The following is a 55904-nucleotide window of genomic DNA, read 5'->3' as shown; positions in this document are numbered from 1 at the left end:
TCGCGGACGGCACGGTCCTGGCGGTCGGCAACGGCGGCGTCATCACCCATCCGGACACCGGGCGGGCCAAGCTGAACCTGGACGAGATGGACTCCTCGATCACCTACGTCGAGGTGGCGAGCGGGAAGCTGCTCGATCAGGTCCGCCTGCCGGAGGAGCACGCGAACCTCGGCATCCGCCACATCGCCGCCCTGGCCGACGGCGGAATCGCCTTCGGCGCGCAGGACGAGCGGCCCGTCGGCATGCTCCAGCCGCTGACCGGCACGCACCGTCCGGGCGGCGGCGCGGTGCGCCTGTTCGAGACGCCGGACGACGAGCTGTCCCGGTTCGAGGGCTACATCGGCAGCGTCGCCGCCGACAAGGGCAAGGTCGCGGCCAGTTCGCCCAAGGGCGGCATCATCGGGCTGTGGGACGACGCCACCGGCGCGTGGCTGGGGTCGGCGGCGCTGCCCGATGGCTGCGGCATCGCCCCGGACGGCGACGGTTTCCTGGCGAGCAGCGGGCTGGGCACCCTCCGGACGGTCGGCGCGGCGCCGGACCTGCCGGGTGACGGTCTGCGGCTGGCCGACTTCCGCTGGGACAATCATATGACTCGTTTTGCCATATGACTCGTTTTGCCACCTGACGCGCCGTCCGTAAGCCCCCCTATGAAAAAGCGCCGGGCGGCGGCCTGTACGGTGGCCCGCCGCCCGCGGTGCTGATAGGCTTGGGATCACTGCCGCCAAGACACTGCCGCCGGACGCCATGATCGTCGATGAATATCTGGGGTTTCGCGCCGGGGACGAGGTTCTGGACCTTGCGGAGCTGACCGCCGGAACCGCGCGCATCAAGGAACTTCACCTCGTGCCCAGCGACTGGGCGAACGGGCCGACCGTCATCGCCGTGATGGTCAACGGCGCCGAGCGTTACGTCATCCAGCTCAAGAAAGTGCACGCCCACGGCGCGGAAGAGCCGGAGGGGCGGGGGCGCCGCGTGGTCCCCCTGCGCCGCAGCCCCCATTGATCCTCTCTCCCGGTCCGGAGGCCCCTATCGTGATGCGTGACTTCTGCCGGCCCGGACGGTCGGCGCTGGTGGCGACGGAGGCCGCGGTGGCCACCTCGCACCCGCTGGCGAGCGCGGCGGCGCTGGAGATCCTGGCGGCGGGCGGCAACGCCGTGGACGCGGCCATCGCTGCCGTCGCGGTGCAATGCGTGGTCGAGCCGCACATGACCGGCATCGGCGGCGACGGATTTGCCCTCTACGCCCCGGCGAACGGGCCGGTGGTCGCCCTGAACGGCAGCGGGCGCGCCCCCGCCGCCGCGAGCGTGGAGCGTCTGGCCGGGCTGGGTGTCACCGGCGAGATCCCGCGCCACGGCGCCCACGCGGTCACCGTGCCGGGCGCCGTCGCCGCCTGGACGCGGCTCCACGCCGACCACGGGCGACTGCCGCTCGACCGGGTCTTCCGCCGCGCCATCCGCTACGCCGAGGAGGGCTACGGCGTCTCCCCGCGGGTGGCCCAGGACTGGGCGGCGGCGGTCCCCCTGCTGGCGGCGGACGAGGGTTGCCGCGCCGTCTTCCTGCCCGGAGGCCGCGCGCCGCGCGCCGGGGAGCGCCACGCCCAGCCCCTGCTCGGCCAACGGCTGCGGGACATCGCGGCGCACGGGGCGGCCGCCTTCTACAGCGGGGCCACGGCGGACTCGCTGGTCGGCTTCCTGCGCGCCCGCGGCGGGCTGCACACGCTGGACGACTTCGCGGCGGCGCAGGACGGGGCGGAGTATGTGACGCCGATCGCCACCGACTACCGCGGCTACGAGATCCTGGAATGCCCGCCCAACGGCCAGGGCCTCGCCGCGCTGATGATCCTGAACGCGCTGGGCGGCTTCGACCTGTCGCCGTCGGTCGGCGACGCCGACCGCCACCATCTGCACGCGGAGGCGACCAAGCTCGCCTACCACCACCGCGACGTCCTGGTGGGGGAGGGCGGACCGGACGCCGCCGCGGCGCTGCTGTCGGCGGAGGCGACGGCGGCGCTGCGCCGCCGCATCGACCCGGCCCGCGCCCAGGCCCCCACGCTGTGGACGGAGGCGGAGCACAAGGACACGGTCTGCCTCAGCGTCGTCGACCGCGACGGCAACGCCATTTCCTTCATCAACTCGATCTTCCACAGCTTCGGCAGCGTGCAGCTCGACCCGGCGACCGGCGTCCTCCTGCACAGCCGCGGCACCTCCTTCCGCCTGACCGAGGGGCACCCCAACGCCCTGGCGCCGCGGCGCCGCCCGCTTCACACCATCATCCCCGGCCTGATCCGCAAGGATGGGCGCGCGGTCTGCCCCTTCGGGGTGATGGGCGGCCATTACCAAGCGGCCGGGCACGGCGCCTTCGTGTCGGCGGTGCTCGACCGCGGGCTGGACGTCCAGGCGGCCATCGACCAGCCGCGCAGCTTCGCCTTCAACGGCGTTCTGGAGATCGAGCCCACCGTGGCCGAGGACACCGCGGCGGAGCTGGCGCACCGCGGCCACACGGTGGTCCGCCGGGACGAGCCGATGGGCGGCGGACAGGCGATCTGGATCGACCACGCGGCCGGTCTGCTGATCGCCGGCTCTGACCACCGCAAGGACGGCTGCGCCCTGGGATTCTGACGGGGGCGGCGCCCTCGGTCCGCCCCCTTCGCGTCAGGCGCCCACCACCGGCTCCATCGCGGCGGCGATGGACAGCAGGCGGCGGTCGGCACCGGCCGCGCCGACCAGCATCAGGCCGCTGGGCAGGTCGCCGGCGCGCTGCATCGGCAGGCTGATGGCGCAGCGGTCCAGGAAGTTGAACAGGGCGCAGTTGCGCAGCAGCAGCAGGTTCAGCCGGGCGAACTCCGCGTCCTCGGCGAAGGCGTCGATGCGCGGCGCCAGCAGCGGCACGGTCGGCATCAGCAGCGCGTCGTAGTCCGCCGTGGTCCGGTCGGTGCGGGCGATCAGGTCGGCGCGGCGCTGCGCCACCTCGATGTAATCGACGGCGCTCATGGTCCGGCCGCGCTCGATGCGGACGCGGACGCGCGGGTCGTAGAGGTCGCCCTTCTCCGCCAGCAGGTCGCGGTGCCAGTGGGCCGCCTCCGCCGCGGGCAGGCCGCCCTTGGCGTTGGCCGGGCCGATCTCCGCCAGCTCCGCCATGGGAATCTCGACGATGCGCGCCCCGGCCTCGGACAGGCGGCGGCAGGCGGCGTCGAAGGCGGCGGCCACCGCGTCCTCCAATCCGTCGAGGACCACCGTCTGCGGCACGGCGAAGCGCAGCCCGGCCAGCCCGACCGGCGGCGGCACCCACTCCGCCTCGCCGGCCAGGACGGCGTCGGCGATGGCGCAGCATTCCACCGTGCGGGCGAGCGGCCCGATGGAATCGAGCGACCAGGACAGCGGCAGGGCGCCGCGCAGCGACACCCGGCGCTGCGTCGGCTTGAAGCCGACGAGGCCGCACAGCGCCGCCGGGATGCGGATCGACCCACCGGTGTCGGTGCCGAGCGCCAGCGGGACATGGCCGGCCGCCACCGACACTCCGGCGCCCGACGACGAGCCGCCGGGGATGCGCGCGGGATCGGCGGGGTTGCCGGGGGTGCCGTAATGCGGGTTGATGCCGACGCCGGAGAAGGCGAACTCCGTCATGTTGGTTCGCCCCACCACCACCGCCCCGGCGGCGCGCAGCCGGGCCACCGCGTCGGCGTCGCGGCTGGCCGGGGCGGCACCCTCCAGCGCCCGCGACCCGGCCCGCGTGACGTGCCCGGCCTCGTCGAACAGGTCCTTGACCGAGATCGGCAGTCCGGCCAGCGGGGAGGGGCGCTGCCCGGCCCGGCGCAGCAGGTCCTGGGCGTCCGCCGCCGCGCGGGCCTGCTCGGCGTGCAGGGCGGTGTAGGTCTTGCGCGCCTCCTCGGCGCCGGCCGCGATGGCGGCGAGGGCGGCGTCGACGAGCTGGCGGCTGGTGATGGCGCCGTCGTCGAGCTGGCGGGACAGGGTGGCGATGGTGGGCGTCGTCATGGCGGGAACCGACCGGGTTTGAAGGAGGGAAGGGGCGTCAGGCGTCGCCGGCCAGGGCGCGCAGCTCGGCCAGCCGGGCGGGGGTCAGCGGGATGCCGTCGCGCAGGGTGCGGGCACGGCGGGCGTACCGGCGCTCGCCCGGCATGCGGTCCTGCCCCGCCTCCTTGACGTCTCCGATAAGGCCGGCGACGCGGTCGGCGAAGGCTCCGGTCCCGCCGCGCTCCGGGTCGATGACGATGAAGAGCTGGCCGGTGCAGGGCGTCTCGGCGCCGGGATGGGCCGACCAGTCGACCTCGCGCGAGTATTTGCCGCCGGTCAGCGCCGCCGCCAGCACCTCGATCATGAAGGCGATGGAGCCGCCCTTGTGGCCGCCGAAGGGCAGCAGGGCGCCGCCGTCGAGAACGGCCTTGGGGTCGGTGGTCGGCTTGCCGTCGCGGTCCACGCCGGAGCCGGCGGGGATGGCGTGCCCCTCGCGCGCCGCGATGCGCACGTCGCCGTTGGCCATGGAGCTGGCCGCCTGGTCGAACACCATCGGGTCGCCGCCGGCCACCGGGGTGGCGAAGGCCATCGGGTTGGTGCCGTAGACGGCGGCCTTGCCGCCCGACGGCACGACGCAGGCGAAGCTGTTGACAAAGGAGAGCGCCACCAACCCCTCCCGCGCGAAGGGCTCGACGTCCGGCCACAGGGCGCTGAAATGGTGGGAGTTGCGGATCGCCATCACGGCGACGCCGTTGTCGCGCACCATCTCCAGGAAACGGTCGCGGGCGGCCAGGAAGGCGGGCTGGGTGAAGCCGTTGGCGGCGTCGACGCGCAGGAAGGCGGGACCGGCCTCCTCCACCGTCGGCTCGGCCCGCCCGTCCACCCAGCCGCTCTTCAGCGAGCCGACATAGCCGGGAATGCGGAACACGCCGTGGCTGGTGGAGCCGTCGCGCTCGCAGGACGCGCAGTTCTCCGCCAGGATCGCCGCCACCCGCTCCGACGTGCCGTGGCGCAGGAAGATGCGCTCCAGCAACGCCACCAGATCGGCGAAGGCAACCGGCGTTCCGGTTTCCGCGGTCTGGGCGAAGGCCGCGGCGGCGCGGCGGCTGGGGGTTTCGTCACTCATGCTCGTCCCTTCCGGTTCTCGTGTTCTTCTTGCGGGCGCCCCGGACTCTTGCCGGTCCGCTGGTCGCCGCGCGCACCATAGCGCGCGGCGGCGGCACGGGTGAAAGGGAATGGCGTCCGCGTGTCCGCAATCGACCCCGCGGGCGCGGGATTGAAGGGTTGCCTTCGTTTGTAATCCTGAATGTGCGTAAATATAACCAACTGACTTTGTTGGCAAATCGGGCAGCGGCGGGGAACCATGTCGTTGCCAGGCCCGTTGTCTGGGAGCCTGCCGGCCGACGGCGCATCCGCCGGTCGCCACGGTGCTCCGGCACGGAGGAGCGGCAAATTGCCGCGGTCATCGCCACGCGGGCGTGAAAGCGCATGGAATCAGCCCTGCCATGCTTCCGGTGGGTGTTGACGGGCCGATGTTGCGGTGCACAATAAACAACGAGCAGGACGAGGCCGTAAGGTGCTTGTCCTGGATCAACGTCACGGGCCTGCCTTCCTGTCAAACAGATGGGAACACGCGGACGCCGGTTGCAGCGGTTGAGTGTTTTGTAGAGGGACCACGATGCGCGATCATTCCAGCCGTCACGGTGATTCCGGTTTCGATTCCGGAGTTCTCTGGGGAACCTCCATCGCTGGCATCGCGCTGTCCGGCCTCATGGCGTTCACCTGGAACCCCGCGGACGCCTCGTCGTCCGGACCGGCCTCGGCGATCATCGACCGCGGCGCCCACCAGCTCGACCACGCCGCCTGCACGGAGGCGCTGTCCACCCTGCTGACCCGTTTCCGCGACAACCCGGATGTCCTGTGGGTCTGGGTGGAGCAGAGCGTTCCGTCGGGCCACGGGCTGGTCGTGCGCACCAAGGCCACGTCGGTGTCGCCCGACGCCCCGCGGCCCTACGCCGTCCGTCCCAACGCCGCCGTGAATCCGGAGCAGGCCTGCGGCTTCACCAGCAACTCGGTCCACGCGCTGTCGATGGGCGGCATCGCCCAGCCCTACGAGGTGACCGCTCCCGATCCCTGGAGCGTGGCCGGCGGCCCGTAAGGCGCCGACAATCGCCGCGGGCGGTGCTTGGCCCGGACCTCAGGCCCGGGCGGCCCGCCGGATCTTCTTCTGAACATACATGGCGGCGTCGGCGGCGCGCAGCGCGTCGTCGGGTGTCGTGGTGCCGGGGTCGGCGCTGACCACTCCGACGCTCGCCCCCGGATAGTCGAGGGCGCAGCTGTCCAGGCGGTAGACGCCGCGGATCAGCGGCTCCACCCGCTCGCGCAGCGCGTCGGCGGCGTCATCCCCCTCAGCGCCGGGCGTGGCGCCCATGCCGACGATGATGAACTCGTCGCCGCCCAGCCGGCCCAGCGTGTCGCCGGCCCGCAGCCCAGCGCCGATGCGCCGCCCCACCTCGGTCAGGAACGCATCGCCCGCCTCGTGCCCGTGGGTGTCGTTGATGGCCTTGAAGCCGTCCAGGTCGATGAAGCCGATCAGCACGCTCTGGCCGGCCCGTTCGGCCATGGCGAACAGCCGGTGCAGCTCCGCGACGACGGCGCGCCGGTTCGGCAGGCCGGTCAGCGCGTCGGTGTAGGAATAGGACTCCAGTGCCGCGTTCAATTCCCGGAACTGGGTCAGGAGCTGTTCGCGCTGGACGTGAAGGGCGATCAGCGAGGCGAACAGGCGCAGCACCTGTTCCCCCTTGGGCGTCAGCGGCTTTTGCTCCGAACTGGCGGCGCAGAGCGTGCCGAACAGGCTGCCGTCGTCGAGATGGACGGGCGTGCTGACATAGGTGCGGATGCCCAGCGCCGCCGCCGCCTCGGAGTCGCCCCAGCAGCTGGGCACGTCGTCGGTGTAGAGCTTCCCCTCGTCGAGCGCCCGCTTGCACAGCGTGCCCTCCCACGGAACGGCCAGCCCTTCGGGAATGGTCAGGGTCTTGGTGTTGCAGGAGAAGAGAATGCGCTGGATGCCGTGTTCCAGCTCGATCCGGGTGAGGTAGGTGGCTTCCAGCTCCGTCACCAGCTCCAGAAGCGACAGCAGGGGGCGTGTCAGCTCCTCCACCGTCTTCGCCGACGAAAGGGTGTCTGTAAGTTGTGCAAACAGTTCGTCGGCCATGTGGTCAATCACTCTAAAAGCAGGCGCTCAAACCCGCGTCGCGTGCAGGAACGCAGTTTCATGTCCATTCACGGGAATTTTTATCGAGCATCATACTAACGAATGGCCTATCGCTTAGGCAACGGTTGAATGATTTCACGCCTATGACGGTGCCGTCGGGTCCTGTGGGGGCCCTGTGCCGAAAAATTCCGCATGGTGGCGTTTGACCGGGCAGGCCGTCGCGGAGTAACCCTTGCCGCGCAACCACCGACACGGGAACCGCAGTTCATGACAGCCCCGCGCGACCGGGTGCTGGACGTCCACGACCGTCCGCCCCCGGCCACCTTCTTTCTGCTCAGCCTTCAGCACCTGTTCGCCATGTTCGGCGCCAACGTGCTGGTGCCGATCCTCACCGGTCTCGACCCGTCGGTGGCGCTCGTCACCAGCGGTCTGGGCACCCTGATCTATCTGGCCTTCACCAAGTGGCGGCTGCCCGCCTATCTGGGCTCCTCCTTCGCCTTCATCGGCCCGATCGTCGCCGCCACCCAGATCGGCGGGACCGGCGGCGCGCTGGTCGGGGCCTGTGCGGCGGGAGCGGTCTATGTGGCGGTCGCCCTGCTGATCCGCGCCTTCGGCGTGCGCTGGCTGCTGGCCATCCTGCCGCCCATCGTCGTCGGGCCGGTGATCGTGGTGATCGGCCTCGGCCTCGCCTCGGTCGCCGTGGGCATGGCGCAGAACACCGCGGGCGGCGGCGAGTACAGCCTGCCGCACTTCCTGCTGGCGCTGGCGACGCTGGGCAGCATCTTCCTCTACTCCATCGTGCTGCGCGGCTTCTTCACGGTGGTGCCGATCCTGCTGGGCATCCTGACCGGCTACGCGCTGGGCGTGGTCTTCGGGATGGTGGACTTCGGACCGGTCGCCGCCGCACCCTTCCTGCGGATGCCCGACTTCCACCTGCTGTTCTCGGGCATGAAGGAGGGCGTCTCGGCCTGGGCGATGATCCTGCTGGTGGCGCCGGTGGCTCTGGTCACCATCGCCGAGCACATCGGCGGGCAGATCGTGCTGAGCCGCGTCGTCGGCCGCAACTTCATCGCCGATCCGGGCCTGCACCGCTCGGTGTTCGGCGACGGCGTGGCGACCATGGTGGCGGGCGCGCTGGGCGGCCCCCCGGCGACGACCTACGGCGAGAACATCGGCGTGCTGGCGGTGACCCGCGTGTTCAGCGTGTGGGTGATCGGCGGGGCGGCGACGCTCGCCATCATCCTCGGCTTCGTGGGCAAACTGTCGGCCTTCCTGTCGAGCATCCCCACGGCGGTGATGGGTGGCGTGTCCATCGCCCTGTTCGGCGTCATCGCCTCCTCGGGCATCCGCACGCTGATCGAGGGCAAGGTGGATCTGGGCGACAAGCGCAACCTGCTGATCTCCTCGACCATCCTGGTCATCGGCATCGGCGGGGCGTCGCTGAAGTTCGGCGACGGCGGCTTCGTCGTCTCCTCGATGGCGCTGTCGGCGCTGATGGGCGTCGTCCTGAACGCGGTCCTGCCGGGCCGCGGCACCGGCGGCGACGCCGAGGCCATCCTGTCCTCCGACCACATCTGAGCAACCGGATCGCGGTCGGCCAAGGCGGAGTCCCCCTGGGGGCTCCGCCTTTTTTATTCCCTGATCTTATAGGCCTCGACGTCGCCCATCAGGATCGCGTCGATCCGCCCGACCAGATCGTCGATCCGGTAGGGCTTCGCCAGCACCGGGATGCCGGTGGCGCGGGCGATGTCCTCGCTGTAGCCGGTCGCCAGGATGACCGGCAGGCCAGGCCGCCGCTCGCGGGCTTCGCGGGCCAGGTCGATGCCGCTCATGCCACCGGGCATCACCACGTCGCTCAGCAGCACGTCGACCCCGTCGTCCGCCAGATGGGGCAGCGCCTCCTCGGCGTTCGCGGCGGACAGCACGGCGAACCCGGCGTCCTCCAGCGCGGTGCTGACGGTCATGGCGACGATGGGATCGTCCTCCACCACGAGGACGCGGCCGTGGCGCCGCGCGCCAACCGACGGCGGCACGATGGCGGCGGGAAGGGCGGGCTCCACCGCCGGAGCCACGCCGGAGCGCCGAAGCAGCAGATGGACCGTCGTGCCGTGGTCCGGCGCGCTGTCGATCCAGGCGGTGCCGCCGGCCTGCCGGGCGAGGCCGTAGACCTGGGCCAGCCCCAGCCCCGTCCCCTTGCCGAGGTCCTTGGTCGTGAAGAATGGCTCGAAGGCGCGGGCGGCCACCGCGGCGGGCATGCCGCATCCGGTGTCCGACACCGACAGGTGCAGGAATTCGCCCTCCACCCCCCGCGGATCGCCGGGGGAAAACACGCTGTTGACCGCTTCCACCGTCAGCCGTCCGCCGGACGGCATGGCGTCGCGCGCGTTGACGGCGAGGTTGATGACCGCCAGCTCGAACTGGGTCGGGTCGACCTCGACCGGCCAGAGATCGTCGCCGAGGCGGAGGTCCAGCGCGATGTCGGCGCGCAGCGCCCGCTCCAGCAGGGCCGACATGGCGAGCACGCGGTCGCGCACGCCGATGGATTCCGGGCGCAGGCTGTCGCGCCGGGCGAAGGCCATGAGCTGCTGCACCAGCTTGGCCCCGCGCCCCACCGCCTGCTGCCCGGCGTCGAGCAGGGCGTGGACCTGCGGCTCCCCGGTGCGGCGCCCGATCATTGACAGGCAGCCTTCCAACGCCTGGAGCAGGTTGTTGAAGTCGTGCGCCACGCCGCCGGTCAACTGGCCGACCGCCTCCATCTTCTGGGCTTGGCGAAGCTGCTCCTCGGTCTGCCGCAGGGTGGCGTCGGCCTCCTTCTGGGCGGTGATGTCGCGGCCCACGGCGTGGATGAAGCGGTCGTCCGGCACGGCGACCCAGGACAGCCAGAGATAACGCCCGTCCTTGTGGCGGTAGCGGTTCTCGAAGCGCGGCGTGGTGTGCCCGGCGCCCAGCCGCGCCGCTTCGGCCCGCGTGCGCTCCAGATCGTCCGGATGCACGAAGTCCAGGAAGTTGCGCGCCGCCAACTCCTCCTCCGTCCAGCCCAGCAGGCTGGTCCAGGCCGGATTGACGGCGTTGATGGTGCCGTCGAAGCGCGCCACCAGCATGACGTCGGTGGACAGGCGCCACATGCGGTCGCGGTCGGCGGTGCGTTCGGCGACGCGCTGCTCCAGCGTGGCGTTCAGGTCGCGCAACGCGTCCTCGGCCCGCTTGGCCTCGGTGACGTCGCTGCCTTCGCAGAAGATCCCGGTCACCCGGCCGTCGGCGTCCTTGATCGGCTGGTAGATGAAGGTGATGAAGCGCTCCTCCACCGGCGCGCCGGGCTGGCGGGCGACGCGCACCGGCAGGGCGTGCCCGACGAAGGGCTTCCCGCGGTCGTACACGCGGCCCAGCAGCTCGAAGAAGCCCTGCCCGGCGACCTCCGGCATGGCCTCGTGCACCGGCTTGCCGATCAGGGGGCGGTCGCCGACCAGTTGCCGGTAGGAGTCGTTGGCCAGTTCGAACACATGGTCCGGGCCGCGCAGCACGCACATGAAGTTGGGCGACTGCCGGAAGAGGTTGCGCATCTGCTCCCCCTCCGCGGCCAGCCGGGCGTTGGCGCGGTGCAGCGACTCCTCCGCCTGGACGCGCTCCAGCGCCGACCATGTGCGCTCCGCCACCTCCTCCACCAGACGGACCTCGTCCGGGTGCCAGCGTCGGGGCTTCCGGTCGTGGACGTAGAGGGCGGCGACCATCCGCCCGTTCTTCACCAGGCTGGTGGTGACGGTGGAGGCGAGGTTCAGCGCCGCGAAGGCGGCTTGCTGCTCCGGCGCCGCGCAACGCGGGTCCGCCGCGGTGTCGTGGATGGTCAGTGTCCCGCCGAGGCGCAGCGTGTTCAGGAATTCCGGCCCGAAGCTCAGCAGGTCATGGGTGCCGGCCTGATGGTCGACGCTGCCGTCGGTCCAGTTCCGCTCCGTCGTGAAGAAGCGGGCGGTTTCGTCCACCACGCCGTAACCGACGCGGCTGACCCCCAGATGACGGCCCAGAGCCTCCTCCGCCGCCGCGGCCACGGCGAACGGGTTGGAGAGCTGGCGCAGCCGGGCCTCCAGCTTCAGGTGGAAGTCGGTGCGCCGGGCGGCGAGCACCTGCGAGGTCGTCTCGATGGCGGCGCAGAACATCCCGGGGATGCGCCCGTCCTCGCCCCGCACCGGCGTGTAGGAGAAGGTGAACCAGGCGTCCTCGCGGAAGCCCCGGCGCTCCATCGGGATCAGCAGATCCTCGTACCAGGACGCCTCGCCGGACAGCGTGCGGTCGACCAGCGGCTTGATCTGGGGCCAGATGTCCCACCACACCTCGGCGAAGGGACGGCCCAGCGCCTCCGGATGCTTGGCTCCGAAGATCGGCACGTAGCCGTCGTTGTAGAGGAAGGACAGCTCCGGGCCCCAGGCCACGAACATCGCCTGCCGGGAGGACAGGACGACGCTGACGATGGTGCGCAGGCTCTGCGGCCAGCCCTGCGGCGGGCCGAGCGCCGTGGACGACCAGTCGTGGGAGCGCATCCGCTCTCCCATCTCGCCCCCGCCGGACAGGAAATCCAGGTCGTCCCCGGTCACCGGGCCGCCAATTCCCGGCCCGCCAATCACCGGCCCGCCAATCACCGGCCCGCCAATCACCGGCAGGTCTGTCATGCGCCGGCTCCGTGGATTCTGCACGGAATAAGGGCCTGAATTTCAAGGATGCTATCGTCGGTCGTGGCTTTCATCGAGCTTTCGGGCCGAGGCGAGGTTGCGTCTGGTGTCTTAACACACAACGCCCGGAAAGATAGCTCGTCGAAGGGCGGTTTTCCCTAACCGTTCCGGCTGATGCGGCCTCCGCGCCACGGTGCGGAGGCCGTCAACTACTCCGCCGCGAAGCCCTGCGCCTGGAGTTGCCACAGGGAGTTGAAAAGGCCGCCGCGCCGCCGCAGTTCCGTGGGGTGGCCGTCCTCGGCGATGCGACCGTCCACCAGAACCAGCACACGGTCAAAGGCCGACACGGTGGACAGGCGGTGGGCCACCGCGACCACCGTCCGCCCCTGGGCCAGATCGGCCAGCGCCGCTTGGATTTCCTGCTCCGACTGGGTGTCGAGGGCGGAGGTCGCCTCGTCGAGGATCAGGATCGGCGCGTTCTTCAGGAAGGCGCGGGCGATGCCCAGCCGCTGCCGCTGCCCGCCCGACAGCCGCACGCCGCGCTCGCCGACCAACGTGCCGTAGCCTTCCGGCAACTGCCGGATGAAGCCGTCGCAGAAGGCGTGGCGGGCGGCCTCGAACACCTCCTCGTCGCTGGCGTCGGGGCGGCCGTAGCGGATGTTCTCCAGGATCGGGCGGTGGAACAGCGCGATGTCCTGGGGCACCACGGCGATCTTGGCGCGCAGGTCGTCCTGGGCGAGCGCGGTCAGCGGCTGGCCGTCGATGAGAATGTCGCCGCGCTGCACGTCGTCCAGCCGCTGGATCAGGCTGATGATGGTGGACTTGCCGGCCCCCGACGGCCCGACCAGCCCGACCTTCTGCCCGGCCGGGATGGTCAGGCTGAAGTCCTCCAGCACCTTGCGCCCTTCGGGATAGCGGTAGGAGACCCGCTCGAAGGCGATGGCGCCGCCGCCGGGCGTGGCGGGCTCGGCCGGCACGGGGTCGAGCACGTCGTGCGGGCGGGCGATCACCCGCAGGCTCTCGTCGATGGCGCTGACCTGCTGGGTGGCGGTGACCAGCGCGAAGGCGAGGTCGCGGGAGCCGTGCAGGATGCGGAAGGTGAGGGCGCTGACGATCACAACGTCGCCGGTGGTGATCGTGCCGTCCCGCCACAGCAGCAGGGCCCACAGCAGCATCGATCCGGCCATCACCCACAGGCAAATGTCATGGACGACGCGGGTCTTCTCCAGATGCATCCAGCTCCGGCGGTGCGCCCCGGCCTCCACCGTGAAGGCCTGCCGCAGGCGCTCGCGTTCGCGCCCGCGGGCGGAGAAGGCCTTCACCGTCCAGACGTTGGACACCACGTCGACCAGCTCGCCGTTGGTGCGGGCGGACTGCTCGGCGAAGGCGTGGTGCACCGTCCGCCCGCGCAGCCCCAGCCCGACGATGGCGACGGCGACCACCACGGCGAACATCACCAGCGCCACCGCCATGCCCCAATGGATGGTCAGCAGCACCAGCACCGCCCCCAGGAAGTCGGTGACCGGCGGGACGATGCTCCAGGTCAGGGTGCGGAAGATGGTGGTGGCGGCGTTCTCGGTGGCGGCGATGCGGTTGCCGAGCGACCCGGCCAGATGCTCCGAGAAGTAGCGCATCGAGTGGCCGGTCAGATGGCGGAACAGGTCCAGCCGCATGTCCACGCCGGTCGCCAGCACCGTCCGGCAGCCGAGCCAGCCGCCCAGCCGCCACAGCACGTTCTCCGCCGCGATGAAGCCGAGGAACAGGCCGAGCGGAGTCCAGACGTCCGCCGCCGCCCGGTCGGGGGAGGCCATGGCGTCGATCAGCAGCTTCATCCCGTACTGCACGGCGACGGCGCAGCCCGCCGCCGCCACGATCACCGAGAACAGCCCGCCGAAGGACCAGGGCCGCCGCCGGATGTAGCGCAGCAGGAAGCGGCCGGGACGGTCCGGAATGGTGTCCGTGTCGAAACCGCTCATTGAGCCGCCTGGAGTTCCGGCCGGCCGGATTGCGGCTGGCCGAGCAGCGCACCGACGCGGGCCTGCGCGCGTTCCAGGGCGGCGGCCAACGGCTGATACAGGCAACGCCCGCCATCCTCGTCGCACAGGCCGTAGAGGCCGGTCTCGCAATGGCGGTCGTTGGCCCAGCCGGGATAGTCGAGGATCGGGTAGAGGCAGACGCCCTCCACCGGCACATCGGCCTTCAAGGCCGTGATCACCTCCCCCGTCACATAGTCGAGCCAGGGGGCGCGGGCATCGCCCTCGGCGCCGGTCTCGGCCACCAGGACGGGACGGCCGTAGCGCTGGTGCACTTCGGCCAGGATGTCGGCGAAGGGACGGTAGCGCGGGTCGTCGCGTCCGATGGTGCCGCCCTTCAGGAACCATTGGTTGTCGGAGTAGTAGTTGACCCCGATCACGTCCAGATACTCCGGCTTGCCGCCCAACCCCGGCCAGGCGTAGCCGCCGATCATGTCCCACGCCTCGTACTGGGCCAGCCGGGCCTCCTCCGCCGCCCCGGCGTCGCCCCTGCGGTCGGGGCGGGGCAGCACGTTGATGACCGGATCGACCTGGACGATGCGGGCGCGCGGGTCGGCGGCGCGGATCGCGTCGATGGCCGCGATGCTGGCGCGGACGAGCTGGTGCTTGAGTTCGGCCCCGCGGCGCTCGGCCATCGGGTTGAAGCGCTTCATGTCGCCGCCGGCCCAGGCCCAGTAGGAGATTTCATTGACCGGACAATAGGCGGGCGTCTCCACGCCCTCGTCGCGCAGCAGGGCTGCGGCGGCCCCGGCGAAACGGGCGAAGCGCTCCACGAAGGCGGGGCGCCAGATGTCGATGTCGTCCGGCCAGCCGTAATGGCAGAGGTCCCAGATCACCTGGACCCCGGCCTCCCGCGCCGCCCGGACCATGGGCAGCAGGCTGGACCAGTCGTAGTGGCCCGGCGTGGTTTCGATGAGGTGCCAGCGCGCGCCGTCGCGCACGCTGCGCAGGCCGTGGGCGGCCATGCGCCGATAGTCCTCGGCGGCCAGCCGGTCGTGGCCGGTCGCCGCGATCAGGTCGAGCCGGCGCCCGTCATGCCGCCGGTGCGTCGAGCATTCGAAGCCGCCGAGGAAGGCGCTGTCGAACAGGGTGGGGATGTGCATGGGGGTGCTCTGTGATTTTGGGGCGTTCGGGGTGTGCGGAGTCTTGCCCCCTCCCTAACCCTCCCCCGCTTTGCAGGGGAGGGGATAAGAAAGCGCCCTTCCCCGCTCAGCGGGGGAAAAGGGTGGGGGCAAGGGTGTGCGCGCTCCTCCTAATCCCCCATCCCCGCGACCCGCACCTCCCGCTCCGCGCCCAGCGAGCCGAAGGCCCGTGCGGCGGCGGCGAGACCGCGGCTCTGCTGCTCCTCCTTCTCCAGGCGGGCGTAGACCGCCAGCGCCTGCGCCACCACTTGGTCCATGTTGTAGTAGCGGTAGGTGCCGAGCCGGCCCAGGAAGATCACGTCCGGGGTGTTGTCGGCCAGCGCCTGGTACTTGCGGAACAGCTCCTGGTTCTCCGGGCGGGGGATCGGGTAGTAGGGATCGCCCTGGGCGGAGGGATACTCGTAGGTGATGCTGGTCTTCGGGTGGCTTTGCCCGGTCAGGTGCTTGTACTCGGTGACGCGGGTGTAGGGCACCGCCTCCGACGGCTCGTTCACCACGGCGACCGGCTGGAACCACTCCCGGTCGACCGTCTCGTGCCGGAAGGTCAGGGAGCGGTAGGGCAGCTTGCCGAAGCGGTGGCCGAAATACTCGTCGATCGGGCCGGTGAAGACGATGCGGTCGTAGGCGATCTCGTCGCGCACGTCGTCGAAATCGGTGTTCAGCATCACCTTGATGTTCGGGTGGTCGAGCATGTTCTCGAACATCCGCGTGAAGCCGTTCAGCGGCATCGCCTGGAAGCTGTCGCCGAAATAGCGGTCGTCGTCGTTGGTCCGCGTCGGCACCCGCGCCGTCACCGCCTTGTCGAGCTGCGACGGGTCGAGGCCCCACTGCTTGCGGGTGTAGCCGCGGAAGAACTTTTCGTACAGCTCCCGCCCCACGGCGCCAACCACCACGTCCTCCGAGGTGCGGACGTCGGCCACCGGTTCCGCGCGGCTCTTGAGGAACTCCGCCACGCCGGCCTCGTCGAGGTCCAAGCCATACAGTTGGTTGACCGTCGTCCGGTTGATCGGAATGGGGACGAGCCGCTCGTCCACCCGCGCCAGGACGCGGTGCTCGTAGGGCCGCCACTTGGTGAATCGGGACAGGTAATCGGCGACCGGCTTGGCGTTGGTGTGGAAGATGTGCGGGCCGTAGCGGTGGATCAGCACGCCCGCGTCGTCGTAGTGATCGTAGGCGTTGCCGCCGATGTGCGGGCGCCGGTCGATCAGCAGGACGCGCTTGTCCAGCCCCGCCGCCAGACGTTCCGCCAGCACGCTGCCGGCGAAGCCCGCCCCGACGATCAGATAGTCGAAGCCTGAGCGGCGGCCGGCGGCGCGCCCGTTGACGTGCTTGGCCGGGTGGATCGCCGGCGCCGGGCGATGGGCGGGCGGCGCGGCGCGTCCGCGCTGGCGGGCCTGCTCCATCAGCGTCTTCATGCGGCCCTGGGTCTTGTCCCAGGACATGTCGCGCAGGACATGGTCGGCGGTGGCGCGCAGCCGTTCCGGGTCGGCGGCGTCGGCCAGGGCGGCCGAGACGGCGGCGACGAAATCCTCCGGCGCGTCGGCGATGCGCACGACGCCACTGTCGCCATAGCCGCGCACCACGTCGGTGATCGAGGTGGAGACGACCGGGCGCCCGGCGGCCAGATATTCCGGCGTCTTGGTCGGGCTGATGAAGCGGGTGGATTCGTTGCGCGCGAAGGGCATCAGGGCGACGTCCCAGCCCGCCAGATAATGCGGCAGGTCATCGTAGCTCTTCGGGCCGAGATAGTGGATGTTCGGACGGTGGGGCAGGTCGGCCGGGTCGATTTTCACCACCGGGCCGACCAGGACGAACTGCCAGTCGGGCCGGGCCGTGGCGGCGGCGTCGAGCAGGGCGATGTCCAGCCGCTCGTCGATGACGCCGTAGAAGCCGAGCCGCGGGTGCGGGATGGCCGCCTGATCGGCGGGCTCCTCGACGATGCCGCGGGCGGCGGCGAAATGGGCGACGTCGACGCTGCTGGGGAAGGCGTGGGCGTTGGGGTGCAGGGTGCGCTTGGCCTCGTAGAGGCTGACGCCGCCGGTGAACACCACGTCGGCCCGCGCCATCAATTGGCGCTCGCGCTCGACCAGCTCCGGCGGAGCGCCGTGGAAGGCCGACAGCTCGTCCATGCAGTCGTAGACCACCAGCGCCCCGCGCAGATGGCCGGACAGGCCGAGGCTCATCGGCGTGTAGTACCAGAGGATCGGATCGGTCACCCCCTCCTCGGCCAGATAGTGGTCGAGCAGCTGGCGCTGGGCGGTGACGGCTGCCTCGCCGTCCATGCCGGCGGGCAGGCGGGGCACCAGGACGAGGACGCCCTCATCCTCGCGCACGTCCAGCCAGGGCTCGGGCGTGTCGTTGTGGATCGGCTCCTCGACGAACAGCACGCGGTGGTCACGCGCGAATCGCGACATAAGATGTTGTGGACGCTGATAAACGAAGCTCCAGCGCAGGTGCGAGAAGCAGATCAGGGTCTGCGAGGGCTGGGTGGTGAAATCGGAGTGTGGAGAGTCGGCGGTCGGACGTGTTCTTTTTCGGTTTCTGCCGATTGGGAACTGGTGTTGGCCGGCCCAACTCATGTTTCCATCCTCTCTTCAATGACGTGTCGTCGGGTTGCCGCCGGGGAATTCGCCACGAATACAGTGGATTTTTTGCGGCGCAGCGGAATGGCGTCGAAAACCGGAAACCAATAACGTGGTCGGCAGGGGTGGGTTCCGTGACAGAAATGCGCTGCGGAAACGGTTCCCCGATTTTTCAACGCTCGTTCTTTTGCGCCGGGTTGGCTGAGGTAAGCGCATATTTCAGCGGGCGGGGGTGGTATCCGGGGAAGACTGTGCGTCTCCAGTGCTTTTCGATGCGCGCGGATTCGGTGATGTTTCTCTCTCTTCACTCGACCTGGGCGGGTTCCGTCTTTCGGAAACTAATGCGCATTACGGATTTTCCGTTCATAGTGCATTCAAGAAGTCGGGGAAGTTTGGAAGGAGACGAGGGATGTGCCGAATTTTTGCCGGTCAGGACCCGGAGCGCTTCCGCATGGTAACCCGGCGGGTCCGCCTCAGCGGTCATTCGACGAGCGTCTGTCTGGAAGCGGCCTTCTGGGGTGCGTTGGAGGAAATCGCGGCGATGCAGGGCGTCTCGCTGGGTCGCTTCTTGTCAAAGTTGCACGATGAAGTCTTGGCCCGCGGGGTGGAGCGTCGCAATTTCGCCGGCCTGCTGCGCTGCGCCTGCCTGACCTACGCCCAGGAAGTGAAGGGCCACCGCCCCTGCGTGGAAGAACTGGAACGAGAGGCGCGCACCGATTTCGCCGCGGTGGCCGCCGCCATCCTTCCGGTGGGAATTGCGGCCTCGTTTCCCGCCCCGGAAAAAGAACGCGAGACGGCCTGAGCGCAAAAGAGTGCCCCCTCCTCCGTCCGGAAGAGAGGGGCTGTAATCCGCGAAGCGTCCCGAATAATGGGACAGAACAGCGATCAGATCGCGTTCTTGGCCATTTGGCCGGCGATGTAGTCGGCTTGCCGCAGCGCCAGCGCGACGATGGTCAGGGTGGGATTTTCGGCCCCGCCGGTGGTGAACTGCGAGCCGTCGGAGACGAACAGGTTCGCCACGTCGTGGGTCTGACCCCACTTGTTCACCACGCCGTCGCGCGCCTTCTCGCTCATCCGGTTGGTGCCCAGATTGTGGGTGGACGGGTAGGGCGGCGTCGGGAAGCTGCGGGTCGCCCCCACCGACTCATACAGCGCCATGCCCTGCCGGTAGGCGTGCTGGCGCATGGCGACGTCGTTGGGGTGGTCGTCGAAATGGACGTTGGGGACGGGCATCCCGTGCTTGTCCTTCTTGTCGGCGTGCAGGGTGATGCGGTTGCTTTCCTGCGGCATGTCCTCGCCGACCAGCCACATGCCGGCCATATGGTCGTAGCCGTCGAGCGCCGAGGTGAATTCCCGCCCCCAGGCGCCGGGGTCGAGGAAGGCGGCCATGAAGGGCAGGCCGAGCGACAGGGTCTCCATCTCGTAGCCGCCGACGAAACCGCGGTCGGGCTTGTTCTTCGCCTCGTCGCGGATGATGCCGGCCATGGTGGTGCCGCGGTACATGCGCACCGGCTTCTCGAACACGCCGTAGACCGAGCCGGTCATGTGCCGCATGTAGTTCCGCCCCACCTGTCCGGAGGAGTTGGCGAGACCGTCCGGGAACATCGAGGACGCGGAGTTCAGCAGCAGGCGGGGGCTTTCGATGGAGTTGCCGGCCACCGCGACGATGCGGGCCTTCTGGCGCTGGATCGCCCCGTCCTTGTCGGCGTAGACGACGCCGGTCACCTTGCCCTTGGCGTCATGCTCGATCTTCAGCACCTGGGCGTTGGCGCGGACCTCCAGCTTGCCGGTCTCCTCGCCCTTGGGGATCTCGGCGATCAGGGTCGACCATTTCGCCCCGGACTTGCAGCCCTGGAAACAGAAGCCGATCTGCTGGCACCCCCCGCGCCCGTCGCGGGGCTCCGAGTTGATGGCCATGTTGCCGGTGTGGCACTCCGTGTAGCCCATCTTGTCGGCGCCGGCCTTCAGGACCTTGAAGTTGTTGTTGCCGGGCAGGCCGGGGATGCCGTTGGTACGGGTGACGCCCATGCGGTCCTCCGCCTTGGCGTACCAGGGCTCCAGCTCCTCCAGGGTGATCGGCCAGTCCAGCAGGTTGGCTCCGGCGACCTCGCCGTAGGCGGTGCGCGTCTTGAACTCGTGCGGCTGGAAGCGCAGCGCCGCACCCGCCCAGTGCACGGTGGAGCCGCCCACCGCCTTGACGATCCAGGCCGGCAGGCCGGGGAAGTCGCGCGACACCCGCCAGCTTCCCGATGTGGTGCGCGGGTCGAGCCAGGATATCTGGGCGAAGCTGGCCCATTCGTCGTTCTGGAAATCCTCCATGTTGTGGCGCCCGCCGGCTTCGAGGATCACCGTCTTGATGCCCTTCAGCGCCAGTTGGGTGCCCAGTGTGCCGCCGCCGGCCCCGGACCCCACGATCACCACGACGCTGTCGTCGTTCAGGTCGAATTTCGCTGCCATGGCTGAAACATCCTTCCTGGGACGGTGGTCAGAGCCACTCGATGTCGTTGAATCCGCGGTCGATGTAGCCGCCCTTGGCCGCGCTCTCGCCCTCGTAGCCGAAGAGCGGCCAGACCTCCTGGTTGTTGTAGATCCCGGTCACCAGCCCGCCGCGCACCGTCTGGAAGAAGGGATCGGCCTCGATCTCGTGCAGCAGCCGGACCCGGTCGGCCTCCCAGCCGACCTCCGCGTAGGGCGCGTCGTGCTTGGCCTTGGCCAGCCGGTCGAGCTTCGCCATGCCGGACTCGTACAGATCCTTGAGCGCGGCGTCGGCGGCCGCCTTCTCGTCCTGCGCCTTCATGGCGACGGCGTAGAAGCGGTCGGCCAGCCGGTCGTGCGGGTAGATGTCCCGCGACACCCGGATCAGCGAGCGCATGGTGTCGGGCGCCAGCGCCTTGGTTTCATACCCCCAGGCCTCGCGCGGGCAGAGGATCGCCCCGCCCGACACCAGGATGGCCGTCGCCGCGGCAGCGGTGGCCGAGGCCGCCAGGAAGGCGCGCCGGTGCATGGTGTGATTGGGGGCGGGTTTTGCTGTTGTGCTCGTCGGAGAACGCATCGCTTCCTCCCAAGACCATTTGTGATTTTTGCTTTGAGTGCCGCACGCGCCTGGTGTCAGCGGTAGCGGCCGTGGCGCTGGAGGACCTCGATCTTGTAGCCGTCGGGGTCCTGGACGAAAAAGAAGCGGGCCATCAGCGCGCCGTCCCGCGCGAACTCCTTGATCGGGTTGGGGCCGTAGCCGAGCGCGGTGAAGCGCCGGTGTTCCCCGTCCAGATCCTCGACGCAGACGGCCAAGTGGCCGTAGCCGTCGCCGTGGGCGTAGGGTTCGCTGCGGCCGTGGTTGATGGTCAGCTCGATCTCGAAGTCGTTTTCGGCGTTGCGCAGATAGACCAGGGTGAAGCCGTCGAAGGCGTAGCGGTCGGCGCATTCCAGGCCGAACGCGCGCGCGTAGAAGTCCCGCGACCGCTCTTCGTCGAGGACCCGGATCATCATGTGGATGGCCTTGGCCATGGGGGCTGGCTCCGTTCCGGTTGGTGGCTCCAGCGTGAATGTTAGTGAGTCGGATTGTTTGTGTGGCAGTAAGTATCTACTACAGGCCGGACGCGAAGGGGGTAGCCCGGTCGGCGGTCGCTCATCCCTGCTTTCGGGACGGCGTGCCGGCCGCGATGGCTTATCCTCACGGCCTGGAAAAAGGAGCTTCCCATGCGACACAGGACGGGCCGAACCCTCGTTGCGGCGGGCCTCGCCTCGCTGGTGCTTATGGCCGCACCGGCGGCCCAGGCCGCGTCGCCAACATCGGAGGGGCGGGCGGAATGGCGTGGCTGGCTGTCCGACAGCGCGGGCGGGCTGCGCGACGGGGCGGAGCGCGCGATCATCCTCGGCGGCGCCCTGCTGTACCAGAACCGGCATACGGTGGCGGGGCTGACGCTCGGCTGTCTGGCCGGCGGGGCGGTGGGAGCGACGGGCGCCGTCGCGGCGGGTGCGGCGACCGGCGGGGCCGCCCTGCCGGCGACCGGCCCGGCCGCGGCGCTGGGCTGCGCCCTGGGCGCTGCGGCGGGTGGCGCGATGGGCCGCCCGCTCGACCAGCCGATGGAGTAGCCGCCACCACCCTGCGTCGGGGAACCATCGCCGGCACTTTCAGTTTGCCTACGAAGGGTGAGCGGTGCCGACCCTCACCCATCGCAGCACGGAGGACGGCGCATGGCGCGGCAGATCCCTCTCGATTCCGCGGGGCGGGCCGACGATCCGGAGCGGGACCGGGCGCGCGACGACGGCACGCACGAGATCGCCCCCGATCTGGCCTACCGGCGCCTCGCCATCGTCAACGTGGTCTTCGTCGGCGCGCCGGGGGCCGGCGATCGGACCGGCAGCGACCGGCCCAACAGCGACCGACAATGGGTGCTGATCGACGCCGGCGTGATGGGCACGGCGGGTCTCATCGCCAAGGCGGCGGCGGAGCGGTTCGGGCCGGACTCGCGACCCGCGGCCATCGTGATGACCCACGGGCATTTCGACCATGTCGGCGCCCTTGAGGAATTGGCCGAGCGCTGGGACGCGCCGGTCTACGCCCACGGGCTGGAGCATCCCTATCTCGACGGCAGCGCGTCCTATCCGCCGCCCGATCCATCGGTCGGCGGCGGCCTGATGTCCCTGATGGCGCCGCTCTACCCCCGCGGACCGGTGAATGTGGGCGGCCGGCTGCGCCGCCTTCCGGAAGACGGCAGTGTGCCGGGTATGCCGGGATGGCGCTGGCTCGCGACGCCGGGGCACAGCCCGGGGCACGTCTCCTTCTGGCGCGCGGCGGACCGCAGCCTCATCGCGGGCGACGCCTTCATCACGACGCGCCAGGAATCCGCCTACGCCGTGGCCGTCCAGGACCCGGAGATGCACGGTCCGCCCATGTACTACACGACGGATTGGCAGAAGGCGCGGGACTCGGTGGTTCTGTTGGCGGGGTTGGAGCCCGACCTTGTTGTCACCGGCCACGGTCCCGCCATGCGTGGCAGCGGCATGCGGACGGCGCTCCATGAGCTTGCCCGCGATTTCGACCGGATCGCCGTGCCGGACCACGGGACCTATGTCGACGCGCCCGCCCGCGCCGAGGACGGCAGCGCCTACCGGCCGCCCTGATCCGTCGGCCCGCTCATCCTTTCCAGAAGGGCTTGTCCATCTCCTCGCGAGCCGCCGCCTCGTCGAAGCCGAGGTCGGCCCAGAGATGCGCGTCCATGCGGGCCAGGGCACGGCGCAGCGCCCGCCGCTCCCGCCAGCCGTTCAGGCGGCCGAGCCAGGAGTCGGCGGTGGGGCCGGCGGTCGTCCCGCTGCTCCGCTTGTCGTGCGTTCCGCTCATGCTCGTCATGCGGCCCTCCCGCCGGTCGGTCATTCCTCGAAGCCGGAAAATCGCCCGTCGGAGCGTGGACGACAAACCATGCTTTCTCATAAGATGGATGAGCGAAAGTCATCCATGGAGCATCCGATGCGGCGTGCCCTGCCGCCCCTTCACGCCCTGCGCGCCTTCGAGGCGGCGGCGCGCCACGAGAGCTTCTCGAAGGCGGCGGATGAGCTGTGCGTGACCCAGGGCGCGGTCAGCCGGCAGATCATGGGGCTGGAGGAGTGGCTGGGCGTGCCGCTGTTCCGGCGGCTGACCCGCCGGGTCGAACTGACCGACGACGGGCGCGCCCTGCTGCCGGTGCTGTCGGAGTCCTTCGACCGCATTGCCGGCACGGCGGCGCGGCTGGCGGCGCGGGGGCGGGATTTGCGGATCAGGGTGGCCTTCTCCTTCGGCATCCGCTGGCTGATGCCGCGGCTGGTCCGCTTCCAGGCGCGCCACCCCGACGTGCAGGTGCGGGTGACCGTGGCCTGGAGCAGCGGGCTGGAGTTCGACCCGCAGGAGTTCGACGCCGCCATCCCCTATTGCCGGGAGGTGCCGACGGGCTTCTCCGCCGTGGAGGTGCTGCCGGAGCGGCTGACCGTCGTCTGCCCGCCGGCCCTGGCGGAGCGGTTGCGGGTGCCGATGGACCTCGGCGCCATCCCGCTGCTGCACGGCTGTTCGGAGGGGCAGGACTGGCGGGCTTGGCTGGCCGCGGCGGGGCTGCCCTTCTTCGAGGCGCTGCGGCAGGGCGCGGTGTTCGACGCCATGGACCCGGCGATGCAGGCCGCCGCCGCCGGGATGGGCGCCACCGTCGCCGACCGCATGCTGTGCGCCGAAGATGTGGCGGCGGGGCGGCTCGTCCTGCCCTTCCCGGAGATCGAGGCGTCGTCCGGCAGCTACTGGTTCGTCTGCCCGGAGGGGATGCAGGACCGCCCGGCCGTCGCCGCCTTCCGCGGCTGGCTGCAGGAGGAGGCGCGGGGCGAGATGGCGCAACAAAGCGCTGCGGCGGTTGTTTCCCCGGTTTGAGCCGAAATCTCGACCGGGGGAGCGCCGCCATGGGAGCGCAGGGGGAGCCGCAACGGGAGCCGCGCAGGGAACTCGATGAGGATACCATCGCCTTCGCCGGGAAGCTGTTCCACTGGGCGCGGTCGGGCGGCACCGCCGAGCTGACCGAATTGCTCGAGATGGGACTGCCGGCCAACCTGCGCAACGACAAGGGCGACAGCCTGCTGATGCTGGCCAGCTACCACGGTCACGCCGAGTTGGCCCGCAACCTGATGCGCCACGGCGCCGATCCGGAGCTGGCGAACGACCGTGGGCAGACGCCGCTGGCCGCCGCCGCCTTCAAGGGGGACGAGGCGGTGCTGCGGGTTTTGCTGGAGGAGGGCGCCGCCGTGGACGGCTGCGGGCCGGACGGGCGGACGGCGCTGATGACCGCCGCCATGTTCGACCGCGTCGCGATGGTGGAGTTCCTGCTGGCCCGCGGCGCCGACCCGAACGCGCGGGACGCCCGCGGCCTGACCGCCCGCGAGGCGGCACTCGCCATGGGCGCCGCCAACGCCGCCGCCCGGCTGGCGCCGGGCGGACAGACCGTTTAACGGGGTGGGCCCATTTCCATCAGCTTGCGGCGCCCCTCGGGTGACAATTGGCCGAGCACCTCGATCACGCGGCTGTCCATCCGGCCACGCAGTTCGGCCTCCGTCGCGTGGGCCTGTTCGAGGGCGCGCCGCAGCCCTTCCGGATCGAAGGTGGGGGCTTTTATGCTCTCGCGAATCTGGTGGCGCATGGCCTCCATGTTCTGATGCATGCGTTCGATCGACGTGCGTTCCGCCTCGTACCCGCGCCGCAGGACCGCCGCGTCGCCGGGGGACAGCGCGCGCTCGGCCCGCTCGACGAAGCGCGCGATTCCCTGGCCGGGATCGGGTGGGGGCGGAGGGGGCATGAGATGCAGCGCCTGCGCGGCCAGGATGCCGCCCAGCAGCATGTTCACGGCGAGCGAGCCGACCAGCAGATACCAGGGCCAGCGGCGCGGGGCGGCGGCCCCCGCTTCCGGATGACGGCCCGATGGCCGGAGGGCGGCGGGACCGCTGACGGGACGGCTCATCGGATCGCCCCCAGATAGCTGCTGTTCACCACGACCTCCGCGTAACCGTTCGCCTGGGCGTTCTGCACCGGCAGAACCCCCTGGGCGGCGGCGAGGAAACCCGCCATCCCCATGATCGCGAGGAATCCGGCGGTCGGCCAGAAGCGCATGGGCGGCGCCGACAGGGTCCAGGGGGCGGGGGCTGGCTCCACCGGCGCGTCCAGCCTTGCCGCGATGCCGTTCAGCACCCGCTGCACGCTGTCCTCGTCCAGCGCCGGGGCGGCGCGGTCGAGCAGGGCGTCCAGCGCCGCGGCGTCGGCCAGGATGGCGCGCGCCTCGGCGGAATTTTCGAGAAGGATCAGGGCATCGACGCCGTCCGTCGCGGGCCAGCGGTCGATGTCGCCGCCGTAAAGGTCGGCGAAGCGCTTGAACTCTTTGAGTGTCATTTCTCGTCGCCGTCCTTCTGACGGATCAGGGAGTTGAGACGGGTGCGGACCATACGCCGCGCCCGGACCAGCAGGCTTTCCATGGCCGAGACCGAAACGTGCAGAACCTCCGATGCTTCCGCGCAGCTCATCTCCTGGTAGTAGCACAGGCTGAGCGCCGCCCGCTGCCGATCCGGCAAGGCGGCGATCGCCGCGTCGACCGCCGCACCGAGTTGGCGTTCCGCCAGCAGCCCGTCGGCGCCGATGGCCGGGTCGGCCACCTCCACCGCATCGTCGAGCGGCTGGAAACTCCTGCGGCGTCGGTAGTCGATCGAGCGGTTGACGACGATGCGGTAAAGCCACGTGGAGAAGCGGGTGCCGTCGCCGCGCCAGCGATCGGCGTGCGTCCAGATCTGCAGGAAGGCGTCCTGCACGACCTCCTCCGCGTCGCTCGCGTTGCCGACCACCCGGTGGGCGAGCGCGAGGCTCCGGCGCAGGTGACGGCGGGTCAGCCGGTCGAAGGCCGCCCGGTTCCCCACGGCCGTTTCGGCCATCAGCGATTCGTCGTCATCCTCGTCGATCACCGCCACGCGGCCATCCTCTGCTCCTTCCCGGGTCCTGGCCTGAATCCGGGGCCGTCCGGCCGGCTCCAGGAACCCTGTTGGTGGTGATACGCGGGCGCTTGGGACCTCCTGCGCGGTCGGGAGCGAAAATTTGCGGCCGGTCGATCCCGGCGGCGTCAAGGCATTCGTACCCGCGGCTGCGTGGGCGCGCTACACTGCGCGTCCTGAAGCCCTGTCCCCCAATCCCGTCCCCCCAAATCCCGTCAGTGGGCCAGACACACGGACCGTCATGAGCGCCAGCCGCGATTCTTCCCCCACCACGCTCCAGGAGACGCTGGCGCAGGCCGTCGTCCATCACCAGAACGGACGGCTGGCGGAGGCGCGGCCCCTCTACGAGCGGGTGCTGCGCCAGATGCCGGACCAGAGCGACGCGCTGCATCTGCTGGGCCTGCTGACGGCGCAGACCGGCGATCCGGAATTGGGGATTGTGCTGATCCGCAAGGCCGTGGCGAAGGATGGCGGCCAGCCGGTCTTCCGCCTCAACCTGGGCCGCGTGCTGGAGGCGGTGGGGCGCTGGGCGGAGGCCGCGGATGCCTACGGCCACGCCGCCCGCCTCGACCCGCTGACCCTCGATCATCACCGGCTGGAGGCCGCCGCCCACGCCAAACTGGGCCGGGCAGAGGCTGCGGCGCGGGCCTTCCGCCGCCTGCTGGCGGTGGCGCCGGAAGATGGCGAGGCCGTGAACACGCTGGCCGACGCGCTGTACGATCTGGGGCGGCCCGGTCCGGCGGCGGATTGGTATGGGCGGGCGTCGGCGCTCGTCCCCGGCGAGGTGCTGGCGCTCTACAACCAGGGCGCCGCGCTGCGCGACGCCGGGCGCCCGCGCGACGCCCTCGCCGCCTTCCGCCGCGCCGTGGCTCTGGCGCCGCTGCTCGTCCAGGCGCGGGAGCAGGTGACCGGCCTGTGCCATGCGCTGGGCGACCTGTCGGGCGCGGCGGAGGCCGGTCGCCGGCTGATGGCGCTGGAGCCGGGCCACGGCGAAGGCGCGAAGATCCTGGGCGCGGCGCTGGCCGCGACAGGACCCTGGCGGGAGGGGGCGGCGTGGTTGGAGCGCGCGGCGGCGTTGGCCCCGGCCCCCGACGCCCTGCTGGTGCTCGGCAACCTCTGGCAGGAGCGGGGGCATCCCGCGGCGGCGCCGCGTTGCTACCGCCACGCCCTGGCGCTGGCCCCGGACTCCGCGACGGCGCTGACCGGGCTCGGCATGGCGCTGTCGGCCTTGGGACGGGAAGAGGAGGCCGCGGCGGCCGCCCGCCGCGCTGTCCGCGCCGACCCGGAGGAGGCCGGCCATGCCCTCAACGCCGGGGCCGTCCAGCACCGGGCAAAGCGTCCCGAGGAGGCGCGGGCGTGGTTCCGGCGGGCGCTGGCCTTGCAGCCCGACGGGGCGGCCGGCTGGACCAACCTCGGCTCCCACGCCATCGACGCGGGCGCCTTCGACGACGCACTCACCCTGCTGCGGCGGGCGCTGACCCTGCGCACGGCGGAGCGGGAGGCGCTGGCCAGCTCCAATCTGGGCGTCGCGCTGATGGCGCTCGGCCGCCATGGCGAGGCGGTGGCCGCCCTGAGCGCTGCGCTGGACCGCGCGCCGGGGGATGCGGAGGTGCGCTCCAACCTGCTGTTCTGCCTGTGCTTCGCCGAAGAGGCCGACCTCGGTGCGGTGTTCGATGAGCACCGGCGGTTCGAGCGCGCCGTGATGCCGGTGCCGCCCGCCGCCACGCGTTTCGACGCGGTGAATCGCGATCCGGAGCGCCGCCTGCGCGTCGGTTACCTGTCGCCGGATTTCCAGCGCTACCCGGGGCCGGGCTATCACTTCCTGCTGCCGCTGATCGAGCATCACGACCGGTCGGCGGTGGAGGTGACCTGCTATTACGCCGACCTTCCGAAGGACGCTGCGACCGCCCGCTTCGCCGCGCTGGCCGACCATTGGCGCGCCGTCGCGGCACTGCCGGACGGCGAACTGGAGCGGCTGATCCGGGCGGACGGCATCGACGTGCTGGTGGACTGCGGCGGGCACATGTCGCGCAACCGCATGCCGCTGTTCATCCGCCGCCCGGCGCCGGTCCAGGTCAGCCTGCCGCTCTACCCGAACACGACGGGCCTGACGGCGATGGACTACCAGTTCTCCGACCACCGCTTCGCCGCGGCGAGCGCCGACGCCCTGCACACCGAGACGCTGATCCGCCTGCCGGGAAGCGTGCTGTGCTACCGCCCCGCGGAGTCCGCCGCGACACCGTCGGCTCGCCCGCCGGTGGAGACGGCGGGGGTGTTCACCTTCGGCTCCTTCAACAACCTGACGAAGCTGAACGCCTCGACGCTCGCTCTGTGGGGCCGGGTGCTGGCGGCGGTGCCGGAGGCGCGGCTGATGCTGAAATGGCGGGGGCTGTCCGGCGGCGGGGTGGCGCGGCGGGTGCTGGACGCCTTCGCCGCCCATGGGGTTGAGGAGTCGCGGCTGCTGCTGCGCGGCACCGCCCCGGACCCCTACGAGGATTATCGGCTGCTCGACTGCGCGCTGGACCCCGTCTTCGCCAACGGCGGCACGACGACCTGCGACGCGCTGTGGATGGGGGTGCCCGTGCTGTCGATCGCGGGGGAGGCGATGATCTCCCGCTGGGGCGCCACCATGCTCGGCAGCGTCGGGTTGGGCGGGCTGGTGGTGGAGCGTGAGGACGACTACGTGGCGCTCGCCGTCCGGCTGGCCACGGACCGCGCCTTTCTGGAGGCGCAACGCGCGGGCTTGCGCGAGCGGATGGCGCGCTCCCCCCTGATGGACGAGACGGGGTACGTCCGGGCGGTCGAGGCCGGATACCGCATGGCGTGGCGGCGCTGGTGCGCCGGTCTGCCGCCCGCCCGCATCGACATGAGCGCGGCATGACGGACGCCGTCTTCGACCTTTCGTCCGCCCGGCGCATCCTGGTGGTGAAGCTGGACGAGGCGGGCGACTTCGTGCTCGCCACGCCTTTCCTGCGCGGGCTGCGGGCCTCGGCGCCGCGGGCGCGCATCGTGCTGGCGGTGCGCCCCGCCGTGGCGGACCTCGCCGAGACCTGCCCGCATGTCGACGCGGTTGTGGCTCCCCATCCGAAGCCGGGCGGCGGCATCGATCTGCGCGGCGTCACGCCGGGCGGTGCGGCGGCCTTCGCGGAGGCGTTCCGCGCCGGCTTCGACCTGACGCTGATCCCTCGCTACGATTTCGACCGCCACGGCGCCACGGCGCTCGCCGCGAACAGCCGCGCCCGTGCCGTTGTTGGATTCTCCGAGACGGTCACGCCCTGGAAGGCGTCGGGCAACGCCGGCTTCGACCGCGCCTACACCCACCGGCTGACGCCCCCGCCGGGACGCCACGAGGTGGAGCAGAACCTCGCTTTGCTGCGCTTCGCCGGCGGTGAACCGGACGGCGACGGGGTGGAACTGCACCTGACCGCGGAGGACCGGGCGGCGGCGGCCCGCTTGCTGGCCGATGCGGTGGGGGGCCGGATCATTGCCGTGGCGCCGGGGGCCGCCGCCGCGCGCCGCGAATACCCGCCGGAGCGGCTGGCGGCGGTGGTCGCCGTGGTGGCGATCGCGCTCGGCGCTCGGGTGGCGGTTCTCGGCACGGAGTTGGAGCGGGCGGCGGCGGAGCGGATCGCCGTAGCCCTGCCGGGGCGGGTCACCGACCTCACCGGGCGGACCGGTCTGCGGCTGGCGGCGGCGGTGATCGAGCGGACGGCGGGGCTGATCGCCATGGATTCCGGTCCGGCCCATCTCGGGGCCGCCGTTGGCGTGCCGGTCGCCGTCTTCTCCTGCCATCCGGAGGGCGGGGACACCAACCATTTCCACGCGCCGGAGCGCTTCCGCCCCTGGTGCGCGCAGGCGCTGGTGCTGCGGCCCGCGGCGGCGCTTGCGCCCTGTCCACCGGAAAGCTGCATGGCGGCGGAGGCGCATTGCATTGCCTCGATCCCGCCGGAGCTGGCGGCGGCGCAAATCCTCGCCCTGTTCGGCGGGAGCGGCGACGCGTCACCCTGACCCGTCCACCCATCGGTCCCTGTGGCTGATGGGCAACCTTTGACGGCGCCGTCCCGCCAAATCCCTTTCGGAGTGCCGCTTTCCGGCCTGTGGCGGCGCTGCATCACCCCCCGATATTTCGCGATACGGAAGCCACGCCCCTGGCACGAACGCCTCCGGAAACCGTATCTTATATGCATTGCAACATCAGCCGGTCCGTGAGGGATCATGAAGTCGTTCTTGTCCTCGCTTCAGCGGGATTGGGCGTCCTGGAGCCCGGTCGAGCGTTTCGTCGCCGTCGGCTTCGTCACGGCGGCTCCGATCGCCTCGCTGGCTTTCCTGCTCGCCCGCTGACGGGTCTGAATCCGGCGCCGTCCTTGTCGGCGTCCGAAGGCACGCGCACGCTTCCCTTGGCCCCGTCCTGCGTCCGGTGCGATACAGGAGGAGAAGGAACGGACGAACCGTTCCGGCAGGAGAGGGATGACGTATCATGGGCGATAAGGTTGCCATCATCACCGCGGGCGGCAGCGGCATGGGGGCCGCGGCGGCGCGGCGCCTCGCGGCGGACGGATTCAAGATCGCGGTGCTGTCCTCCTCCGGCAAGGGCGAGGCTCTGGCCGAGGAGCTGGGCGGGATCGGCGTCACCGGCTCGAACCAGTCCGCCGAGGATCTGGAGCGTCTGGTGAGCCGGACGATGGAGCGCTGGGGGCGCATCGACGCGCTGGTGAACAGCGCCGGCCACGGCCCGCGAAAAGGCCTGCTGGAGCTGACCGATGAGGACTGGCACAAGGGGATCGGGGTCTATTTCCTGAACGTCGTCCGGGCGGTGCGGCTGGTGACCCCGGTCATGGTCGGGCAGAAGGGCGGGACGATCATCAACATCTCGACCGCCTGGGCCTTCGAGCCGAGCCCGATGTTCCCGACCTCCGCCGTCGCGCGGGCCGGGCTGGCCTCCTTCACCAAGCTGTTCGCCGACCAGTACGCCGCCGACAATGTGCGGATGAACAACGTGCTGCCCGGCTGGATCGACAGCCTGCCGGCGACCGAGGAGCGGCGCCAGGGCGTGCCAATGGCCCGCTACGGCAAGAGCGAGGAGATCGCGGCGACCGTCGCCTTCCTCGCCTCCGACGGGGCCGGCTACATCACCGGGCAGAACATCCGGGTGGACGGCGGCCTCATGCGGTCGGTCTGAGCGCGCAAAAAAAACGGTGCGGGTGGCGCCCCTTTCGGAACGCCGCCCGCACCGCGAGGTGAAGCGAGGGGGATCGCCTCAGCTCTTGTTGCCGACGATGGCCTGATACTGCTTCCAGACCTCAGGGTAGCGCCGGACATAGTCCTGGTTGACCTTGTTGGCGATCTCGCGGAACTTCGCCTGCTCCGCCTCGGGAGCCACGGCCAGACGCCCGCCCTGGGCGATCATCTGGTCCATGGTCTTCTTGTCGGCGTCGATGGCGCGCTGCCACTGCTTGGCGATGATCTCGTTGGTGGTCGTCTCCACCACCTGGCGCAGATCGTCGGGCAGGCCCTTCATCCACTTGTCGTCCACCAGGACGGAGTAGGTGAGCAGGCTCATGCCCGGTATCAGCGAGGCGACCTTGGCGGCGTTGGTGCCGACCATCTCCCAGCCGCCGGCGGAGGTGTAGATGCCGTCGATGGCCCCCTGCATCAGCGCCGCCGCCATTTCGGAGGCGGGCATCGACACCGGGCTGGCCCCGAAGTCGCGCATCAGAAGCTGCAGGACGCGGCCGCCGGTCAGGCGGATCTTGCTGCCCTTCAGGTCGCCGACGGAGTCGACCTCCTTGTCCTTGAACAGGAAGATCAGGTCGGCGGTGCGCATCAGCCCCATGACGCGGATGCCCTTGTCAGACACCAGCCCGGACAGCAGCTTGGAGACCTCCTGCGCGGTTTCCGGCTTGGACATCGCCGCGTCGGTGACGGCGAAGGGCAAGTTCACCACGCCGTACTGCGGGGCGATGCTCTCAAGCTGCACGCTGACCGGCCAGACCATGTGCACGGCGCCCGACCCGAGGGCGGCGACGGCGTCCTTGTCCTTGTAGAGCGTGCCGGAGTGGAAGACCTTCGGCTTGATGCGACCCTTCGAGCGCTCCTCGATCAGGGCCGCATACTCGTCCATCATCTTGGCGGTCCAGTGGGACGTCGCGATCTCGTCCGTCATCACCATCTCGACCGGTGCCGCCTGGGCGCGGGCCTGCCCCGGCGTCCCGGCGGCCAGCCCGGCCACGGTCATGCCGACCAGCAGCGTCTTCGCCCAGAATGGCCTGAAGAGTGACGGATTGAACATTGGCTTCCCTCCCATTGCTGCGTTCGGACGCTTCTGGCCCGCTTGTCCGAACGATCATAGGGGAAAACAGTAGGCGATGCCAACAATATTGTACGGACAACTCTGTGCGATGGGCCTATGACCCCCGCCATCAAGTTTTGCGGCGCGACCAGAACAGGACGGCCGCCGCCCCGGCCAGCGGGAAGGCCATCATCAGGGCGAAGGTCTCGCCGTAGCTGCCAACCGTGTTGAACAGGGTGGCGAACAGCGCCGGCCCGACGACCACGCCGGAGAAGGTGAACATCAGCGCACCGCCCGTCGCCGTGCTGGCCGTTCCCTTCGGCGCGACCCGCGCCACCTCCGCCAGGAACACGCCGTTCCAGCCGATGGCGGCGACGCCGAACACCGTCAGCACGCCGATCACCGCGGGTATCGGCCAGCTCGGCCCCAGGCCGGCGGTGGCCAATGCGGCGCTGGCGGACAGCACGCCGATGCCGCCCAGCACCGCCACGCCGGAGCGCAGCCGGTCGGCCAGCAGCCCCCAGCCGATGCGCGCCGCTGCCCCTGCTGCCTGCATCACCGACACGGCCAGCCCGGCGGACACGATGGACCAGTGCAGATCGTGCACCAGCATGTTCACCGTGAAGGCCATCAGCGACAGCTGGATCGCCGAGAAGAAGAAGCCCATCAGGGCGAAGCCGCGCAGCGCCGGCACCCGCCAGACCAGCCGCGGCCCCTCCATCAGATTGCCGCGGATCGGCAGGCCGGGGCTGCGGTCGTCGTCCCACACCCGGCGGCCCGGCGCGAAGAGGACGAGCAGCAGCGCGAACATGCCGGCCACCGCCAGCGCCGCCCCGCGCCAGCCGGCGATTTCACCGATTCCCGGCAGGGTCAGCCCGGCCAGCACGCCGGCCAGCGGCACGCCGGTCTGCTTCAGCGAGAAGACCAGATTGCGCCGGGCCGGCGGGGTGAAGCGGTTCAAGAGGTGGGAGGAGGACGGGTTCACCAGCCCGTAACCGATGCCGAGCAGCACCGACGCCAGCGCCGCAACCCACAGGGACCCGGTGGCGAGTCCCAGGCAACCGACCAGACCCAGCGCCAGCGCCAGGACGCCCACCGTCCCGGCGCCCCAGCGGCGGACCACCAGCCCTGCGAAGGCCGACACCAAGGCGGCGGCGCTGTAGATGACGCTGATCTGGTAGCCGACCGCCTCCGACCCCACGCCCAGCGAGGCTGCGGCCAGCGGGGCGACCGTCGCCAGGGTCAGGACCGAGAGGGTGGCGACGGTCTGGACGCTGGTCACCTCCGCCAGCAGCAGGGGAAAGGGGGCGGGCGGGGTTTCTTGCGTGGTCATGGGAGTCCGGACAAGTGACGGTGGCGCGGGGCGCATGAACGGGCAATCCCTGGCTACAGCATTCCGGCGCGGCGGGCCAATGCCAGGATTCGATGGGACCCCAGCACCAGGGGCCGCTCGACCAGCCTGCCGTCCAGCACGCAGACCCCGCCGCCCGCCGCCTCGAAGGCGGCCAGGACCCGCCCGGCGCGGAGGACCGCGTCGGGCGACGGGGTGTAGGCGTCGTGGATGGCGGTGATCTGCTTGGGATGGATGGCCGAGCGCGCGGTGAAGCCGTGCAGGACGCTGCGCGCCAGCTCCTGGCGGTAGCCCTCCTCGTCGTCCAGCGCGATCCACGGCATGTCCAGCGCGTCCAGCCCGAATCGGGCGGCGGCGTGCACGATGCGGGTGCGGGCCTGGACCAGCGGTTCCCAGGCCAGCGGCACGCGCAGCTCCGCCGACAGGTCGCCCCCGCCGAACATCAGGAAGGACAGGCGGGGGGAGGCCGCGGCGATCGCCATGACGTTCTCCAGGCCGTCGGCGCTCTCGATCAACGCGCCGAGCGCGCCGGGCAGATTGCGCTCGTCGAGAAGGCCGGCAGCCAGCCGGACGTCCTCGGCCCCGTCCACCTTCGGCAGCAGGATTCCCGCCCAGCGCGGCGCCGTGCCGTCCGGAAGATCGGTCAGGGCGAGGATGTCGAGCAAGCCGGTGCGGCTGCGCACCGAATTGGTTCGAACGAAAACCGCCGGCCCGCCCGCGCCGGTGTGCTCCCGCAGGAAGGAGCAGACGGCGGCACGGGCGCTGTCCTTGTCGCCGGGGGCCACCGCGTCCTCGAGATCGATGATGACCGCGTCGGCGCCGGCCCCCAGGGCCTTGGCGAAACGATCCGGGCGGGCGCCGGGAACGAACAGGTAGGAGCGGCGGACCGGCGAATCCGGCGTCGTTGCTGCGTTCTGCGGATTGTTGGGCATGAAAACGCTTTCCAAGGGTGAGGGGGCGTGTTATTTGTACGTACAACATGCTATCACACGCGCTGAACATGTCACCTTGAAATGATCGGCGCCCCGCAATCATCCCTCCGATCCGCAGACAAGAGACGCCCGCCCATGCCCGATGTTCAGGAACCGCGGACCATCGTCGCCGACCTTGGCCGCTACCTCGAGGATTTCACCGTCGGCGATGTCTACGAGCACCGCCCCGGCCGGACCATCACCGAAGCGGACAACATCCAGTTCAGCCTGCTGACGATGAACCGCCACCCCATGCACTGCGACCACGCCTTCGCCGAGAAGTCGGAGTTCGGCAAGCCGCTGGTCAACAGCGGCCTGACGCTGGCCATGGTGCTGGGCATGACGGTGGACGACGTCTCCTACAAGTCCGTTGCCAACCTCGGCTGGAAGGAGATCAAGCTGGTCGCTCCGGTCTTCCCCGGCGACACGATCTACGCGCGCTCCAAGGTGCTGGACGTGCGCGAATCCAAGAAGCGCCCGACCCAGGGCATCGTGACCACCTACACCGAGGGCTACAAGGCCGACGGCACGGTCTTCCTGACCTTCGAACGGGCCAGCCTCGTCCCCAAGCGGGGCCACGGCATCGGCGACTGATCCGGAGCGACTGATCCGGACAATCCCAGACGAACAGATAGCCCGAGAAGAACAAAAGGGAGGAACCATGCCCGCCACCGATCCGACCATGGAATCCATCGCCGCCACGCTGGCGGCTTTCGTCGCCGACACCCCCGACGACGCCATTCCAGCGGAGGTCCGCACCCGCGCGCCGCACCACATGCTGGACGCCGTGGGCATCGCGCTCGCCTCGACGCGCTACGACTTCGCCCACAAGACGCTGACCGCCCTGCGCGGGCTGGCGGGGGAGGGGCCGGTGCCGGTGATCGGCATGCCCGCCTCGCTGCCCGCCCGCGACGCGGCGACGGTCAACGGACTGCTCTGCCACGGTCTCGACTACGACGACACCCACATCGGCGGCGTCATCCACCCAACCGCCAGCGTGATGCCCGCCGTGCTGTCGGCGGCGGCGATGACCGGGGCGGACGGCCGTTCCGTGGTCAGCGCCTACGTGCTGGGCGTCGAGGTGGCGGCCCGGCTCGGCGCGGTGGCGCGCGGCGGCTTCCACCAGGTGGGCTTCCACCCGACGGGCATGATCGGCGTGTTCGGCTGCGCGCTGGCCGCCGGCCGGCTGCTCGGCCTGACCCGCGCGCAGCTCGCCGCCGCCCAGGGCATCGCCCTGTCGATGGCGAGCGGCAGCCTGGAATTCCTGGAGGACGGCGCCTGGAACAAGCGCCTGCATCCCGGCTGGGCGGCGGCGGCGGGCATCACCGCGGCGGCGCTGGCCCGCGAGGGCTTCACCGGCGTCACCCGCCCCTATGAGGGCCGCTTCGGCCTGTTCAACGCCTATCTCGGCAAGGAGGCCGGGCGCGCCGAGCTGAGCATCGCCACCGCCGGCCTCGGCGAGACGTGGGAGCTGATGGCGACGGCGATCAAGCCCTATCCCGCCTGCCACTTCACCCATGCCTGCGTCGACGCCGCCCTGGAGCTGCGCCGCGACGGCCTCGACCTCGCGCGCATCCGCCGCATCGAGGCCCTGGTGCCCGAGCAGGTGGTCAAGACCGTCTGCGAGCCGGAGGCCAACAAGAAGCGGCCGTCCAACTCCTACGACGCGCAGTTCAGCGTGCCCTTCCTGGTCGCCGCCGCGCTGGTGCGCGGGCGCCTGACCCTGGCGGAGCTGGAGAACGACGCGCTGGGCGACGCGGCGATCCTCGACATTGCGTCGAAGGTGTCCTACCGCCACGACCCGGACTCGCCCTTCCCGAAGGCCTATTCGGGCGAGCTGGTCATCACGCTCGACGACGGGCGCGAGCTGCGCCACCGCGAGCACATCAACCGCGGCGCCGCCGACCGCCCGCTGTCCAACGCCGAGATCGTGGACAAGTACCGCGGCAACGCCGCCATGACCGTGAACGAGACCGCCGCGGCGCGCATCGCCGACGCCGTCCTCGGTCTCGACGCCAGCCCGCGCGCGGCGGACTCGCTGTCCGTGCTGTCGCCGTCCGTCCGCTGACCATCCAATCCGGGAAACACGCCATGAGCGAGACCACCACCAGCATGACCGACGCGGAACGCGACGAGCAGGACCGCCTGATCCTCGACAGCGTGGACCGCTTCCTCGACCGCCATGTCCGGCCGGTCGCCCTGAAGCTGGAGCATGACGACACCTACCCCGACGAGATCGTCGAGCGGATGAAGGAGCTGGGCCTGTTCGGTGCGACGATCCCCGAGGAATACGGCGGGCTCGGCCTGCGGCCCTCCACCTACGCCAAGATGATCGAGCGCATCTCGTCGGTGTGGATGTCGCTGTCCGGCATCATCAACTCGCACCTCATCATGGCCTTCATCGTCACCAAGACGGGGACGGAGGAGCAGAAGGCCGCCTTCCTGCCGCGCTTCGCCACCGGCGAGCTGCGCGGCGGCCTCGCCTTGACCGAGCCGGACTGCGGCACCGACCTCCAGGCCATCCGCACGGTGGCCAAGCGCGACGGCGACGACTACGTCATCAACGGCTCGAAGACCTGGATCACCAACGGCATCCAGGGAAGCTGCTTCGCCCTGCTGGTCAAGACCGACCCGACGGCGCAGCCCCGCCACAAGGGCATGACGATGTTCCTGGCCGAGAAGGGGCCGGGCTTCAAGGTCAGCCGCAAGCTGGAGAAGCTGGGCTACAAGGGCATCGACTCCGCCGAGCTGGTCTTCGAGGACTACCGCGTTCCGGCCGACCGGCTGATCGGCGGGGTCGAGGGCCGCGGCATGGCCTGCGCCATCTCCGGCCTGGAGCTGGGCCGCGTCAACGTGGCGTCGCGCGGCGTCGGCGTCGCCCAGGCGGCGCTGGACGAATCCGTGAAGTACAGCCAGCAGCGCAAGACCTTCGGCAAGCCGATCCACGAGCATCAGGCCGTGGCGATGAAGCTGGCCGACATGGCGACCCGCGTTTCCGCGGCGCGGCTTCTCGTGCAGCAGGCGGCCAAGGCGCTCGACCGCGGCGAGCGCTGCGACTACGAGGCCGGCATGGCCAAGCTCTTCGCCTCCGAAGCGGCGGTGGAGAACTCCCTGGACGCCATGCGCATCCATGGCGGCTACGGCTATTCCAAGGAGTTCGTGGTGGAGCGGCTCTACCGCGACGCCCCCCTGCTGTGCATCGGCGAGGGCACCAACGAGATCCAGCGCATCATCATCGCCAAGCGGCTGATCGAGCAGAATCCGGTGTGAGGGGTGGGTGGTCGGCACGGACCCCCACCCTAACCCTCCCCCGCTTTGCAGGGGAGGGGACTCTTCTCCTCCCCCTGCGAAAGCGGGGGGAGGCCGGGAGGGGGGCAAGTGCAACCACTTCGCTCCACACCCCGCACACCCCCATCAGGGAGACACCGCGTGCTACCCCTCGAAGGCGTCATCGTCATCGCCGTGGAGCAATACGGCGCCGGCCCGTTCGGCACCATGCTGCTGGCCGATCTCGGGGCCGAAGTCATCAAGGTCGAGAATCCCGCCGAGGGCGGCGAGGTCGGCCGGCATGTCGGCCCCCATTTCTTCGGCCCCGGCAACAGCCATTTCTACCAGTCCTTCAACCGCAACAAGCGCAGCATCACCCTCAACCTGAAGCACCCCGAGGGCATGGCGGTGCTGCACGAGCTGGTGCGCTACGCCGACGCCGTGCTGGACAACCTGCGCGGCGACCTGCCGGACAAGCTGGGGCTGACCTACGAGCATCTGAAGGCGGTCAACCCGAAGATCGTCTGCGCCCACCTGTCCGCCTACGGGCGCACGGGGCCGCGGCGGGCCTGGCCGGGCTACGACTATCTGATGCAGGCGGAGGCCGGCTACCTGTCGGTGACCGGCGAGCCGGACGGCCCGCCCGCCCGCTTCGGCATGTCGGTGGTCGACATGATGACCGGCCTGATGACCGCCTTCGGCCTCGTCTCCGGCGTGGTTGGTGCGCGGGCCAGCGGCAAGGGCTCGGACGTGGATGTCAGCCTGTTCGACACGGCACTGCACAACATGACCTACCTCGCCACCTGGTACCTCAACGGCGGCCACAACCAGGGGCGGGAGCCGCGTTCCGCGCATCCCTCGCTGACCCCGTCGCAGCTCTACCGGACGCGCGACGGCTGGCTGTTCGTCATGTGCAACAAGGAGAAGTTCTGGCCGGTCTTCTGCGACAAGATCGGCAAGCCGGAATGGGGGGACGACCCGCGCTTCCGCAGCTTCAAGGACCGGCTCGCCAACCGCGAGCAGCTCACCGTCCTGCTGGACGAGGTGCTCGGCCAGCGCGACACGGCGGAGTGGGTGGAGATCCTCGGTGGCGCGGTTCCCGCGGCCCCCGTCCTCGACATCGCGCAGTCGCTGGAGAACCCCTTCGTCCGCGACAGCGACCGGGTCGCCGACTTCGCCTACCCGGACGGGTCCAACGGCGTGCGGATGCTGACCGGGCCGGTGCGCATCGGCGGCGAGCGGCTTCCCACCCGCCCCGCCCCGGCGCTGGGCGCCGACACCGAGGACGTGCTGGGCCGCATCGGCATCGGGCCGGAGCGGATCGCCGCACTGCGCGAGCAGGGGGCGCTGTGAAAGCCGCCGTTCGCCCGGCCTCCGTCCGCCCGTCCGCCGCGGAGGGGCCGCGTTTCCAGGAGATTCTGGACGCGCTGCGCGCCGACATTTCGGACGGGCGGGTCGGGGTCGGCGAACGGCTGCCGACCGAGCAGGAGCTGTGCCTGCGCTTCTCCGCCAGCCGCTACACGGTGCGGGAGGCGCTGCGCCGGCTCCAGGATCTCGGCCTGATCGCGCGCCGCCAGGGCTCGGGGTCGGTGGTGACCGCCGCCCGCCCCGACGGGCGCTTCCACAACACTTTGTCCAGCCTCGCGGAGATCGGGCAGTACGCCTCCTCCACCCGGCTGGAGGTGCTGGCGGTGGAGAAGATCCTGGTGGAGGGGCGGACGGCGGAGCTTTTGCGCTCCCAGCCGGACACGCCCTGGGTCCGGGTGGTGGCGCTGCGCCGCCAGCCGGGGGAGCGGACGCCGCTCTGCTACACCGAGGTGTTCCTCCCCGCCGCCTTCGACGACGTGGCCCAGGCCATCGGCACCTTTCCGGTCGCCGTCTACGCGGTGCTGGAAAGCCGCTACGGCCTGCGCATCGAGGAGGTCGTGCAGTCCATCGAGGCCACATCGGCGGACGCCAACCTCGCGTCCCGCCTGTCGGTGGAGGTCGGCACCCCGATCCTGGTGGTGATCCGCCATTATCTGGACGCCGAAGGAAACGCGCTGGAGGTGGCGGTCAGCAGCCACGCGGCCGGACGATACCGCTATGAAATGACGCTGCAACGATCCGGGTAAGGGGGCCATCAAGGCCCTGCCCGCGGCGAACGGCCGGAAGAGCCGCGCGGGGACAGCACCGGAAGGGAGGGAAGGAATGACGGAGAACCTCATCGGGGACGTCGCGGCTTGCGCGCGGACCCTGTCCAGGATCCAGGGCGTGACCCTGGACGATGCCGACGCCGCCCTGTGCGGGCGCCTGCTGGCCGCCGTGCCAAGTGTGCTGGCGGCGGCGCATCCCGGCGGCTCGCTGTTCGACGTGCCGCTGGGCGCCCATGCTGCGGTGATTGCCGGGGAGCGGGCATGACCGATCCCACATCACTGACCCTGACGGAGGCCGCAAGGGCGGTCCGCGACGGCACGCTGCGGGCGGAAGCCTTGGCCGACGCCTGCCTGGACCGCATCGCCCGGCTGAATCCGACGCTCAACGCCTTCCTGTCGGTCGAGCCGGAGGAGGCGCTGGCCGCCGCCCGCGCCGCCGACGCGGAGGTTCGGGCCGGGCGGCTGCGCGGGCCGCTGCACGGCGTGCCCCTGGCCCACAAGGACATGTTCCACCGCGCCGGCAAGCGCTGCACCTGCGGCTCTCCGACGATCCGCGGCGACTTCCGCCCGGAACGGACGGCCACGGTGCTGGAGCGGCTGGACACGGCGGGTGCGGTGACGCTCGGCACGCTGCACATGGCGGAGTTCGCCATGGGGCCGACCGGGCACAACGCCCATCTCGGGCGCTGCCGCAACCCCTGGGACCCTGACCGCATCACCGGCGGTTCCTCCTCCGGCTCCGGTGCGGCGGTGGCGGGGCGGCTGGCCTTCGGCTCGCTGGGGTCGGACACCGGCGGATCGGTGCGGCTTCCGGCGGCGCTGTGCGGCGTGGTCGGTCTGAAGCCGACGCAGGGGGCGACGCCGATGGACGGCGTGATGCCGCTGTCGGAAAGCCTGGACTGCGTCGGGCCGCTGGCGCGCAGCGCCGAGGACGCGGCGACGCTGTTCTCGGTCATCACCGGGCGGACGGACGCCGTGGCGGCCATCGGCCAGGGGGTCGAGGGGCTGCGGCTGGGCATCCCACGCCAATTCTACTACGATGGCCTGGACCCCGCCGTCGCCGCCGCGCTGGAGCGGGCGCGGGCGGTGCTGGAGCGCGCCGGCGCCCGCGTCGTGGACGTGGACATCCCCGACCACGAGCCCTACGGCGACCTTGCCAATCTCGTCTTCACGCCGGAGGCGGCTGCCGTCCATGCGCCCTGGCTGCGCGAACGTCCGCAGGACTACGGCCCGCAGGTGCGTGCCCGCCTTCTGCAGGGGCTGATGGTGCCGGCGGCCTCCTACCTCCAGGCGAAGCAGCTCCGCGCGCTTCATCTCCGGGCGATGATCGACGGCCCCTTCGCCCGGTGCGACGCGCTGTTCGTCCCCGCCCTGCGCAGCCGCGTGCCGACCGCCGCCCAGACCGACGTGGGGGCCGGGCCGGCGATGGCCGCGGTGGTCGCCGGGGTGGCGGCGCTGACCCGCCCGGTTTCCTACCTCGGCCTGCCGGCGCTCGTCACGCCCGCCGGCTTCGATCCGGACGGGATGCCGATCGCCATGCAGCTCATCGCCCGCCCGCAGGCGGAAGCCACGCTGCTGCGCATCGCCGACGCCTACGAGCGCGCCGCCGGCTGGCTGAGCCGCGTCCCCCAGACACAGGTCTTCTCGTGAAGGGAGTTCCACCCATGCCGGGAACCGATACATTGACCTCCGCCGCTCCGCACACCCAAGCGGCAGCGCCGCCGGCGGGCGCCGCTTCGCAGCCGGGCCGCGGCCTGCCGGGCTGGTGGAGCTTCATCGAGGACCGCCTCCTCCTGAACGTCGCCACGATCCTGATGATGGCGGCCATCGGCATCATGTTCTACGAGGCGTCCAGCCGCTCCCTCCTGTCGGAAAGCCACTGGTGGGCGGAGGAGCTGGTCCGCTTCATGGTGGTGTGGAGCGTGCTCCTGTCGCTGGGCGTCGGCACGCGGCACGGCCACTACATCCGCATGGACCTGCTGCTCAACATGATGCCGCAGGGGCTGCGGCTGGCCTTCTCCTGGGTGAACAGCCTGATCGGGCTGGGCTTCAGCGTGCTTCTGGTGGTCGCCGGGATTCAGGAGGTCGCGCACCTCCAGGCCATCGGCATGTTCACCGAATCCAACCTTGACCTGCCGCTGTGGATGGTCCGGCTGGTGCTGCCGCTGGGCGGGGTGCTCTACGGCTTCGCCTTCATCGGCAACATCATCCTGCTGCTGCGCGGCCAGGACCCCGATCCGCCCACAGAGGGCGAGAATCTCTAGGCGGCGATAAGAAAAGGGCAACCCAGTAAGGGGGGAAGGAAACACCATGACATCCATCATCGCCGTCGTCAGCCTGCTGCTTCTCGTGGCGGGGGGCGTGCATATCGCGCTGGCCCTGGGCGTCATCGCGGTCGGGCTGCTGACCTTCAATTTCAACATCCCGGTCGTCCTGGTCGCGCAGATGGCCTGGGACTCCGTCGACAAATACGCGCTGGTCTGCATCCCGTTCTTCATCTTCGCCGGCAACCTGATGTCGCGTGGCAACCTCGCGCTGGTCATCCTCGATCTGGTCGGCACGGTGATCCGCTGGTTCCGCGGCGGCGTCGCCCTGGCGCTGGCCATGTCCAGCGTGTTCTTTGCGGCGGTCAACGGCTCGTCGGTGGCCTGCGCCGTGGCGCTCGGCCCGGCGGCGGTGAAGCTGCTGCCGGCGGAGGGCTATCCGCCCCGCTTCGCCGCCTCGCTGGTCGCGGTCTGCGGCACGCTGGGGCTGATGATCCCGCCGTCGCTGACCTTCATCCTGATCGGCTCCATCGTCGGGCTGCCGATCACCGACCTGTTCATCGCCGGCATCGTGCCCGGCCTGTTCGAGGCGTTCCTGCTCGGCCTCACCACGCTGATCGTCAGCCGGATCAACGGTTACGGCCGGGTCGGCGAGCGTCCGGACTGGAAGGGCTTCGGCCAGCGCCTGCCGGGTGCCGCCGGGGCGCTGATGATGCCGGTGATCATCATCGGCACGATCTACATGGGCTGGTTCACCCCGACCGAAGTGTCGGCGCTGGCCGCGGTCTACGCGGTGGTCCTGGTGACGATGGTCTACCGCACGGCCAACCTCGCCGCGGTGTGGGAGACGGCGCGGGAGTCGGTGCTCCAGACGGTGATGATCTACGGCGTGCTGCTCGGCTCCGGCCTGCTGACCGCGGTGCTGACCCGCCTCGGCCTGTCCGCCGAGCTGACCGCGATGCTGAAGGAGGCGCAGGTCTCCCCCTTCGAGTTCCTGCTGGCGGTCAATCTGCTGCTGCTTGTCGTCGGCATGTTCCTGGACGGCGTGTCGATGATCGTGCTGCTGGCGCCGATTCTGTTCCCGATGGCGCAGGCGGTGGGGGTGAACCCGATCCACTTCGCCGTCATCATGACCGCGCTGGTGGAGGTGGCGACCCTGACGCCGCCGGTCGGGCTGAACCTGTTCGTGATGAGCCGCATCACCAAGATGCCGCTCCATGCCATCGTGAAGGGGGTGCTGCCCTTCTACGGGATGCGGGTGGTGGCCCTGCTCGTCATCAACGCCTTCCCGGCCCTGTCGCTGGTCCTGCTGACGTAAGCCGTCCCGCGCGGATCATCCTCGTACGCCGGTTGCATCGGCGCCCCGGCTCGTCCATCTTCCGGCATCATGAGGGATGCGATGTCGGACGAAGCGGACAGCCTGAAGGACAACAGCGGCACGGACGGCGCGGCGGAGCGGGGGGAGACCCCGCTCTACCAGGAGATCGTCCGCAGCCTGCTGGAGGAGATCGACTCCGGCGTCTACGCCGTCGGCGACCGCCTGCCGACCGAGCAGGAGCTGTGCAGCCGCTTCGCCGTCAGCCGCCACACGGTGCGCGAGGCGCTGCGCCGGCTTCAGGAGATGGGCTACATCCTGCGCCGCCAGGGATCGGGTTCGGTCCTGGCGGCGCGCCGCGCCGACGGGCGCTTCGTCAATTCGATCAGTTCCCTGGACGAGCTGGTGCAGTACGCCACCTCGACCCGGCTGGAAATCCTCTCGGTGGACCGCATCATCGTGGAGGAGGAACTGGCGGGACGGCTGGGCTGCCGCCCCGAGACGCAGTGGTTCCGCGTCAGCGCCCTGCGCCGCACCCGCGAGACGTCGGAGCCCTTCTCCTATGTCGAGGTCTACATCGACGCCGCCTTTTCCGACGTCGTGCGCAACCTGGAGGTGGTTCAGTACGCCATCTACACGGTGCTGGAGCAGCGCTACGGCGTCCGCATCGCCGAGGTGATGCAGGACATCGAGGCCGCCCCGGCCAGTCTGAACGTCGCCTCGCGCCTGCATGTCCCGCCGCAGTCGCCGATCCTCGTCATCACCCGGCGCTATTTCACCGACGACGGTCGTCTGGTGGAGATCGCGGTCAACACCCATCCGGGCGCCGGCTTCCGCTACACCATGGCGCTGCAGCGGCGCTGAGGGACGCGGCCTCACGGCCGGCGGAACGGTGCGCTCCGCGGGTCGAGGCCTTCGCGCAGACCTTCGGCCAGCAGGTTGACGGCCAGGGCGATGGCGGCGACGGTGACCGTCGTCGCGCCGATCAGGTGAGGGGCGTCGCGCAGGTCGGCCAGCCCGTCGCGCATCAGGGTGCCCAGCGACACCGCCGGTTCCTGGATGCCCAGGCCGAGACCGCTCAGCGTCGCCTCCGCCACCATGACGGGACCGATGGAGAGGGCGGCGCGGATGGCGACCGGCCCGGCGACCGCCGGCAGGAGATGGCGGCGGACCGTGTGCAGCGGTCCCGCGCCGAGGGCGGTGGCGGCCCGCACATGCTCGGCGGTCCGGTTCGACAGGGCCAGCGCCCGGCACCAGCGGACCTGCGAAGGCCACGCCGCCAGGGCGAGTGTCAGCACCATGGCCTCCGTGCCCGGACCCAGCAGCGCGGATGCGGCGATGGCGAGCGACAGCTCGGGAAAGCCGTGCAGCAGGTCGGCGAGCCGCAGGACAACGGCGTCCGTGCGCCCGCCGATCCAGCCCGCCACCCCGCCCGAGGCGACTCCCAGCCCCACCGCCAGGGTGAGCGCCAGCCCGGCGATGGCGAAGGAGGTTCCCGTCCCGGCGATCAGCCGGGCGGCGACGTCGCGGCCCAGCCCGTCGCAGCCCAGCGGGTGGGCGGCGGACGGCCCGGCCCAGGCCTGCCCGAGATCCATGGCGGACGGGTCGAGCGGCAGCAGAAGGGCGGCGAGGGCCAGCGGCACGGCCAGCGCCGCCGCGAGCAGCAGGCCGGCGCGTCCGGTGAAGGAACGCACGGCGATCACGACGGCATCCCATCGTCGCGCAACCCATTGTTGCGCAACCCATTGTTGCGAAGTCGCGGATCGGCCAAGCCGATCAGCAGCTCGGCGGTCAGGCTGATGGCGACCTGCATCAGGACGAAGATCAGAACGGCGGCTCCGGCGACCGTGTGGTCGCGGGCCAGCACCGCCTGGACGGTCAGCCGCCCCACCCCCGGCAGGGCGAAGACCGTCTCCACCGCAGCCGTGGTGGTGAGGATCGTCCCGGCCACCGATCCGGCCGCCGCCGCCAGCGGCACCAGGGCGTTCGGCAGGGCGTGGCGCAGCAGAACGGCGCTTCGTCCCAGCCCCTTGGCCTGCGCGGTGCGGATGAAGTCGCGTCCCAGCACCTCCATCACCTGGGTCCGCGTCAGGCGGGCGATCATCGCCACCGCCGGCAGGGCGAGCGCCGCCACGGCCCAGGGCGCCGTACCGGACCCCGCCAGCATCAGCCACGTCGCCAGCGCCAGCGGCGGCACCGACAGGGCCAGCACCGACCCGATGGTGAGGGCCGTGCCCGGCCACGCCCGCCGGACATCCGCCGCGGCGAGACCCAGCAGGAGTCCGAGGGGCAGGGCCAGTGCCGCCGCACCCGCCATCAGCCCCAACGTCACCGGCAAGGCTTCGCCCAGCAGCGCCGTCACCGGCACGCCGCCGTAGCGCAGCGATTGGCCGAGATCACCCCGCAGCAGGGCCAGCGTGTAGGACAGGAATTGAACGGCGATCGGCTGATCCAGCCCGGCGTCTTCCCTCAGCCGGCGGATCATCTCCGGGTCGGCGGTCCGCCCGTCGACCATGAGCAGGACCGGATCTCCGGGGAGCGCGTGGGAGGCCAGGAAGCTCGCCAGCACGGCGGCTCCGGCCAGAAGCAGCAGCCCCGGCAGGCGCCGGGCCATTCGCCAAGCCAATCGCCAGGGCAGGCCATAGCGGCCGAGCCGGCGTGCCGTCATGGCAACCGGGCGGAATGGTAATCCGTCGTGCCGTCGGGCCGGATGACCACCCCGGTCACGCCCGGCCGCACCAGAGCCACGAACTGCGGCACGGGAAGAGGCACCGCCACGGCCTGCCCCCGGAGCAGGGCTTCGGCGTCCCGGTAGAGCGCGTTGCGGGCGTCGGGGTCGGCGAGGCCGCGCGCCCGCTCCATGAGCCGGTCGAAATCCGGGTTGTGCCAACGGACGCGGTTGGTCGGGCTGGCGCTGTGCCATTGGGTGGCGAGCTGGTCCATGGGATCGGGGAAATCCGCCGTCCAGCCGTTGATGAACAGCGCCTCGCGCCCCTCGTTGATTGCCGCCACGAAGGCCGCGCGCTCCTGGATGCGCACGCCGACCGGAATTCCCAGCACCGCGGTGAGCTGGGCGGCGAAATAGGTGGCCTCCTCGCGCACGTTGGGGCCACCGGCGATCTGGAGCGGCGGCAATCCGCGCCCCCCGGCGTGGCCGGCCTCCGCCAGAAGCGCCTTGGCCCGGTTCGGATCGGTCGGGGTCAACGGCACCGCGTCGGGGTGGTAGCCGCCCAGGCCGGGCGTGACGAAGCCGTTCGTCAGCAGCGCCCGCCCGGCATGGAGCCCGTTCACCGTGGCGACCCGGTCCAGCGCGTAACGGAACGCCTCACGCACGCGCTGGTCGCGGAAAGGCGGGTACAGATCCTGGTTCAGCGCGAGATAGCGCACCTGCGCGCGGGGGAAGGCCGCGATCTGCCCGTCGTAGCGCGGTTGACGGACCACCGTGCGCACCGCGTTGTCGGGAAGCGGCGCGACGTCCAGCTCTCCGGCGTCGTAGCGCGCCAGCAACGTGTTGGTGTCGGGCAGCACCGCCAGGGACACCGCCTCCACGGCTGGGGCACCGCCCCAGTAATCGGCGTGGGCCTCCAGACGCACGGATTCGCCGCGCCGCCAGGAGGTGAGGCGGAACGGCCCGGTGCCGCCGGACGCCCGCTCGTGCCAAACGGGCCCGAATTCGTCCTCCATGCCGCGGTCGACGAACAGGAACGGGTAGAGCGGGAACAGCGCGTCGGGTTCGGCCAGCCGCACGACGAGCGTGTGAGGGTCGGGCATGGCGACGCCGGACAGCGAGGCGGCTGTCCCCTGCTGCAACGCCGCGGCCCCTTCGATGCCGCGCAGGTAGAAGGCGCTGTAGCCGGGCTGGGGCGTGCGCGTCAGATGGTGTTCCCAAGTCCACAGGACGTCGGCGGCGGTGAATGGGCGTCCCGAATGGAACCGCACGTCCGGGCGCAGGGTAAAGCGCCACGTTCGCCCACCATCCGGCGTCTCCCAACGAGTGGCCAGCGCCGGAACGGCGTTGCCGGCGGCGTCGATGGCGGTGAAGCCCTCATAGACCTGCCGCAGGACACCGGATGAGACCAAGCCGGGAAAGGCGAACGGATCGATGGTCGTCAGATCGTCGGACAGGCTGGCCCGCAAGGTTTCGGCCGCTGCCGGAAACACGGCGCTCGCGCCACCGGTCACGATGGCCAGAACGGTCAGGAGCAGACGCAGAGCGGCGGGCAGGGGCATGATGCGGGACGTTGCAGGACGATCGGGGCGGGGCGATGGGCGGAAAATGGGAAAAACAGACGCCCCTGCCTTCTTCACGGCCTCCGGCCAGAGCGGAACCGGAACTGCACCGGACGTCCGCCATATGTATGCACAAGAGTGCGTCCATATCCAGGTATTCGCGCGGCCGGCGATGCATCGGGCAGCATACCCGGATTCGATCAGACGCGCGACCCGAAATGCCAGCAGATCATCGTCACCTGCCGAACGATTCCCGCCTGATTGCGCAGCCCGGTCTTGCCCAGGATGGACGACACCTGATTGTAGACGGTGCGCCGCTCCACCCCGCGATCTTCGGCGATCTCGTCGACGCTCCGGCCCGAGCACAGGGCCAGCGCGATCTCGGCTTCCGATCCGGTGATCTGGAGAAGATCGGCGACGGCGCGTGCCGACACGGCGGGCAGGATATCCGGATCGACGAGGGTCAGGAGGAGGATGCCGCTCATCGGGCCGCCGTTTCCGACGCTCTGGGCCGGCGGTTCCGACAGGGTGGCGAAATAAGGCGATGGCTGGTCCAGGCGCGACACGCGCAGCGTGATCGGCGTGCGGGTGCGGCGGCGGAAGAAGCCGGCGGCCCGCTTGGCCAGCTCCGCTTGTTCGGTCGGGGCATTGGGGATGCAAAGCCGGCCACCGACCATGGATAGCCCGTCCCCCCGCGACAGGATGGAGGCGAAGGACTGGTTGCCGTCGATGACTTGGCAGCGCGCCGTCAGCAACGCTGCTGGGTAGGGCAGGGCGTCGAGAAGCCGGACGACGAAGGAGGGCTGGCCCGACGGTGGCAGGACGCCGCCGCCGTTGAGGGAAATCAGGCTGTCGAAGCCGCCCCGGACGCTGTTCTGGACGTTGCTGGTGACGTCGCGTCGGATCTGGTACCACCAGCCGTCCGTGTCTTCCAACCGCTCGTAGGTGATCTGTATGACCCGCCCGTCGGAATGAAGCGTGAAGGACTGCCAGAACCGGTTGAACCGGCGAAGGTTCTCGGCGTAGCCGATCCACCGGTCCGGGTCGGAATAAATGGTGTCCGAGCTGAATTTCTTGTGCCTTACGCATTCCCACACGATGTCGCGGAACGTCACCGAGCGCGAATAGTCGATGAAGGGATAGATTGTCTTTTGCTTGTCATTGGTTGCCAGAAGCGTGTCGCTTTTGTCGAAGATGGCAAGCCCGGCGTTCATGTCCCTGGCGCGGCCGGAAAGATCGTGGACCAGATCAGACATGAATCCCTCCTTCCTCTCGCTGCCGGGGATGACGGACACCCCCTCTGAACGAGGCCTGGACCGCCGCTCAGAGGGGCATCTACGAAACGCGCTGCCATTCGAGCGAATTTAGCAGCAAACGCACCGTGTCATGCAACGATCAATACGATCGTATGACGCTCAGGCCGCCTCGACCGTGAGGAAGCAGCCGGCGAGTTCTTCCGTCGGAATCTCCACGCCGAGCGTCGTCCGGAAGGCGTCCTGGGTGTTGGCGACGGCCTTCTGCCACGCGTCGGCGTCGGGTGCGTCCGGGTGATGGTGAACCCGGGCGCCGACCAGACGCATCATGTCCGCCTCGTAGCGGTCCATGAACAGGATGTGCTCGTGCCAAGCCGCGTCGGCCGCCTTCGTCGGGACCAGGATCAGGTTCGGCTTCGCCGCGACCACGACGAGGAACTGGCGGTAGGCCTCAACCGATTCCGTGGCCTGCTGCGGCGTGTAGCCGGCCATCTCGAGCCGCTTGTTGATGAAGGAGAGGTCGAGGTTCGCCGGCTGCACGGACGAGACGCGTTCGTTGTTGTCGTTCATTCTCGATGGTCCTTTCAGAAGGGAATGAGGTTCACTTCGGTCCTCGAAGACCTCCGCCCGATGACGCCGGCCCGTGCCTTGCGGGAAAACGTTGCCCGTGGTGGCATCCGGCAGGATTCAGGCCAGAGGTGTCCTGACTGGCGGTGTCCCGCCGGCCGGTGCCTGTGCGTGGCACCGTTCGGCTTGATCCGGCTGACGCCGTGGGCAAGCCGCCAAGGCTGCGTTCGCGTGCGCCGCGCGTCCCGTACGTTCCTGCAACAGGCCCGCCATGCGCCCCTCCTGCATACCCGAGTGTATCTTAGTAGCGGTTGTGCACGCGCTCAAGGACATATCGCGTATTTGTATTGAATCTGTCGATCACAGTTTCTCACGGTGGAATACATATGCGTTCATTTCCGCATTGGTGATGGCTGATTCTTGTGAAACATCTCACTTGATAGGATCGTTTCCGTTGCTATCCGCGGAAGAGTTGGTATCTTCTGCGTGAGGTTGCAAATCCATGTCATTTTCATGGGGTTCCGGATGCAGGAACGGCGAGCACATCCTTTTTCTTCACCGTGGCTCAACGGACTGCTCGCAGAGGCTTTGCGGCGTCCGGTTCTCGACGGAGCCGAGGACGCTCTGATCCTTGCGGACCTTTTCGCCGCGGTTGCGCCGCCGCTCCCCGCGGATGCGATCACCGAGGTCTCACGGACCAGCGGCTGGTTGCATCAAGCGGTGGCGACGGCGCAGGAACAGCCTCCGCATCGGGTGGGCCGGGACCTGAGGAGCTTCGCCGACTACATGGTCGAGGCGGTGCGGTTGATGCAGCGGCACGGCCATTTCCAGGACCGCAACGACCGTCAGCGGGTGAAGGCCCTCCTGAAGAAAGCGGGGGGGCGTGGGGCGGTGCCGGACCGCGCCGCCGCCGCGGAGCGTCTGCTGGCCGCCGCCGAAAGCCCGGACGCAGGGCGGTCGGATGCGATCGCCGAGGCCCTGGGCAGCGGGGCGATCGGGCCGCCGGGCGGCCTCGATTCCGCGACGACGGTGCTGCTCGGGCTGGCGGCCCTGCCGGTCGACAAGCGCCGGACGCGGCTGCACGGCATGGGCATGGCTCTGCGGGCGCCATCGCCGCCGGGAGGCTGGAATGGCTGAGGCATCGCGCAGGGGTGCGGGTTGCGGCCCCCCTCAAAGACTCAGGGCAGCATGATCGCCGACTGCCATTGCTGCAGGAAGCGTTCCCGCTTCAGCCGGTCGAGGAACACCAGCAGGGCCGGACTGAGAGATATGGGGTGCAGTGGTGCCGCCGTGCTGGAGCGCAGGCCCGACGCCGACGCCTCCCGCTTGATGCCGGAGGAGATGGCGTAGAGGGCGGAGCGGTCGGCCACCACCTCCTGCCCGCGCGGCGACAGAAGATAGTCGATGAACGCCCCGGCGAGCTGCGGCCGGGGGGCCGTCCGGGGGATCACCGCGACGCGGGAGATGACCAGCGTGTAGTCCTCCGGCACCACGATGCCGATGGGCGCCCCCGCCGCCGCCCGCGCCCGCGCGTAGGAGCCGAGGACGTTGTAGGCGATCAGCACCTCGCCCCGCTCCACCATGTCGAGGATCTCGCCGGAGCAGCAGGCCAGCCGCGCCTGGGCGTTGCCCATCATCGCGACGAGCTGCCAGTACTGGCCGAACAGCAGGGCGTCGTGCGAGGCCAGCAAATAGCCGATGCCGCTGGTGGCCGTGTCGTAGGTGGCGACGCGCCGGCTGAAGCGCGCCGGGTCGTCGCGCAGCAGCCGGATCAGCGCCGGGCGCGTGCGCGGCACCTGGGCGTCCGGCAGCAGGTCGCGGTGGTAGGCGATCACCGCCGGCTCGAAAGTGAAGCCGAACGCCTCGTCCCGCCAGTTCGCCCAGTCCGGCAGAGCGTCGGTCAAAGCGGAGCGGTGGGGTTGGGTGTAACCGTCGTTGACCAGCTTCACCTGGAGGTCGGAGGCCGAACTGATGAGCAGGTCGGGAGTCTCCGCTGCGGCTCCCTTCGCCGGCACGGCCACCGCCTCGGCGTAGAGGTCGGCGGTGTCCATGTCCTTGTATTCGATGGTGACGTCGGGATGGAGCTGCTGGAAATCGAGGACCAGCGGCTCGATGGCCTGCCGGTCGGTGGCGGAATGGATGCGCAGCCTCTCCCGCTCGCCGCCGGGGGCGGGGTAGGTGAGCAGTTGCGCCGCCTGCGCGGCCTGCATCCAAGGCGCCCAGAGCAGAGCGACGAGGACCAGAAGGGGCAGCAGGGCCCGCGCGGCCCCTCCCCCCGCCGTGGTGGTGCCGCCCGCCTCCGGGAAATCGATGCGCGCGATCAGCCCGCCGCCGGGGCGGTCGAGCAGGGACAAATCCGCTCCATGCGCCTCCACCACCGAGGTGACGATGGCGAGGCCCAGCCCGCTGCCCGCCACCCCGGCGGCGGAGCTGCCGCGCCCGAACCGCTCCAGCACGCGGCGCTTCTCGGCGTCCGGCACGCCGGGGCCGCGGTCGGCGATCTCCACGCGCAGGCCGCGCCCGTTTGGCAAAGGTGTCAAAGACAGGTCGATGGGGCCGGATGGGCCGGCGTATTTCACCGCGTTGTCGAGCAGGTTGGTCAGCGCCTCGCGCAGGCTGATCGCGTCGCCGGGGACGGTGGCCGGCTCCGCCGCGCGGTCGATGTCCAGGCGGATCGCCGTGTCGCCGGCCACCGCGCGGGCGCGCTGGAACACTTGCTCCAGCAGGGCGCCGAGATCGACGTCCTCCGGCTTCAAGGCTTCGCTGCGGTGGATCACCATGGCGTGGTTGAGGAGCTGGCTGGTCAGCTGGCTGGCCTCCACCGCGTTGCGGTGCACGCGCTGGGCGATGCGGTGCAGGGCTTCGGGATCGTCCTCGTCGATGGCGAGTTCGGCCTGCAGGCGCAGGCTGGCCAGCGGCGTGCGGATCTGGTGGGCGGCGTCGGCCAGGAAGGTCTGCATGGTGTCGAGGTTGGATTTGAGCCGGGCCATGAGCTGGTTGATCGCCTGGACGAGCTGCGAGACCTCCTGCGGCGGCGGCATGGCGATGGGAGAGAAGTCGTGGGGCTGCCGCTCGCGGATCATCCGCTCCAGCGAGCCCAGCGGGGCCAGCGCCTGCCGCACCCCGAACCAGATCAGCCCGCCCGCCGCGACCACGGTGAAGGCGATGGGCAGGAAGGCGTTCGCCAGGATGTCGCGGGCCAGCGCCCCGCGCTCCTCCCGCGTCTGGGCGACGGCGATGGTGATCCAGCCGCCAAGCTCCGGCTGCGCCGCGAAGCGCTTCAGGACGGCGATCCGCACCGGCATGCCGCGGAAGGTGGCGTTCTCGAACCGGGTGGCGGAATCGCCGCCGGCTGCTCCGGCGACCCCGGCCTTGGCGGGCGCCATCGGCAGGTCGTGGTAGCCGGTGACCAGTTCGCCGTCCGGGGCGGTGATCCGGTAGAACACGCGGTCGCGCCGCGCCTGGGCCAGGATGCCCAGCGAGGAGTAGGGCAGGTCGACGGAGAAGCGCCCGTCCTCCACCCGCACCGTGTCGGAGATCGACAGCGCCGACGCCATCAGCAACCGGTCGAAGGCGGCGTCGGCGGCGCGCTGGGCGTAGGCGCTGACGAACAGGAACAGCCCGGCGGTCAGGACGGCCAGCACGCCGAGCAGCCGGATGAACAGCCGCCGCCGCAGCGAGAATCCTTCAGCCTTCGGCACACACTTCCGCCACATACCCCAGCCCCCGAACCGTCCGGATCTCCACCGACGCGCCCTCCAGCTTGCGCCGGAGGCGGGAGACATACAACTCGATGGCGTTCAGCGCGGTGGGCTGGTCGAGGCTGAACAGCCGGTCCATCAGGTCCTCCTTGGACAGGACGGTGTTCAGGTTGCTGAGGAACAGCTCCAGGAGGCGGAACTCGCGGCCGCCCAGATCGACGGGGCGGCCGTCGACCAGCACCTTCTTGGCCGCCGCGTCGAAGACCAGATTGCCGAACTGCGTGCGCGAGGAGGCGAGCCCGTGCGAGCGGCGCAGCAGGGCGCGGCAGCGGGCCTCCAGCTCCCGCAGGTCGAAGGGCTTTACGATGAAGTCGTCGGCGCCGAGGTCGAGCAGGTCGACCCGGACATTCACCTGGGAACGGGCGGTCATCACCAGGACCGGCGTGGCGTCGCGGCGCTGGCGCAGGCGGTTCAGCAGCGTCTGCCCGTCCACCCCCGGCAGCATGATGTCGAGCAGGACGAGCTGGTACGCCTCCTGGCGCAGCAATTCCTCCGCCTCGTCCCCGGTCGGCGCCCAATCGACGGCGTAGCCCAGCTTGCGCAGCCTGTGGACGATGGCGTCGGCCAGATCCTCGGTGTCCTCGACGACGAGTATGCGCATGGTCCGTCTCCCGGTGCCGGGGCACCGTAATGCACAAATCAGTGCGCCATGAAGATGGGAATGGCGGGCGGCTCGCGCAGCACGTCCAGCGTCACGCCGCCCCACACCCGTTCGCGGACCCGGCTGTGGCCGTAGGCACCCATCACCAGCAGGTCGCAGCCGGCCTCCGCCGCCGTCTCCTGCAAGGCCCGGCCGACCGCGCGGCCCGACGCCGCGACCCGGCGGATCGACGCCGCCACGCCGTGCAGGGCGAGGTAGGCCGACAGGCGGTCAGGGTCGGCGGTGCGTCCGGGGTCGGCGACGTCGGCCGACAGGATGACCGCCTTGCCGGCGCGTTGCAGCAGGGGCAATGCCGCCGCGACCGCCCGCGAGGCCGCGGCCCCGCCGTCCCAGGCCACCGCCGCCGCGGCCCCGACCGACGCCGGTTCGGCCGCCGGGGCCAGCAGCAGGGGGCGGCCGGAGCCGAACAGGGTCGCCTCGATGGCCGGACCCATGGCGTTGGTGCCGTCGGAGGTCTGGGCGATCACCACCAGATCGGCGAGCCGCGCCTCCTCCGCCAGGGTCTCGGCCAGCGGGCCGGTGGCCTGCTGCCAGGATGCGGACAGTCCGTCCGCGTCCTCGCCGCCGCCGGTCAGGCTGTCCGCCTCCGCGGCGCCGAAGCGGCTGCGGAACTCCTCGAACAGGCTGTGGGCGGAATCGACCACCCGCGCCTGATCCTCCTGCCCGATGCGGATGAGCTGCTCGACCAGCGCCTTGGGGATGGCGGCGCTTTCCACGGAGGTGCGGATTTCGACCTGCGGCATGACGCTCAACCCCTCCACATGGGCGCGGAAGCGGTCGGCGAGCAGAAAGGCCGTGGCGATGGCGCGGCGGTCCAGCGGCCGCCCGGTCAGGGGAACGAGAACCTTCTTGATCATCGGATTCGCTCCGTCACGATAGCCAGGAGGTGTGCATGAGGACTTCGTTGCTGCCGCGCCAGATCATGTCGAGCGCCACATAGGTGATGATGGCGAGACCGACCCAGCCGATCCAACGGTGCCTGTGCAGGACATGCGCGATCATGTTGGCGGCCGCCCCCATCAGCACGACGGACAGCAGCAGACCGATCACCAGGATGGTGGGGTGGTCCTTGGCCGCACCGGCCACGGCCAGCACGTTGTCGAGCGACATCGACACGTCCGCCACCACGATCTGCCAGATGGCGGCCCCCACCGTGACGCCGCCGACCGCGCACCGGCGGTGTTCCCGGACACGCCGACCGGCGTGTCCGGGGCGTCCATCGCCTCGTCGGGCGCCACCTCGTCCGTGCCGTGGGAGCGCAGCTCGCGGAACATCTTCCAGCAGACCCAGAGCAGCAGAACGCCGCCGGCCAGCGTCAACCCGATGATGGCGAGGAGCTGGGTGGTGATCAGGGCGAAGAAGATGCGCAGGATGATGGCCGCCCGATGCCCCAGAAGATCACCCTGCGGCGCTGCGCCAGCGGCACCGCGGCGGCGGCCATGCCGACCACGATGGCGTTGTCGCCGGCCAGCACGAGGTCGATGGCGACCACCTGCCCAAGGGCGGCGAGCTGCGACCAGAGATCGACGCTTTCCATGAAAAAGTCCTTCGAAGAATGGCCGAAGAATGGCGGTCTTACGTCGCGGGATGGCTGCCGGACGGGGAGGCGTTGTCGTTCTTGCCTGTGCCCTTGGCCGCCCCATTGCTCCGGTAGCGCAGGACCATCGGGCCGATCACCAGCAGGGCCGCGATGATCAGCAGGGCCGCCGAGATCGGGTGGGTCAGGAAGACCGACGGGTCGCCCTGGCTGATCGCC

50 protein-coding genes and 1 pseudogene (1 of these 51 running past the window's edge) are annotated in these 55904 nt (G+C 70.4%); 25 read left to right on the top strand and 26 right to left on the bottom strand.

Annotated features, from left to right (window positions below; translation table 11 throughout):
• The 3 genes from Sp245p_RS31615 to Sp245p_RS31605 all read left to right on the top strand — a co-directional run.
• Window positions 1-608, top strand: partial view of a DUF1513 domain-containing protein gene (locus Sp245p_RS31615; protein ID WP_109139260.1) — the 3' portion only. 532 nt of this gene lie to the left of the window's left edge; 608 of the gene's 1140 nt are visible here — the last part of the coding sequence; the start codon falls outside the window, past its left edge; the stop codon is at window positions 606-608.
• Window positions 609-744: 136 nt separating this feature from the next.
• Window positions 745-1002, top strand: a complete 258-nt coding sequence (locus Sp245p_RS31610) for a hypothetical protein (RefSeq protein ID WP_014200053.1) — start codon at window positions 745-747, stop codon at window positions 1000-1002.
• A 32-nt stretch (window positions 1003-1034) separates the two neighbouring features.
• The gene (locus tag Sp245p_RS31605; protein WP_041814378.1) at window positions 1035-2618 is read left to right on the top strand and encodes a gamma-glutamyltransferase family protein; all 1584 of its coding nucleotides are present in this window, start codon (window positions 1035-1037) and stop codon (window positions 2616-2618) included.
• A gap of 33 nt (window positions 2619-2651) precedes the next feature.
• Here the strand turns inward: Sp245p_RS31605 and Sp245p_RS31600 are convergent, their stop codons facing one another.
• On the bottom strand, window positions 2652-3992 hold the full coding sequence (locus Sp245p_RS31600; RefSeq protein WP_109139259.1) for an amidase: 1341 nt from the start codon (window positions 3990-3992) through the stop codon (window positions 2652-2654).
• Window positions 3993-4029: 37 nt separating this feature from the next.
• Window positions 4030-5097 carry an Ldh family oxidoreductase gene (locus tag Sp245p_RS31595; RefSeq protein ID WP_014200050.1) on the bottom strand — a complete coding sequence of 356 codons (1068 nt, stop codon included), beginning with the start codon at window positions 5095-5097 and terminating at the stop codon, window positions 4030-4032.
• A gap of 552 nt (window positions 5098-5649) precedes the next feature.
• Between Sp245p_RS31595 and Sp245p_RS31590 the strand changes: the two genes are divergently transcribed.
• Complete coding sequence (locus Sp245p_RS31590) at window positions 5650-6129, top strand: hypothetical protein (protein WP_014200049.1); 480 nt, start codon at window positions 5650-5652, stop codon at window positions 6127-6129.
• A 39-nt stretch (window positions 6130-6168) separates the two neighbouring features.
• Here Sp245p_RS31590 and Sp245p_RS31585 read toward each other — a convergent pair whose 3' ends face one another.
• Window positions 6169-7185 (bottom strand): sensor domain-containing diguanylate cyclase, encoded by a 1017-nt coding sequence (locus Sp245p_RS31585; protein WP_014200048.1) that lies wholly within the window; start codon window positions 7183-7185, stop codon window positions 6169-6171.
• 267 nt (window positions 7186-7452) lie between these two features.
• Here Sp245p_RS31585 and Sp245p_RS31580 point away from each other — a divergent pair, with 267 nt between their 5' ends.
• Window positions 7453-8763 (top strand): solute carrier family 23 protein, encoded by a 1311-nt coding sequence (locus Sp245p_RS31580; protein ID WP_014200047.1) that lies wholly within the window; start codon window positions 7453-7455, stop codon window positions 8761-8763.
• 53 nt (window positions 8764-8816) lie between these two features.
• Here the strand turns inward: Sp245p_RS31580 and Sp245p_RS31575 are convergent, their stop codons facing one another.
• The 4 genes from Sp245p_RS31575 to glf form a co-directional block, all read right to left on the bottom strand.
• Complete coding sequence (locus Sp245p_RS31575) at window positions 8817-11846, bottom strand: PAS domain-containing protein (RefSeq protein ID WP_014200046.1); 3030 nt, start codon at window positions 11844-11846, stop codon at window positions 8817-8819.
• A gap of 209 nt (window positions 11847-12055) precedes the next feature.
• Window positions 12056-13822: an ABC transporter ATP-binding protein gene (locus Sp245p_RS31570; protein WP_014200045.1), complete on the bottom strand. Its 1767-nt coding sequence runs from the start codon at window positions 13820-13822 to the stop codon at window positions 12056-12058.
• On the bottom strand, window positions 13819-14982 hold the full coding sequence (locus Sp245p_RS31565) for a glycoside hydrolase family 113 protein (RefSeq protein WP_014200044.1): 1164 nt from the start codon (window positions 14980-14982) through the stop codon (window positions 13819-13821). Before Sp245p_RS31565 ends, Sp245p_RS31570 begins: the two co-directional genes overlap by 4 nt.
• A 149-nt stretch (window positions 14983-15131) precedes the next feature.
• Window positions 15132-17435: a UDP-galactopyranose mutase gene (gene glf / locus Sp245p_RS31560; RefSeq protein ID WP_014200043.1), complete on the bottom strand. Its 2304-nt coding sequence runs from the start codon at window positions 17433-17435 to the stop codon at window positions 15132-15134.
• A gap of 430 nt (window positions 17436-17865) precedes the next feature.
• On the opposite strand from glf, the gene Sp245p_RS31555 reads away from it, so the two are divergent.
• The gene (locus Sp245p_RS31555; protein WP_244439555.1) at window positions 17866-18405 is read left to right on the top strand and encodes a ribbon-helix-helix domain-containing protein; all 540 of its coding nucleotides are present in this window, start codon (window positions 17866-17868) and stop codon (window positions 18403-18405) included.
• Window positions 18406-18488: 83 nt separating this feature from the next.
• Here Sp245p_RS31555 and Sp245p_RS31550 read toward each other — a convergent pair whose 3' ends face one another.
• The 3 genes from Sp245p_RS31550 to Sp245p_RS31540 are packed head-to-tail and all read right to left on the bottom strand — an operon-like array spanning window position 18489 to window position 21107.
• Window positions 18489-20060 (bottom strand): GMC family oxidoreductase, encoded by a 1572-nt coding sequence (locus Sp245p_RS31550; RefSeq protein ID WP_014200039.1) that lies wholly within the window; start codon window positions 20058-20060, stop codon window positions 18489-18491.
• 28 nt (window positions 20061-20088) lie between these two features.
• Window positions 20089-20655, bottom strand: coding sequence for a Twin-arginine translocation pathway signal (locus tag Sp245p_RS31545; RefSeq protein WP_211101810.1), 567 nt, complete (start codon window positions 20653-20655; stop codon window positions 20089-20091).
• A gap of 56 nt (window positions 20656-20711) precedes the next feature.
• Window positions 20712-21107 (bottom strand): VOC family protein, encoded by a 396-nt coding sequence (locus Sp245p_RS31540; RefSeq protein WP_014200037.1) that lies wholly within the window; start codon window positions 21105-21107, stop codon window positions 20712-20714.
• A gap of 192 nt (window positions 21108-21299) precedes the next feature.
• On the opposite strand from Sp245p_RS31540, the gene Sp245p_RS31535 reads away from it, so the two are divergent.
• Together Sp245p_RS31535 and Sp245p_RS31530 are read left to right on the top strand one after the other, a co-directional pair.
• Entirely contained in the window at window positions 21300-21695 is a 396-nt protein-coding gene (locus tag Sp245p_RS31535) for a hypothetical protein (protein WP_129557288.1), read from the top strand.
• 102 nt (window positions 21696-21797) lie between these two features.
• The gene (locus Sp245p_RS31530; RefSeq protein ID WP_014200035.1) at window positions 21798-22727 is read left to right on the top strand and encodes an MBL fold metallo-hydrolase; all 930 of its coding nucleotides are present in this window, start codon (window positions 21798-21800) and stop codon (window positions 22725-22727) included.
• Between the two features lie 13 nt (window positions 22728-22740).
• On the opposite strand, the gene Sp245p_RS35310 is transcribed toward Sp245p_RS31530, so the two are convergent.
• Window positions 22741-22953, bottom strand: coding sequence for a YjiS-like domain-containing protein (locus Sp245p_RS35310; RefSeq protein ID WP_014200034.1), 213 nt, complete (start codon window positions 22951-22953; stop codon window positions 22741-22743).
• A 117-nt stretch (window positions 22954-23070) separates the two neighbouring features.
• On the opposite strand from Sp245p_RS35310, the gene gcvA reads away from it, so the two are divergent.
• Entirely contained in the window at window positions 23071-23991 is a 921-nt protein-coding gene (gene gcvA, locus Sp245p_RS31525) for a transcriptional regulator GcvA (protein WP_014200033.1), read from the top strand.
• Between the two features lie 29 nt (window positions 23992-24020).
• Entirely contained in the window at window positions 24021-24563 is a 543-nt protein-coding gene (locus Sp245p_RS31520) for an ankyrin repeat domain-containing protein (RefSeq protein ID WP_014200032.1), read from the top strand.
• On the opposite strand, the gene Sp245p_RS31515 is transcribed toward Sp245p_RS31520, so the two are convergent.
• Genes Sp245p_RS31515 through Sp245p_RS31505 form a run of 3 tightly spaced genes read right to left on the bottom strand, consistent with a single transcriptional unit; the run spans window position 24560 to window position 26216 of the window.
• A complete protein-coding gene (locus tag Sp245p_RS31515; protein ID WP_109139256.1) occupies window positions 24560-25069 on the bottom strand; it encodes a periplasmic heavy metal sensor in 510 nt (169 codons plus the stop codon). The two genes, Sp245p_RS31520 and Sp245p_RS31515, sit on opposite strands and share 4 nt — an antisense overlap.
• Window positions 25066-25494, bottom strand: coding sequence for a hypothetical protein (locus tag Sp245p_RS31510; protein WP_014200030.1), 429 nt, complete (start codon window positions 25492-25494; stop codon window positions 25066-25068). Before Sp245p_RS31510 ends, Sp245p_RS31515 begins: the two co-directional genes overlap by 4 nt.
• Window positions 25491-26216: an RNA polymerase sigma factor gene (locus Sp245p_RS31505; protein WP_420867254.1), complete on the bottom strand. Its 726-nt coding sequence runs from the start codon at window positions 26214-26216 to the stop codon at window positions 25491-25493. Before Sp245p_RS31505 ends, Sp245p_RS31510 begins: the two co-directional genes overlap by 4 nt.
• Before the next feature lie 109 nt (window positions 26217-26325).
• Here Sp245p_RS31505 and Sp245p_RS31500 point away from each other — a divergent pair, with 109 nt between their 5' ends.
• The 4 genes from Sp245p_RS31500 to Sp245p_RS31490 all read left to right on the top strand — a co-directional run bounded on the left by Sp245p_RS31500 (window position 26326) and on the right by Sp245p_RS31490 (window position 31263).
• The gene (locus Sp245p_RS31500) at window positions 26326-28965 is read left to right on the top strand and encodes a tetratricopeptide repeat protein (RefSeq protein ID WP_109139255.1); all 2640 of its coding nucleotides are present in this window, start codon (window positions 26326-26328) and stop codon (window positions 28963-28965) included.
• Window positions 28962-30092 (top strand): glycosyltransferase family 9 protein, encoded by a 1131-nt coding sequence (locus tag Sp245p_RS31495; protein WP_014200026.1) that lies wholly within the window; start codon window positions 28962-28964, stop codon window positions 30090-30092. Before Sp245p_RS31500 ends, Sp245p_RS31495 begins: the two co-directional genes overlap by 4 nt.
• Before the next feature lie 207 nt (window positions 30093-30299).
• Window positions 30300-30425 (top strand): hypothetical protein, encoded by a 126-nt coding sequence (locus Sp245p_RS36395; protein ID WP_275042748.1) that lies wholly within the window; start codon window positions 30300-30302, stop codon window positions 30423-30425.
• A 136-nt stretch (window positions 30426-30561) separates the two neighbouring features.
• A complete protein-coding gene (locus tag Sp245p_RS31490) occupies window positions 30562-31263 on the top strand; it encodes an SDR family oxidoreductase (protein WP_014200025.1) in 702 nt (233 codons plus the stop codon).
• A gap of 78 nt (window positions 31264-31341) precedes the next feature.
• On the opposite strand, the gene dctP is transcribed toward Sp245p_RS31490, so the two are convergent.
• The 3 genes from dctP to Sp245p_RS31475 form a co-directional block, all read right to left on the bottom strand.
• Complete coding sequence (gene dctP, locus Sp245p_RS31485; protein WP_014200024.1) at window positions 31342-32373, bottom strand: TRAP transporter substrate-binding protein DctP; 1032 nt, start codon at window positions 32371-32373, stop codon at window positions 31342-31344.
• 130 nt (window positions 32374-32503) lie between these two features.
• Window positions 32504-33706 (bottom strand): MFS transporter, encoded by a 1203-nt coding sequence (locus Sp245p_RS31480; protein ID WP_165360029.1) that lies wholly within the window; start codon window positions 33704-33706, stop codon window positions 32504-32506.
• 53 nt (window positions 33707-33759) lie between these two features.
• Window positions 33760-34656, bottom strand: a complete 897-nt coding sequence (locus Sp245p_RS31475) for an HpcH/HpaI aldolase/citrate lyase family protein (protein WP_014200022.1) — start codon at window positions 34654-34656, stop codon at window positions 33760-33762.
• A 135-nt stretch (window positions 34657-34791) separates the two neighbouring features.
• Here Sp245p_RS31475 and Sp245p_RS31470 point away from each other — a divergent pair, with 135 nt between their 5' ends.
• The 10 genes from Sp245p_RS31470 (at window position 34792) to Sp245p_RS31425 (ending at window position 44540) form a co-directional block, all read left to right on the top strand.
• Complete coding sequence (locus Sp245p_RS31470; protein ID WP_014200021.1) at window positions 34792-35289, top strand: MaoC family dehydratase; 498 nt, start codon at window positions 34792-34794, stop codon at window positions 35287-35289.
• 67 nt (window positions 35290-35356) lie between these two features.
• Window positions 35357-36763: an MmgE/PrpD family protein gene (locus Sp245p_RS31465; RefSeq protein WP_014200020.1), complete on the top strand. Its 1407-nt coding sequence runs from the start codon at window positions 35357-35359 to the stop codon at window positions 36761-36763.
• Window positions 36764-36786: 23 nt separating this feature from the next.
• Window positions 36787-37965: an acyl-CoA dehydrogenase family protein gene (locus tag Sp245p_RS31460; protein ID WP_014200019.1), complete on the top strand. Its 1179-nt coding sequence runs from the start codon at window positions 36787-36789 to the stop codon at window positions 37963-37965.
• A 159-nt stretch (window positions 37966-38124) separates the two neighbouring features.
• A complete protein-coding gene (locus Sp245p_RS31455; RefSeq protein ID WP_109139252.1) occupies window positions 38125-39315 on the top strand; it encodes a CaiB/BaiF CoA transferase family protein in 1191 nt (396 codons plus the stop codon).
• A complete protein-coding gene (locus Sp245p_RS31450) occupies window positions 39312-40076 on the top strand; it encodes a GntR family transcriptional regulator (RefSeq protein ID WP_014200018.1) in 765 nt (254 codons plus the stop codon). Before Sp245p_RS31455 ends, Sp245p_RS31450 begins: the two co-directional genes overlap by 4 nt.
• 76 nt (window positions 40077-40152) lie before the next feature.
• Window positions 40153-40362, top strand: coding sequence for a hypothetical protein (locus Sp245p_RS31445; RefSeq protein WP_014200017.1), 210 nt, complete (start codon window positions 40153-40155; stop codon window positions 40360-40362).
• Complete coding sequence (locus Sp245p_RS31440) at window positions 40359-41747, top strand: amidase (RefSeq protein WP_014200016.1); 1389 nt, start codon at window positions 40359-40361, stop codon at window positions 41745-41747. Before Sp245p_RS31445 ends, Sp245p_RS31440 begins: the two co-directional genes overlap by 4 nt.
• Before the next feature lie 14 nt (window positions 41748-41761).
• Complete coding sequence (locus Sp245p_RS31435; RefSeq protein ID WP_014200015.1) at window positions 41762-42361, top strand: TRAP transporter small permease; 600 nt, start codon at window positions 41762-41764, stop codon at window positions 42359-42361.
• A 46-nt stretch (window positions 42362-42407) separates the two neighbouring features.
• On the top strand, window positions 42408-43679 hold the full coding sequence (locus tag Sp245p_RS31430) for a TRAP transporter large permease (RefSeq protein WP_014200014.1): 1272 nt from the start codon (window positions 42408-42410) through the stop codon (window positions 43677-43679).
• A gap of 81 nt (window positions 43680-43760) precedes the next feature.
• Window positions 43761-44540 carry a GntR family transcriptional regulator gene (locus Sp245p_RS31425; RefSeq protein WP_014200013.1) on the top strand — a complete coding sequence of 260 codons (780 nt, stop codon included), beginning with the start codon at window positions 43761-43763 and terminating at the stop codon, window positions 44538-44540.
• A gap of 11 nt (window positions 44541-44551) precedes the next feature.
• On the opposite strand, the gene Sp245p_RS31420 is transcribed toward Sp245p_RS31425, so the two are convergent.
• From Sp245p_RS31420 to Sp245p_RS31405, 5 genes are all read right to left on the bottom strand, one after another.
• Window positions 44552-45379 (bottom strand): ABC transporter permease, encoded by an 828-nt coding sequence (locus tag Sp245p_RS31420; protein ID WP_014200012.1) that lies wholly within the window; start codon window positions 45377-45379, stop codon window positions 44552-44554.
• A complete protein-coding gene (locus Sp245p_RS31415) occupies window positions 45376-46344 on the bottom strand; it encodes an ABC transporter permease (RefSeq protein WP_014200011.1) in 969 nt (322 codons plus the stop codon). The genes Sp245p_RS31420 and Sp245p_RS31415 overlap by 4 nt, the downstream gene beginning before the upstream one ends.
• Window positions 46341-47906, bottom strand: a complete 1566-nt coding sequence (locus Sp245p_RS35305) for an ABC transporter substrate-binding protein (RefSeq protein ID WP_014200010.1) — start codon at window positions 47904-47906, stop codon at window positions 46341-46343. Before Sp245p_RS35305 ends, Sp245p_RS31415 begins: the two co-directional genes overlap by 4 nt.
• A gap of 200 nt (window positions 47907-48106) precedes the next feature.
• Window positions 48107-49162: a helix-turn-helix transcriptional regulator gene (locus Sp245p_RS35300; protein WP_014200009.1), complete on the bottom strand. Its 1056-nt coding sequence runs from the start codon at window positions 49160-49162 to the stop codon at window positions 48107-48109.
• 159 nt (window positions 49163-49321) lie between these two features.
• Window positions 49322-49729 (bottom strand): glycine-rich domain-containing protein, encoded by a 408-nt coding sequence (locus Sp245p_RS31405; protein WP_014200008.1) that lies wholly within the window; start codon window positions 49727-49729, stop codon window positions 49322-49324.
• A 750-nt stretch (window positions 49730-50479) separates the two neighbouring features.
• On the opposite strand from Sp245p_RS31405, the gene Sp245p_RS31400 reads away from it, so the two are divergent.
• On the top strand, window positions 50480-50863 hold the full coding sequence (locus tag Sp245p_RS31400; protein WP_145644915.1) for a hypothetical protein: 384 nt from the start codon (window positions 50480-50482) through the stop codon (window positions 50861-50863).
• A gap of 41 nt (window positions 50864-50904) precedes the next feature.
• On the opposite strand, the gene Sp245p_RS31395 is transcribed toward Sp245p_RS31400, so the two are convergent.
• From Sp245p_RS31395 to Sp245p_RS31380, 4 genes and pseudogenes are all read right to left on the bottom strand, one after another.
• Window positions 50905-53427: a sensor histidine kinase gene (locus Sp245p_RS31395; protein ID WP_109139250.1), complete on the bottom strand. Its 2523-nt coding sequence runs from the start codon at window positions 53425-53427 to the stop codon at window positions 50905-50907.
• Window positions 53414-54088 carry a response regulator transcription factor gene (locus Sp245p_RS31390; protein ID WP_014200002.1) on the bottom strand — a complete coding sequence of 225 codons (675 nt, stop codon included), beginning with the start codon at window positions 54086-54088 and terminating at the stop codon, window positions 53414-53416. Before Sp245p_RS31390 ends, Sp245p_RS31395 begins: the two co-directional genes overlap by 14 nt.
• A 38-nt stretch (window positions 54089-54126) precedes the next feature.
• A complete protein-coding gene (locus Sp245p_RS31385; RefSeq protein ID WP_014200001.1) occupies window positions 54127-55005 on the bottom strand; it encodes a universal stress protein in 879 nt (292 codons plus the stop codon).
• Window positions 55006-55018: 13 nt separating this feature from the next.
• A pseudogene (locus tag Sp245p_RS31380) lies at window positions 55019-55685 on the bottom strand (TerC family protein).
• Window positions 55686-55904 lie beyond the last annotated feature (219 nt).

This window comes from Azospirillum baldaniorum (assembly GCF_003119195.2).
GTDB lineage: Bacteria > Pseudomonadota > Alphaproteobacteria > Azospirillales > Azospirillaceae > Azospirillum > Azospirillum baldaniorum.
This window is presented reverse-complemented; position numbering and strand designations above follow the sequence as displayed.

Coding starts and splice junctions, on each gene's coding strand:
- Sp245p_RS31610 (WP_014200053.1), top strand. CDS start 745: ATGATCGTCGATGAATATCTGGGGTTTCGCGCCGGGGACGAGGTTCTG.
- Sp245p_RS31605 (WP_041814378.1), top strand. CDS start 1,035: ATGCGTGACTTCTGCCGGCCCGGACGGTCGGCGCTGGTGGCGACGGAG.
- Sp245p_RS31600 (WP_109139259.1), bottom strand. CDS start 3,992: ATGACGACGCCCACCATCGCCACCCTGTCCCGCCAGCTCGACGACGGC.
- Sp245p_RS31595 (WP_014200050.1), bottom strand. CDS start 5,097: ATGAGTGACGAAACCCCCAGCCGCCGCGCCGCCGCGGCCTTCGCCCAG.
- Sp245p_RS31590 (WP_014200049.1), top strand. CDS start 5,650: ATGCGCGATCATTCCAGCCGTCACGGTGATTCCGGTTTCGATTCCGGA.
- Sp245p_RS31585 (WP_014200048.1), bottom strand. CDS start 7,185: ATGGCCGACGAACTGTTTGCACAACTTACAGACACCCTTTCGTCGGCG.
- Sp245p_RS31580 (WP_014200047.1), top strand. CDS start 7,453: ATGACAGCCCCGCGCGACCGGGTGCTGGACGTCCACGACCGTCCGCCC.
- Sp245p_RS31575 (WP_014200046.1), bottom strand. CDS start 11,846: ATGACAGACCTGCCGGTGATTGGCGGGCCGGTGATTGGCGGGCCGGTG.
- Sp245p_RS31570 (WP_014200045.1), bottom strand. CDS start 13,822: ATGAGCGGTTTCGACACGGACACCATTCCGGACCGTCCCGGCCGCTTC.
- Sp245p_RS31565 (WP_014200044.1), bottom strand. CDS start 14,982: ATGCACATCCCCACCCTGTTCGACAGCGCCTTCCTCGGCGGCTTCGAA.
- glf (WP_014200043.1), bottom strand. CDS start 17,435: ATGTCGCGATTCGCGCGTGACCACCGCGTGCTGTTCGTCGAGGAGCCG.
- Sp245p_RS31550 (WP_014200039.1), bottom strand. CDS start 20,060: ATGGCAGCGAAATTCGACCTGAACGACGACAGCGTCGTGGTGATCGTG.
- Sp245p_RS31545 (WP_211101810.1), bottom strand. CDS start 20,655: ATGCGTTCTCCGACGAGCACAACAGCAAAACCCGCCCCCAATCACACC.
- Sp245p_RS31540 (WP_014200037.1), bottom strand. CDS start 21,107: ATGGCCAAGGCCATCCACATGATGATCCGGGTCCTCGACGAAGAGCGG.
- Sp245p_RS31535 (WP_129557288.1), top strand. CDS start 21,300: ATGCGACACAGGACGGGCCGAACCCTCGTTGCGGCGGGCCTCGCCTCG.
- Sp245p_RS31530 (WP_014200035.1), top strand. CDS start 21,798: ATGGCGCGGCAGATCCCTCTCGATTCCGCGGGGCGGGCCGACGATCCG.
- Sp245p_RS35310 (WP_014200034.1), bottom strand. CDS start 22,953: ATGACGAGCATGAGCGGAACGCACGACAAGCGGAGCAGCGGGACGACC.
- gcvA (WP_014200033.1), top strand. CDS start 23,071: ATGCGGCGTGCCCTGCCGCCCCTTCACGCCCTGCGCGCCTTCGAGGCG.
- Sp245p_RS31520 (WP_014200032.1), top strand. CDS start 24,021: ATGGGAGCGCAGGGGGAGCCGCAACGGGAGCCGCGCAGGGAACTCGAT.
- Sp245p_RS31515 (WP_109139256.1), bottom strand. CDS start 25,069: ATGAGCCGTCCCGTCAGCGGTCCCGCCGCCCTCCGGCCATCGGGCCGT.
- Sp245p_RS31510 (WP_014200030.1), bottom strand. CDS start 25,494: ATGACACTCAAAGAGTTCAAGCGCTTCGCCGACCTTTACGGCGGCGAC.
- Sp245p_RS31500 (WP_109139255.1), top strand. CDS start 26,326: ATGAGCGCCAGCCGCGATTCTTCCCCCACCACGCTCCAGGAGACGCTG.
- Sp245p_RS31495 (WP_014200026.1), top strand. CDS start 28,962: ATGACGGACGCCGTCTTCGACCTTTCGTCCGCCCGGCGCATCCTGGTG.
- Sp245p_RS36395 (WP_275042748.1), top strand. CDS start 30,300: ATGAAGTCGTTCTTGTCCTCGCTTCAGCGGGATTGGGCGTCCTGGAGC.
- Sp245p_RS31490 (WP_014200025.1), top strand. CDS start 30,562: ATGGGCGATAAGGTTGCCATCATCACCGCGGGCGGCAGCGGCATGGGG.
- dctP (WP_014200024.1), bottom strand. CDS start 32,373: ATGTTCAATCCGTCACTCTTCAGGCCATTCTGGGCGAAGACGCTGCTG.
- Sp245p_RS31480 (WP_165360029.1), bottom strand. CDS start 33,706: ATGACCACGCAAGAAACCCCGCCCGCCCCCTTTCCCCTGCTGCTGGCG.
- Sp245p_RS31475 (WP_014200022.1), bottom strand. CDS start 34,656: ATGCCCAACAATCCGCAGAACGCAGCAACGACGCCGGATTCGCCGGTC.
- Sp245p_RS31470 (WP_014200021.1), top strand. CDS start 34,792: ATGCCCGATGTTCAGGAACCGCGGACCATCGTCGCCGACCTTGGCCGC.
- Sp245p_RS31465 (WP_014200020.1), top strand. CDS start 35,357: ATGCCCGCCACCGATCCGACCATGGAATCCATCGCCGCCACGCTGGCG.
- Sp245p_RS31460 (WP_014200019.1), top strand. CDS start 36,787: ATGAGCGAGACCACCACCAGCATGACCGACGCGGAACGCGACGAGCAG.
- Sp245p_RS31445 (WP_014200017.1), top strand. CDS start 40,153: ATGACGGAGAACCTCATCGGGGACGTCGCGGCTTGCGCGCGGACCCTG.
- Sp245p_RS31440 (WP_014200016.1), top strand. CDS start 40,359: ATGACCGATCCCACATCACTGACCCTGACGGAGGCCGCAAGGGCGGTC.
- Sp245p_RS31435 (WP_014200015.1), top strand. CDS start 41,762: ATGCCGGGAACCGATACATTGACCTCCGCCGCTCCGCACACCCAAGCG.
- Sp245p_RS31430 (WP_014200014.1), top strand. CDS start 42,408: ATGACATCCATCATCGCCGTCGTCAGCCTGCTGCTTCTCGTGGCGGGG.
- Sp245p_RS31425 (WP_014200013.1), top strand. CDS start 43,761: ATGTCGGACGAAGCGGACAGCCTGAAGGACAACAGCGGCACGGACGGC.
- Sp245p_RS31415 (WP_014200011.1), bottom strand. CDS start 46,344: ATGACGGCACGCCGGCTCGGCCGCTATGGCCTGCCCTGGCGATTGGCT.
- Sp245p_RS35305 (WP_014200010.1), bottom strand. CDS start 47,906: ATGCCCCTGCCCGCCGCTCTGCGTCTGCTCCTGACCGTTCTGGCCATC.
- Sp245p_RS35300 (WP_014200009.1), bottom strand. CDS start 49,162: ATGTCTGATCTGGTCCACGATCTTTCCGGCCGCGCCAGGGACATGAAC.
- Sp245p_RS31405 (WP_014200008.1), bottom strand. CDS start 49,729: ATGAACGACAACAACGAACGCGTCTCGTCCGTGCAGCCGGCGAACCTC.
- Sp245p_RS31390 (WP_014200002.1), bottom strand. CDS start 54,088: ATGCGCATACTCGTCGTCGAGGACACCGAGGATCTGGCCGACGCCATC.
- Sp245p_RS31385 (WP_014200001.1), bottom strand. CDS start 55,005: ATGATCAAGAAGGTTCTCGTTCCCCTGACCGGGCGGCCGCTGGACCGC.